Source organism: Agrobacterium sp. O3.4 (genome assembly GCF_041414895.1).
In the GTDB taxonomy this organism is placed as follows: Bacteria; Pseudomonadota; Alphaproteobacteria; order Rhizobiales; family Rhizobiaceae; genus Agrobacterium; species Agrobacterium cucumeris.
In genome coordinates, this window is sequence record NZ_JALPZP010000011.1 from 1 (window position 1) to 57,671 (window position 57,671).

Below are 57,671 nucleotides of genomic sequence, written 5' to 3' on the forward strand. Positions count from 1 at the left end.
CTCTGTTGGTCGATTGACCCGCAGAGGTTCGGCACCGAATAATGCAAAGCAAGCCGATCGGAAAACAGCGAAAATCCGCCGATCAGGCCGCGCTCCTCCGCATTACGACGACCTCGTGATTAGTCAAATTATGGCGAGGTGAGCATAACTTTACGAAGGGCCGCACATACTGCGGTGCGATCAGCTTTACCTCATGGCCATGTCTGGCCATCTCCCGAGCCCAATAGTGCGCGCTTCCGCAGGCTTCCATCACCACGGTTGCCACAGGATGGTCCGCCATGAACTTGCGGAACTGTAGCCGAGATAGCTTCCTGCGGAACTTTAGCTCCCCGGTCATTGAGGCTCCATGCACCTGGAAAACGTTCTTCGCCAGGTCGATCCCGATCATTGTCCCTATTGTCATCTTCGCCGTCCTTCCGTCCCGTTGGATTAGCCCGACGATCCTCCAACAGGAGTTGTCGGGTGGGAAGAGCGGCAACCACTCCATCTATTCAAACCTTCGGCAGCGGCTTCGCCTCTCCCGGGCGCTTGCCATGCTTTCGGATGGCTTTCCCGTGCAAACCGTCTCCCACAAGCTCGGCTACAGCACAAACTCTGCCTTCATTGCCATGTTTCAGGCGGCTACCGGGGCAACCCCCAACGCTTTTCGAGGCCTGGCGCGGGACGAAGACGAAACTTCAAACTGAGCCGCGGCTCGTCTCTTAGGTCAGCTGTGAGCTACCAGAGTAAGGCGGGGGCCGAGCCCCCGCAACATGTCAGAACTTACCGTTTTGATTCTTCCACTCGGCCTTGGCCGGAATGGTTTCGATCGTGTCCCAATGCTCAGCGATCTTGCCGTTCTGGACCCGGAACAAGTCGTAAAATGACGTCAGCTTACCGGCAAATGTGCCTTCGCTGACCGTCAAAACGAAATCGCCTTTTCCCAGAACCTTATAGACCCGGTCGTACTTCATGGTGATGCCGGCGTCTGCCATTGCCTTCAGAGCTGCACCCAGCCCCGACAGGCCGTCACCGATCTGCGGATTGTGCTGCACGTAGTTGTCGCCGTCGAAATAATCGCTCAGCTTCTGCGTACGGCCGTTGACGAGAATTTCGTCGACGAAAGACGCAACCAAGGTCTTGTTGGCCTCCGTCTTATCGAGATCCCTGGCTTCCGTGGGTCCGTCGATCATTGTACGGCCGCTCTGATTGGGGCCTGCCGTCTGCTGGAGATTGTCCCAGTGTTCAACGATTTTGCCGTCTTCGAAGCGGAAGATATCAAACCCAATCTTCGGTCCGAAGAAATCATAATCGCTATGGGCGAAAACGAAATCACCGTCCTGGAACACGCGCACTGTGCTCACTTTGGCCGCCCCCTTGGGAAGAGCAGCAAGCAGATCGCCAAAGCCTTTCAAGCCGTCGGCTGCTCCGAGATTATGCTGGATGTACTTCTCCGGATTGATCACGCCGACTGGCTCGGCCGCGCCGGTTTCGATCGCCTTGAGAAGGTCAAAGACCTGTTTTTCCTGCGTGGTCATATTGCTCTCCGTTGCATGAGTGGAGGTAACCGCCAGGTTCGCTCCGAGGGGGAGAAACGCCGCCATCGCAAGCACAACGCGGCGCGGGAGTTTGGTTTTCATGATATGTAACCATTTCTGTAACAGAAAATATGTATCTACGTCGGTTACATATAAATGTAAAGCGGTGCTGCTCTAGAAATCCGAATTTCGCTCAGCAGGCTAAATTGATCGCTAAAATATCGGTGGCGAGATCAGCGATGGTCGTGCGCGAGAGTTCGAGTTCAATCGCGGTTTGGACCTCCGCAAGGCGACCGCGCAGAACTTTGTTAATGTTCCGGCCAACCGGACATTGATGGTTCGGTTCCTGATGCAGTGGAAAAGCCACGAACTCTTCGTCGATTGCGCGATGAACGTCGAGCAACGTGATCGAGGAACCCGACCGCGCCAGCAATGCGCCCCCACCGCTTCCCATCTGAGAGGTTGTCAACCCGGCGTTGGCCAGTTGTAAAAGGAGCCGTCGGATGAGCGTCGGGTTGGTGTTGACGCTTGATGCTATGAGTTCGGAAGATGCGGGAGACCCCTGCTGGCACTGAAGAAAAGTCAGGATATGCGTGGCAACTGAGAAGCGGGTATTCATGGCGACCTCGATATGTACTTTACATAGGCACATATTGAATAGGCGAACACAATAGACAGGGCCAAAGGATCGCCAAAACGGTTGGAGCCAACTACGGCCAGTCGTGATAGTCAGACGACGTCGGGATGGTGAGCCTTTGGGCCTCGCTCACGGAGAGGGCGCGGTATCGCGCAGGCGAAAGCCCTGCATGACGCTTGAAAAAGTGGCTAAAATTGGCGGGATCTCGGAAGCCGAGCCCATAAGAAATCTCCTGCACGCTGCGGGCCGAGCGCTCGAGGCGCAGTTTGGCCTCCTGCACCACGCGGTCATGCACCAGTTGGAGCGGCGAACGCGACAGCATGCGCTGGCAGATCGCGTGTAACCGGTCGGCGCTGATTCCGAGTTCGTAGGCATAGTCGGCAATGGAACGGTGGCGGCGGAAACCGATTTCTACCGATTGTCGGAACCGCTGCAGGATCAATCCAGAACTCGCGCGGCGCTCCTCCGCGACATCGGCGCCACGCGTCAGCCGCCACGCGGCCATCAGGATGAGCCGCGTAAAGGCGGCTATCACCATTCGCGACGAACGCCCTTCCTCTGCGAGTTCTGTGACTACGCCTTCAAACAGGGGAATGATCTCTCGAACCGTTGTCGGCTGCAGGGCGTCATTGAATGAGACGCTACCGGAAAAGACGCGAAGCGCTGCGGACTCGGCATGGTCGCCGATCGCCTCACTGATGATCTCCGGCGACATGCCGACGAGATAACCGCGGCTGCCTGCGCCGATCGTGATCATTTCACCCTCGCTGGGTGGGAAGAAGGCAATGGCCGGACCTGAAATTGGCGCTGCGCCGTCATCACGCGACAGGCGGATCGAACCATTCACTAGCAACAGCGCATGGTGGAACCAGCGCTGTGGCGGCCGGCCGATGCGGATCAAGCGCGGCTGGATGGCCGCCTCGATTGCCTCGCCGCGGGCATCGTGATGGATGGCGGACTCGACGTGCATGCGTGAAATTACCACAAAATAACAAGTGTTGACCAGAAAATCACATTCTTATTTCCGGCACAAGGCGTAGCATTTTCACTATCGGCCTTTGGGAGGAGGCGGACATGGTCCTGACAAGCAATCCTGTCATCATCGAAAATCGGCGCGACCGTTCAGCGGTGGCCTCACCGCGGCTCGTGAACCTGCTGATTGGCGGTCGAGATGTCCCCGCTTCCGGTTCCGCGACTTTCGAGCGTTTCAGTCCCGTCTCCGGCGACCTTGTCGCCGTCTCGGCCGCAGCGACTCTGGAAGATTCGGTGGCCGCGGCCGATGCCGCCGCCGCAGCCTTTCCCGGCTGGTCGCAATCGAGCCCCGGCCATCGCCGCAAGCTTCTCGAACGCGCGGCTGACTTGCTGCTTGCGCGTGCGCCGGATTTCACTGCAGCCATGATGGCCGAGACCGGCGCCACGCGCGAGTGGAGCGGCTTCAATGTCGAACTGGGAGCCAGGATCTTCCAGGAGGCGGCGGCCGCAACGACGCAAGTCAGCGGCGCAATTATCCCCACCGACATTCCCGGCAAGACCTCCTTCGCCTATCGTCAGCCGGCTGGCGTTTGCCTCGCGATCGCGCCGTGGAATGCACCGGTCATCCTCGGTGTCCGCTCGATCGCAATCGCGCTTGCCTGTGGCAATACGGTGGTGCTGAAATCATCCGAACTTTGCCCGGCGACCCATCGTCTGATCGGCGACGTCCTGCAGGAGGCGGGCTTCCCGGCAGGGGTTATCAACATCATCTCCAACGCGCCGGCCGACGCCTCAGCGATCATGGAAAAGCTGATCGGTCACCCCGTCATACGCCGTATCAACTTCACCGGCTCGACCCGTGTCGGTCGGATCATCGCCCAGACGGCCGCCAAGCATCTCAAACGTTGCTTGTTGGAACTCGGCGGCAAAGCGGCCTTCATCGTCCTCGACGACGCGGACCTCGACGAGGCGGTGAAGGCCGCAGCCTTCGGTGCCTATTTCAACCAGGGCCAGATCTGCATGTCGACGGAGCGGATTATCGTCATGGACGACATCGCCGATGCCTTCGTCGAGAAATTCCTCGCCAAGGCGAGAAGCCTGCGGGCCGGCGATCCGACACGGGGTGAGTTGCCGCTCGGCAGCCTTGTCACCGCCGAATCCGCCCGCCGCGTGCGGGGCCTGATCGATGACGCTGTTGCCAAGGGAGCCTTGTTGCTGACTGGCGGCGAGAACCATGACGCGATGATGGACGCCGCCGTGATCGACCACGTCACCCGCCCGATGCGGCTCTATCGCGAAGAGAGTTTTGGGCCGGTCGCCGCGATCATCCGCGTCGGCTCGGTCGATGAGGCCGTGACGGTCGCCAACGACTGCGAATATGGCCTGTCGGGCGCCGTTTTCGGCCGAGACCTCGGCCGCGCCTTCGAGGTCGCCAAGCGCATCGAGTCGGGCATCTGCCACATCAATTCGGCCACCGTCGCCGACGAACCGCAGATCCCCTTCGGCGGGGTGAAGGCCAGCGGCTACGGCAAATTCGGGGGCCCGGCAGCACTCGACGAATTCACGGAACTCCGCTGGATCACGATATCCAGCGGCAAGGGAGAGTATCCGATCTGAGCCATGGCTCAAAACGGAGATTTCGAAAAGGGGAGGAATGGCAATGAAGAAGGGTATGACACGGCGCGAACTCATGGCGACAACAGGCGCCACAGCCGCGGCACTGGCACTCGGCGTGCGTCCGGCCTTTGCGGCCGATACGCTCAAGGTCGGGTTCATCAGCCCGCGCACCGGTCCACTTGGCAGTTTCGGAGAGACAGACGGCTACGTTCTCGAGTTGGTCCGCAAGGCGATAGGCGACGGCATCGAGATCAGCGGCAAGAAATACGCAGTGGAGATCCTCGACCAGGATACCCAGTCAGATCCATCCCGTGCCGGCCAACTCGCTAAGGACCTGATCAACAACCAGGGCATCGACATAATGCTGGCCGTCTCGACGCCCGAGACGATCAACCCGGTGGCCGATGCCTGCGAGGCCGCCGGCGTGCCGTGCCTGTCGACCGTCATGCCTTGGGAAGCCTGGTATTTCGGCCGCGGCGCCCAGCCCGGCGCACCGTCACCCTTCAAATGGAGCTACCATTTCGGCTTTGGCGTCGGTGAATTCCACAAGACCTATGTGTCGCAATGGAACCTGATCGAGACCAACAAGAAGGTCGGCGTCATGTATCCGAATGATGCCGACGGCAATGCGATCCGCGCCAATCTCGCGCCTCTGTTGCAGAAGGACGGCTTCACCATTGTCGACCCCGGCGCCTACGAGACCGGCACGACCGATTTCTCCAGCCAGATCGCGCTCTTCAAGCAGGAAGGCGTCGAGATCATCAACACCTTCCCGATTCCCCCGGACTTTGCCACCTTCTGGCGCCAGGCGGCGCAGCAGGGCCTGCATCGCCAGGTCAAGATCATTCAGGTGGCCAAGACCGGCCTCTTCCCCTCCGGCGTCGAGGCGCTCGGCAATCTCGGCGTCAATCTCGGCAGTGCCGCCTACTGGCACAAGGCCTTCCCCTACAAGTCCTCGATCGCGGGTGTCAGCGGCCCTGAACTTGCAGATGGCTACGAGGCCTCGTCGGGCAAGCAATGGACCCAGCAGCTCGGCGCGACGCTGTCGCTCTTCGATGCCGGCTTCGATGCGCTGAAGAAGACGACCGACCCGAAGAGCAAGGATGCCATCGTGAAATCCATTGCGACACTCAACACGGTCACAATCGCGGGCAAGGTCGACTTCACTTCCGGTCCGGTCCCCAATGTCTCGCCCGGCCCGATCATCGGCACGCAATGGGTCAAAGCGGCCGATGGCTCCAAATTCCCGCTCGACTATGTCGTGACGGAGAATGCGACCGATCCCAACGTCCCGGTCGTAGCCAAGCTGCTGCCCTACAACGGATAAGGGGCATGCTGGTGGAAAGCGGAAAAGGAACCAGCGAGAGTCGGTTCTCGGCGAGCGGCATCACCAAGCGCTTCGGCGCTTTACCAGTGCTGGAAAATGTCGATTTCTCGATGGACATGGGCGAGTCCGTGGGCATTGTCGGACCGAATGGCGCCGGTAAAACCACGCTGCTCGCAACACTCTCTGGTGCCTATCCGCCGAGTGCGGGATCGGTGATGTTCGCAGGACGCGACGTCACCAAGCTCCCGGCGGCCGAGCGCTGCAAGCTTGGGCTCGTGCGCACGCATCAGGTGCCCAAACCCTTCTCCGGCATGACAACATTCGAGAATGTCTATGTCGCGGCCGCGCATGGCAACGTGCAGAGTCGCGACGAGGCCTATGAGCGGGTCATCGACTCGCTGACGCTCTGCGGCATGCTCGCTGTGGCCAACCGCCGCGCCGAAACACTCGGCCTGCTCGACCGCAAGCGGTTGGAACTGGCGCGGGCGCTCGCGACCGGACCCAAAGTCATTCTGCTCGACGAGATCGGCGGCGGGCTGACCGATTCCGAGGCACAGGAGCTGGTCCATGCCATCCAGGAACTGCGCCGCCGCGGCATCGGCGTGGTCTGGATCGAGCACATCGTCCATGTGCTGCTGCAGGTGGTCGACCGGCTGATCTGCATGGATGCCGGCCGCATCATCGCGGATGGCGAACCGAAGGCTGTCATGACCGACCCGGAAGTCATTCGCGCCTATCTCGGGGGCGGCCCGAAATGAGCACGCTCATGGTAGAAAATCTCACCGCCCGCCACGGCCTGCTCGAAGCGGTGCGCGGCCTTTCCTTCTCCATCGCCAAGGGCGAGACACTGGCGCTGGTCGGCGCCAATGGCGCGGGCAAGACGACGCTGATGCGCACGCTCGCCGGCGCCCACGCCGTGCATGGCGGCCGGATCATGCTTGACGGCGAGGACGTCACCGCGCTCCCCGCCCACCAGCGCGTCAGGCGCGGCATCTCGCTCGTACCCGAAGGCCGCCGAATGTTCGCCTCGATGACCGTGTCTGAGAACCTCAAGCTCGGCGCCATGGCCGACCGCACAGGTGACTGGTCTATCGAACGGATCATCGAGATCTTCCCGAACCTCAAGAAGCGCCTCGACCACAAGACCGGCCATCTTTCCGGCGGCGAACAGCAAGCGACCGCGATCGGCCGCGCGTTGATGAGCAACCCGGACATCCTGTTACTCGACGAAGTCTCGCTCGGCCTCTCACCGCTCATCGTCGATCGCGTCTATGCCTCGCTCGAAGGGCTGATCGCATCCGGCACCACGATCATCCTGGTCGAACAGGATCTGACGCGCGCGATGAGTGTGGCAGACCGGGTGATCTGCATGCTGGAAGGCAAGGCCGTGCTCGAAGGAAGGGCGACGGATTTGACGAGGGAGCAGGTGACGGAGGCCTATTTCGGGCTCAAGCGAGCCACGGCCGGGAGGGCTCACGCATGACCAACCAGATTCTCCAGGGCATCCTGCTCGGCGGCTATTATGCGCTGATCGCCTGCGGCCTCTCCTTCATGTTCTCCGTCATGCGCATCATCAACCTCGCACACGGCAGCCTCGCCGTCGCTGCCGCCTATCTCATCTTCCTGCTGACGGAACACACCCACCTGCCGCTTTGGGCAAGTTTTCTGATCTCAGTCGCGGTCATGGCCGTCGTCGGTTGGCTGATCCAGCGCCTGATCCTTGATCGTTGCGCCCGCGGCGGCCAGCTTCTGCCGATCCTCTCCACCTTCGGCCTTTCCATGGTCATCGACAATACACTGTTTGAACAGTTCGGCGCCGATACCCGCTCCCTCGCCAACTCCATCGGCGACCTCTCCTGGGACAGTTGGGAGCTTCCCGGCGGGCTCTATGTCGGCAAACTGCCGGTGCTGATCTTCGTCACTGCGGTGGCACTGCTCGCGGCCCTGCAAATCATGCTGACCTACACCAAACTTGGCCGAGCCATCCGTGCCACGGCGGAGGATCCGGATACTGCAGGCCTCGTCGGCATCGACGCCCGTCGGGTGAATGCCGCAGCCGCCGCGATCACGCTGGTGACCGTCACCATCGCCGGCATGTTCCTTGCCATGCGCGCCACCTTCGAACCCTATTCCGGCGCGCCGCAGCTTCTCTTTGCCTTCGAGGCGGCCGTCATCGGCGGTGCGGGCTCGCTCTGGGGTACGCTGGCCGGTGGCATCATCCTCGGCATCGCCCAGACATTCGGCGCCTCGCTCCACCCGCTCGGCTTCCTGATCGCGGGCCATGCCGTGTTCCTGATCATCGTGTTCACGAGGCTGATCTTCCCGGATCTGCTGTCGCTGCCCGCGCGCCTCCTGGCGAGGCGGACCGCTCAAGGAGGTACCGCATGAGCACCGTCGTCACACCCTCGATGGTCCATCGCTGGACCCGCGCGTCGCGGACGGCCGCCTGGCTCTCTGCCATCGTGCTTCTCGGCTTCGCCGTGCTGCCGGGGGTGCTCGGCGCCGGCGCGGTTGATCGCCTCACGGCGCTCTTCATCTATGTCATCATGGCTGCGATGTGGAATGCGCTGGCGGGTTATGGAGGCCTGGTCTCGGTCGGCCAGCAGGTCTTCTTCGGCCTCGGCGCCTACTTCACCGTCCGCCTCGCCGAATCCGATATCGATCCGTTTATGTCGATGATCCTCGCCAGCCTCGTCGTTGCAGCCGTTTCCTATCCGCTGTCGCTGGTCATGCTACGGCTCAAGGGCGGTGAGTTCGCGATCGGTATGTGGGTCGTCTCGGCGCTCACCCATCTCTGCGTCAATCTCGACAGCCTGATCCAGGGCGAAACCGGCCGCTCGCTAATCTCGCTCAATGCCTATGATGCTGGCGCCCGGCGCGACATCATCTACTGGTTGGCCCTGATCGCGATGGCCGGCCTATTGATCGGCCTCTTCACGCTGCTGCGCAGCCATATCGGAGCTGCGATCCAGGCGATTCGCGACAATGAGGATGCGGCCGGCTCGCTCGGCATCGATGTGGTCAGGACCAAGCGCATCATCTTCGTTCTTGCCGCCTTCGGCACCGGCGTCGCCGGTGCGCTCTGGCTGGCGAGCGCCACGAGCTTCCAGCCCAAGACCTATTTCTCCGTCCAGTGGACGGCCTACATGATCTTCATGGTCCTGGTCGGCGGCATCGGACGCTTCGAGGGCGCGATCCTCGGCGCAGTGATCTTCTTCGTCATCGAGACCTGGTTCGGGGCGCTCGGCGTCTGGTACCTGATTGGCCTCGGCCTTGTCGCCCTTCTCTTCTCGCTGCTCCTGCCGCGTGGCCTCTGGGGCGAGATCGAAACACGTTTCGGGATTTCGCTGATGCCAGTTGGCTATCGTTTGGAGATCCCCAACCAATCCATCAGGGAGTAAAACATGTTGCTTGGAAAAACCCTCGTCGTCACCGGCGTATCATCGGGCATAGGCGCCCGAACCGCCGAACTCGCCATCGCCCAGGGTGCCGATGTGATCGGTATCGACATCAGCGATCCGCCCACGACCCACGGCGCCTTCCTCAAGGGCGACATCTCCAACCCGGACGGCATCGCCGAAATCGTCCGGCAGTTGCCGCAGCGCTTCGATGCCTTGCTGAATGTCGCCGGCGTCTCTGGCACGGGCGGCGCGGCCATCACGCTCGCAATCAATTTCTACGGCCTCAGGCATTTCAGCGAGACGCTGGCGCCAAATATTCGCGAGGGCGGCGCTGTAGTCAATGTCGCCTCCATCGCCGGCTACGGCTGGCGCGGGAATCTCGACCGGGCGAAACGGATGGTGGGCGTCCAGGGCTTTCCTGACATCGCAAAGGTCATGGCCGATAATGAGGTGCGCGACGAGATCGGCTATCCTCTCTCCAAGGAACTGCTGATCCTCTGGACGCAGATTGCCGCGCATCAACCGCTGTTCAGGGAGCATTGCATCCGCGTCAATGCGGTGAGCCCCGGCCCGGTTGAGACGCCGATCCTTAAACAGTTCCGTGATGTCCTGGGCGACGAGAAGGTGGACTCAGACATCAGCCGCACCGGCCGCGCGGGCACCGCCTCCGATATCGCTCCCGTGATCCTCTTCGCCGCCTCCGATGCGGCGCGCTGGATCAATGGTGCCAATCTCGCCGCGGATGGCGGTCTCGAAGCGTCGATCAATGCCGACGTACTTGGATTTAAGTGAAAGAGGAATCACCAATGGATATTCAACAGATCATCGGCGGCAAATTGGTCGGGGCCATTTCGGGCAGGACGTTCGACCGTATCGATCCCTTCACCGGCAATGTGGCGACCCGCTCGCCCGCATCGGGCCTGGACGACGTCAAGGCCGCGGTCGCGGCTGCGCAGGCCGCTTTCCCGGCGTGGTCGAAGTCAGGCCCGGGCGAGCGCCGTGCGCTGCTCAACAGGGCGGCCGATGCGCTTGCCGCAAAGGTCGGCGATTTCACGGAGTTGCTGACAGCAGAAACAGGCGGCACCGGTGCATGGGCCGGCTTCAACACCATGCTGGCCGCCAGCATACTTCGTGAAGCCGCTGCTATGACGACTCAGATCCAGGGCGAGATTATCCCGTCCGACAAGCCCGGCACGCTCTCGATGGCGATCCGCCAGCCGGCCGGCGTTTGCCTCGGCATTGCACCCTGGAATGCGCCGATCATTCTCGGCGTGCGCGCACTCGCCGTGGCGCTTGCCTGCGGCAATACCGTAATTCTCAAAGCCTCGGAATCCTGCCCAGGCGTGCACGTCACCATCGGCAAGGCGTTCCTCGAAGCCGGCTTCCCCGCCGGCGTGGTCAATGTCATTACCAACGCACCGGAAGATGCCGCTGCTGTCGTCGAAGCCCTGATCTTGGCGCCGGAGGTCAAGCGCGTCAACTTCACGGGCTCGACGAAGGTCGGCCGCATCATCGGCGAACTCTGCGGCAGGAACCTCAAGCCCGCCCTTCTCGAGCTTGGCGGCAAGGCGCCGATGATCGTGCTCGACGACGCGGATATCGATGCCGCCGTCAATGGCGCGATCTTCGGCGCCTTCGCCAATATGGGCCAGATCTGCATGTCGACCGAGCGGCTGATCGTGCATGAAAAGGTTGCCGACGAATTCGTTTCCAAGCTCGCCGCCCGTGCCACCAAACTCCCGGCGGGCGATCCGCGTGGCCATGTCGTGCTTGGTTCGCTGGTCAGCCCGGTCGCTGCCGAGAAGATGGATGCCTTCATTTCAGACGCGACGGGCAAGGGTGCCAAAGTGGCTGCTGGCGGCAAGCGAACCGGCAGTGTGGTTGAGGCCACGGTGCTGGACAATGTGAAGCCGGGCATGCGTGCTTACGACGAAGAGAGCTTTGGCCCGGTCAAGCCCGTCATCCGTGTGCGCGATGAGGACGAGGCGGTCCGCATCGCCAACGACACCGAATATGGCCTCTCCGCCTCTGTCTACAGCCGCGACGTTCAGCGGGCGATGGCGGTGGCTGCGCGCATCGAAAGCGGCATCTGCCACATCAACGGCCCGACGGTGCATGATGAAGCTCAGATGCCCTTCGGCGGGGTCAAAGGTTCCGGCTATGGCCGCTTCGGTGGCAAGGCGGCGATTGCTGAATTCACCGATCTTCGCTGGATCACCATCGAAGACCCACATCAGCACTATCCATTTTGAAGGTTGACGACCGGGATGCTGCGTGCATCCCGGTCGATCGATCTGATGGGCCATCACTTGCTCACAGCGATCTCACAAGTGAGGACGTCGACGTTTCGAACTTTCCCAAAAAGACCTGCTCGAACCCTACGCGGCAATTGGCACGGACGGTAAATCGAGGTGACGAAGGCGATGCACACTCAGGTAGGCATCGTTAGATTTGTATCGCCAGATCAGTACCTCGACTATATGCCGACCAATGAGCATCCGCGCCGAAGCGATGGAGCGCGCATGGTTGGCCTACTCGAAGAGGCTGATGCCGTAGCGTGCATGCACCCGAGCCGGACTTGCCATGACGCGTCGGCATTCTCCTCCAGTCAACGCCCACGCTTCGATTTCAAATAGCTGAGCGGGGGCCGTCATGATCTACGGCCAGACGGAGGAGGTAAGATTGGATCAATCACGGCTCCGAATTATGTACCTATCCCGCGAGGCCAATGCGATAACACTCAGGACCGGTGACATAGATCATCTCGCCGGCATCTCGTAGCCCCCAACCCGGTCGTGCAACAACTGAGCAAAGCGCAGAGTCGTGCGATCGTCAAGGAAATCGCCGACAACTTGGACGCCAGCAGGCAAGCCGCCGATAAAGCGTCGTGTAGGAATGACGGTGGATGGAAGGCTTGCCACGGTGATCAAGCCCGGCCACTTGAGATTGTCAAGATAGGGTCGCTTTTCGCCGCTGATATCGATTGTACGCGCGAGCTGTGCAACATGGTCTGCTCCGTGATGGTCATGCGGAAAGGCAACGGTCGACATGACAGGGCAGATCAGAACATCGCAGTCGCGGAAAAAGGCACCCCAGATCGTTCTCAATTGCTCTCGATGCTCAAGATGACCTTGCCAAGCCCTTAGATCCTGCACCGTTGCGGCGGCAATCCATTCGCCATAGCGACCGTTGTTGCCGCCGACCGCCTCGCGCGCGGTCTTGCTGTCAACATACATTTTCTGTGGCGCACTTGCGCAGAACTCGCCAAACAGCATGTTGAAGTAGGTGTTCGCGGACGCGTCGGTATCAACATCGGGCCGCGCGGCCCGGACGTTCACACCCAGCCGTTCAAGATCCTTTATCAATCCCTCAATCGCGTCCGCATATGCGGTATCAACCGGATAGGTTCTTTCGTCGAGCCAAACCCCGACACGGAAATCTTCGAGCCGCTGGTGTCGGGGTTCCGGAAGGGGCCAATGGCTGGCAGTTCGCGAACGTTCCGCCGGTCGCGAGATGACGTCGAACAGAAGGTCCAGATCGTAGGGATCGCGTGCCATCGGTCCTGCGACCAGCATTTCGGCTTTGCGCAGAGTATTTGGGCCAGGCGGCACGTGGCCTTGCACGGGCACCACGCCGTAACTGGATTTGTGACCGTAGACGCCGCAGAAATGCGCTGGGCATCGTATCGAGCCGCCGACGTCGCTGCCGATCTCAAGAGGCGTCATGCCCGCAGCAAGCGCGGCTGCGGCCCCGCCTGACGATCCACCGGGCGTTCTGGAAAGATTCCAAGGATTGTTGGTGGTGCCATAGATCGGATTGTAGGACTGATGATCACCCGCGCCTTCCGGCACGTTCGACTTACCGAATATGACAGCGCCAGCGTTGCGAAGAGCGGTGACGACCTCCGAGTCACTCTCTGGCATGTAGCCAGACAGATGCGGCAGACCTCCGGTTACGGGCATACCAGCGACGCTGAATACGTCCTTTATTGTCATAGGCAGTCCTTGAAGGATGCCCTTGTCCTCGCCACGTCCGCGCGCCTCGTCTGCCAATCTCGCCTCGAGCCTAGCTCTTTCCTCGTCGATGGCCACGATGGCATTGATCTCGGGGTTCACGGCACGCACCTGATCGAGATGCTGGTCGAGCAATTCGACCGCGCTTATCGCTCCGCTGCGCATTTGGCTCAGCATCTCGGTCGCTGTTTGGAATACACCCGATCTTGTTCCGGCACCGATGGGATTCACGTTAAGCTCCATTTCTTTTCAAGATTCAGACGACGAGGAGGTCCGTCAGCCGGTTATCTGCCAAAAGCTCTGAGGAGTTGCCCGAGATCGCCAGACGACCATGATCCAAAACCATGACCCGCCTGCAGATGCTCATGGCCAGTTTCGGATTTTGATCGACGAGAAGAAGGGCTATGCCCTGCTGGGCCGAGACCGAGACAAGCACCTCGACAAGCAGCTCGACAATTGATGGCTGCAGTCCCTGCGTGAGTTCGTCGATAATGATCAGCCGGGCACCCGTCATCAATGCGCGGGAAATCGCAACCTGCTGCTGGAGGCCGCCAGAAAGTGTCCCAGCGAGCTGATCGGACCGCCGCACCAGGTCAGGAAAGTAGGAGAAGACGTCTAGCATGCAGGGCCGATATGCGTTCATCCTGGCCAAGCGAAGGTTCTCGCCGACAGTCAAGCGTGGAAAGACGCCGCGGGTGTCTGGGATGAACGTGACTCCGGCCCTGGCCAAGCTTGCGGGCGACCGTGGTGGCAAAGGAACGCCGTCAATTGAGATAGTTCCGCGGCTTCGGTCGGCGAGACCCATAATCGTCCTGAGGAGTGTCGTTTTGCCTGTTCCGTTGCGCCCGAGCAGCGCAAGAGTTTCGCCTTCGCGCAACGTGAACGACACCTCACTGACAATCTCTATGTCCTTATAGCCTCCTGAGAGACCCTTGATATCGAGCAACATTGTCACCTCTGTCCGAGATAGGAGCGCCGAACTTCAGGATCTGCGGCAACCTGGTCCATTGTGCCCTCTTTCAATATCCGGCCCTGGTGCAGACAGATGACCCTGTCTGCAAGCTTCCGCACCAGTTCCATGTCGTGTTCGACGCAAACAATCGCGCAGCCGGTTTTTTGTCGTAGCTCTTTCAGGTCGTCGACGACCAGTTCGGATTCATTGCGAGCGAGCCCGGCCGCCGGCTCATCAAGCAGAAGCACATCTGGTCGTCTTGCCAAAGCCATGGCGATTTCGAGCATACGGCGTTCGCCAAGGGACAGCTTTCCCACCGGCACGTCCCAACGGGTTTTCTCCAGTCTCCGGTAACGCTCCGGCTGCACCTCGCTCGCGCCTCCCTCTTGCCGCGCAAGGATCATGTGGTCACCTACGGTGAGTTCCGGAAACAAGCTTGGCACCTGAAATGTGCGTGACAGCCCGAGTCGAACTCTGGTGCTCGACGACGTTTCAGTCACGTTCCTGTCCTTCAACAGGATCGAACCGCCGCTCGATGGCAGGAGCCCGGAGACAGCATTGAGCATGGTACTCTTGCCTGCGCCGTTCGGACCGATAACGCAAACGATCTCGGAAGCCCGGATAGAAAGGTCGAGTTTGTTGATGATGGTCGATCCACCCAGAGAGACAACAAGATCGCGCGTCTCAAGGCTAATACCGGCTGTACCCGTGTCCTTAGCTAACCCGGGCTTGCCCATGTCTTGTGGCTTGACCGGAGCGACATGCTCGCCTTTTTCAAACAAGCCGACGATCCCGCGTGGCATGAACAGGACGCTGAGCACGAAAAGGACGCCGAGGATGAGGAGATAATAGTCCCCAACGGAACCCGCCAGGGCGTCCTGGCCGTAGACCGCAAGAAGAGCGCCAGCGAAGGGTCCAACCAAGGTTCCCCTGCCGCCCAGTGCCACCCAAACGAGTGCCTGCGTCGACAACAGGATGCCGACTCTGTCGGGAGTGATGGTGGTGATGAGAGGGGCTGCCATCGCTCCTGCAAGCGCCGCAATGGCGGCGCCGGTCACGAAGGCGATAACGCGAGTCGAATGAATCTCGATACCCAGATGTTCGGCGCGCTGCTCGTTAAGCCTGATCGCGGTAAGGCGGTTGCCAAGCCTGCGGTCGAGGATGCATGACTTGGTGAGGAGAACCACCGACGCGATGACCCCAAGCGTACTCCAATAATACATATTTGTGTCACTGGGTGGGGCGACGAACAGACCGTTGCTACCACCTGTCACGCCAACCCAGGTTATGGCTGCCTTCTCGGCGAGCAAAGCCAATGCCAGCGTCAGCACGGCCATTGTCGAGGGGCTGGAAGCGCGCCGCAACCCGGCTCCTCCCACGGCGGCTGCAATGACGCAGGACACCGAAATCGCGCCGACAAAGCCCCAACCAGTCCAGATGCCAAACTTGGCTGCCAACCCGACACCATAGGCGCCGCAACCGAAGAAGATCGCTTGACCGATGGATACGATGCCTGCTCGCCCCCATGCGATGTCAAGTCCGAAAGCAAAAAGACCGTACAACAACGCCAAGGCCACGAGCTCGACCTGAAATGGGCCCATTAGAAAAGGGACCAAGGCAAGCATCGAAGCCCCAAGCACGGCAGCATAGCCCCCGTTGGACATTAGTTTAGGCATCATGGTGACCAATTCATCTACCCGATTACACTCGAACGACCGGCAATTGACTGGGTGGGATATCGCACTGATGTGCGTCCGAACCGGCTCGCACAATTCACTGAATTCCTTTGCCGATCAGCAGGTCAGCCCTGAAGGCAGCACGCCCGCACTCTCAGCGATCTTCCAAGTTCCCCCCGGGAGGATTTCGCAGACATACATGGGGTAGTCGACCGCCCGAGATGCTGGGGCAGCCTTGAGCGCATCCTCGCTGAGGATCGACTGCACCTCGAGGTCGTCAAATGCGCTAAGAACCTTATCTGCATCAAATGATCCGGCGCGTTGAACTGCCGCTCTGATAAAGTTCCAGCAGTCGAACGCTGCTGACGCGACCGACGGTATTGGCCCATCGCCGTGGGCCTTCTTATACTCCCGGATGAACTCGGCATTACGTTCGTTGTTGATTTCGGGTGTATATCTCGCCACCGTGAACTGGCCATCAACGGCACTGCCCAGTGCCGGATAAAATTCGGGCTGCAGTGAAATTCCAGTAATCTTTGTCTTGGCTAGAAGGCCTAGGCTATCTGCAGCCTTGATGAAGGCGATCGCATCGCCGCCGACAACGCTGGAGAGCACGACGTCGGGCGCGGCCGCCTTGAGCTTCGATACGACGCTCGACCAGTCTGCGGTACCCAATGGAGCAAATTCTTCTGCCACGACCATGCCACCGGCTGCGACGAGCTTCACCTTGGCATAATCCGTATAGTCCCGCGGGAACTGATAGTCGCTGCCCACGAAGGCCCACTTCTTACCGAAGCGACTAGTCATAAACGGGATGATTGGATCGACCATCTGCGGCACGGTTTCGCCAAGCGGAATCATGCTTCCGCCGCAGCTGTCTGCCTTGTTGCCGGCAGCTGCATAGTTACCCGCCTCTAACTGAACGAAGGGTGTGCCATAAATCGAGGCGATCCCTCGGACCGCGGTAGTCTCATCGTAGGTTACCGTGCCAACAATCAGATCTACCTTTTCTTGCTGAATGAACTTCTTGGCGAGCATGCTGGCCATGGACGGCTGGGACTGGTTATCTTGGGTGACCATCTCGACCGGCTTCCCGCCCAAACCGCCCAAAGCATTGATCTTGGCCAGCCCGAGTTCCAGTCCACGCCGCATCGCCTCACCTTCGGGAGAAATCGGACCAGTGAGCGGGGCGATAAAGCCAATCTTGAAAGAGCGGTCTGCCGTGAACCCGCTGGCGAGGGACGGTCCCGTCCATGCTCCTCCAATGCCCGCCGTCACAGCGGCGCCGAAAGCTCCCTTCAACAGTCCACGCCGAGAGAGAGTTCTCGAGCCCATCATATCAAGTTTGCTGAGTTCCATGTGATGTTCCCCTTTTTTTGAATTTCCATGCTATTCCGCGCGGCCAGACGGTCACGATGATCACAAGCAGCGCAAAAAGGATTCCGTCTGCGATCGTCACCTGGAATTGCCATCTCAGAATGATGAGCAGCAATTGAACAATGGAGGCTCCGATGATTGGGCCGAGGATGGACCCCTCCCGTGCGATCAAGACGCTAAAGAATGCCGGAGCGATGAAGCTCAATCCCATTGTGGGGGTGATCGAAAGCGTTGGAGCAACCAGAGCACCCGCAAGCAGCGCCATGGCCGACGCGATCGCGAAGACGAGCGTGAAAACATGTTGCGGCGCTATCCCGAAAACCGACGCCATTTCCACATTGTCGATGGAGGCGCGAATCCGCAGTCCGATATTTGTCTTATAGACCAGAAGAATGACAAGACCGACTATCGTCAGCATCCCCGCGCCGGCAAGCAAACGATAGAGCGGATAGGTGACACCTAGAACCTCGACCGACGTCGTGACCGGCATGTCGACGCCCTTCTGGGATATGGAGAAGGCGACTGAAACAAGTTGCTGCAGGACCAGCCCGATCCCCCACGTCGCAAGCAACGTTGCGATGAAGCCTTGGTGATAGACCCAACGCAGCACAAAGCGTTCAAGGATAAAGCCCAGGCAGAGGCCAATGACGACGGTCGACCCGAGCGCCGCCAAGAACGGCATGTCGCGCATCGCGTACATGCAATACGCGCCGACCATTACCATGTCCCCTTGGGCGATGTTGACAATTTTGAGCTCCCCCATAATCAGCCCGAGGCTTAGGGAGATGAGCGCCAGCGCCGAGAATGCCCAAAAAAAATCCAGTATCAACTGCAGCAACACGTGCTCCACCCCACCAGCAAACCATCCCTCTTGCCGTGCTCAAAACGCTATCACCGTTAGAAAGGGCTATCCCCCCCTCGAATGGGGGGGTGAGATGAGGTAATAGGTGACGTGAGGTAGACGCGCCCTGAAACAACGGACCACGGTGCGCGGGGGGATCTAGATCAGGCGCTAGAGACGCCTACAAGCGAAGTGGGAGGTAATGATGACGGCGGTTCCTCACACGAAACTGGCACCGCGCGCGATCAACTTCAAAGAGATGGCGCGCCCGCGGCTAAAGCAGTTCCTGACGACGGCATCCAGCACGCGCGTCACAATCGTCACTGCGCCCGCTGGCTACGGAAAAACCGTCACATTACGGCAATGGCGTGAAGTCCTGCTAACTCAGGGAGAACGTGTCGCCTGGATGGAGCTTGACCAGCGCGACAATGATCCATCGTCGCTCTCTCGCTTGTTGCAACAGGCAATCCTCGGTGAAGAGCTTGCCGACCCGCGTTCTTGGCGCGCGAGCCTCGATGCGTTGATCGAGAGAATGTCGCTCCTGCCGGAACGGGTTTGGCTCATGTTCGACAATTACAGTCTCGACAGCGGTGAAGGGGTGGATGAAGTGATTTCCCACCTCATCGATAATGGGCCGGATCACCTGCGCACCGTCATTTCCGGCCGAAGGCGTCCCCGGATACCGATTGCCAATCTACGTGTCGCAAACCAACTGCTCGAACTTTCCCATGAGCAACTGCGCTACGATCCGGAAGAATTGGTGCGATTTCTGCATACTAAACATCCGGCTGCGATAGATCTCGTTGACCATGAATTCATTACCGCCATCACGCGCGGTTGGCCGGCCGGGTTGAGAATGACCGCGACGATGCTTGGTCGCTACAAACGAACTAAGGACGCCTTGGCAGCCCTTGCACAATTGCCCGCAGAGTTTGCAGAGTTTTTTGCGGAATGCGTGGAAACTGACCTTACACCGCAACAGCTAGCTCTATTGGCCCGCACATCCATGCTCGATGAACTGAGCTTACCTGTGTGTAGGACCGTGGCCGGCGCTGCAGGCATCGAAGATCTCTTTCGCCGGCTGCGGTCTGGTGAACTATTCGCGAATTGCATCGATGAAGGCGGCACGCGGTTCGTGCTTCATCCACAGTTTCGCCAGTACTTGCGGACCTATTTGGACGAAAGGCTAAACGAAGACGGAAAGCTGCGGAATGCCCACGCCAGCGCGTGGTTCGCGCAAAACGGTAACTGGCAACTCGCCGTACAGCATGCCTTCTCAGCCGGAAATACACTTCAGGCGCTGGAATGGGCTCGACGATGCGCGCTCGAAGAAGTCGCGAAAGGCAATCTTTCCATGGTGCTCGGCTGGCTGGGGCAGATTTCTGTGGGCCAACTGATGGGAGATGGCGCGTTGCTGGCAGCCGCGGGCACGGCTTATGCTCTCAGCTTGAGACTGGACGACGCGAGGTCGATCGCAGGCATGATCGAAAATCTGCTTGCGGCGTCACCGTCCGATCCCGCTATCGACGAGCTATCCGACTATCGGAAAAGCCTGTTGATCTTCATCGCTTATATGTCGGATGACGGCACCACGTTACTGGCTCTCGCTGATGAATTTCGTAATTCCGTTTCACAGGCTTGGTCTGTTCTTGTGGTGGGCAATGCCACGATTCATGGGCACTTGATGGGCGGCAACATCGCTCTCGCCCGCGATTCTCTGCAGCCATTGCCCAGCGAAGCTGACCAACCGGCGCTGTCCTTCTCAGTCGTTTGCAGAACCTGCCTGCTGGCTCTGTGCGACGTGGCCGAGAATAGGCTCGACGAGGCAGAACCACGGCTCCGGCAGGCGCTTGACCTGGCGCAGAGGGTCACTGGGAGCGATACCGCGCCTGCTGTACTGGCAGCCAGCCTGCTGGCCTTCGTGCGCTACCAGCGCAACGATCTATTCGAAGCGGAGTCGCTGCTTTCAGGTCACCTCGATCTCATTGAGCAAACATGCTTTGTTGAAGGTCTGATCGCCTGCTATCTGACTTTGGTACGCATCATGGTCTCGCGCGGCGACTGGAAATCGGCATCTCAACTTCTTGAACGCGGGGACGCGGTAGGTCGAAAGCGAGACTGGCTGCGCCTTAGAACCGTTTGCATCGCTGAACAGATAAGGCTCAATTTACTCCAATCTCGACTAGCACAAGCCCGTACTCTCATGACGGGTTTCCGAGGTATGGTTCAGGCCCGGCCACCGACGGACAGGTCGCCGACATCTTACGGCTGGCGACTGCTAAGAATGTGCGAGGCTCGGCTCCTCATCGCTGAGAACAAGCCTCATCAGGCAGCTGAAATTTTCCAGCTTCAGATGCATAGCTTCGCTTGGGACAAGCCAGCCGAGTTGGAAGCGGGGATCGAGTACGCCGTTTCGTTACTAGCGATAGGCAGACGTGGCGTGGCAATGGAATTGATGACCAGCCTTCTTGCGCAAAGCGAGATTGGAGATGTCATCCGCCCGTTCATTGACTGCGGTGCAGGGGCAATCACACTGACGCAATCAGTAATCGCCTTCTTGCAGAACCATAACAGCAAGCGAGTTTCGACGGATTATCTCCACAGGCTGGCAGCTGCTCTGGCAACGGTTCAGGTCGAGCGCCAACATGGATACAATGAACCGTTCGGGACATCATCCTTGACACTGCGGGAACGCGAGGTGGTTAGTCGTGTGCAGCACGGTATGACCAACAAGGAAATCGCATCGGATCTCAAAATTGGCCTCGAAACCGTGAAGTGGCATCTAAAGACGGTCTTCAAGAAATTGAAGGTCAGGAATCGGACCGAAGTTGTCTCGGTAAGTCAGGCGGCGCTCGGTCATCCTGGACCTCGGGACGACGCTGGTCGCCCCGAGACCGAGGATGTTTTTCATTAAGCGGCTTCTTCGAGGTAGTCGTAGCAGCAATATGGCTTGAGGCGTTCGGTATCGACGTCCGCGCCGAGGCCCGGATCGGATCCGACTTCCAGTAAGCCGTTTTTGATGCGGTCTTCGGGAGCATTCTTCAGAACCTGAACGTAGCCCTGGGACTCCGGCAGGTAAGGATAGATTTCGAGGTCCATTGCATTGGCGCAAGCGGCCCAGACCTGAAGCGTAGCGGCCGTACAGAGAGACGACGCGCAGTTATGAGGAGACATTCGTGCGTTGTATGCCTCTGCCATCGCTGCGATCTGGACCAGTTCGAACACGCCCCCGCAATTGCCAACGTCCGGCATGACAACGTCGATAGCGCCGGAATCCAGGAGGTTCTTGAAACCGTTGCGGGTATAGACGCGTTCGCCGGCGGCGATCGGGAACTTGTATCGAGCGGCCAAGTTTTTGAGGCCCGCGAGGTTGAATGCGTCAAGGGGCTCCTCGACCCAGGAGACCTTGAGCTCTTCGCAGACGTCGAGGATTCGAACCAGTTGGTCGTTATTGACGCCACCTGAAAGATCGATGAGCAGTTCGGCCTGATCACCGACGACATCCTTGAGAAGGCGAATACGATCGATAGCGCGCTTGAACTCGTCGGCGGAAAGCGAGCGGCGCTGGACGTGGGTCAGCGTACGGCCCGGCTGTTGCGTTGCAAGAGGATAGCTCTTGAGCATCTTGTAGCCATCCTTGAGCGGGCGCTCGGCGGCCTTGGCCCACTCGGTGGCGTCATTGCAATGGTAGTTCCAGCCGTTCGCATAGACCGGTGCGGTGTCCTGGAAGCGGCCTCCGAAGAAGTCATAGACTGGGACGCCTGCAGCCTTGCCCTTGATATCCCAAAGCGCCTGGTCGATCGCGCTTACCGCAGCGAAGGCGATCGCGCCGCCGCCCTTGGTCCAGAAAGAGTTGTCGTAGATCGCGTGATAGACATGGCGGGGATAGTTCGGGTCCGCACCGATAACGCGCGCGGCATAGTCGGCGACCATGCCGGCTGCACCGCGAGCACCGAGGCCGTATGCCACGGCAGCTTCGCCCCAACCGGAAACTCCCTCATCCGTTACGACTTCGACAAGCACCGGGCGCACACCGCCGGTCGGGATCCGGTACGCCCGGATATTAGTTACACGCATGGCTGCACTCCTTCGTGCAAGGTATCGAGATACCTTGGCTTGGATACTGAGATTTAATCGGAACGCTCATGTCCAGAAGAGGCTTTCGCCCCTGTCTGCTCGCCTGCTCCGGCGGCAACCAATTCATCACCCAACATCGGAACTTTCGCAAAATTGAAGTTCTTATGGGGATATCAGCGGCACTTATGGGGATCACGTCCGGAGTGTAACCGACGATCTTACCGTCCTGGACGAAATCGAACGGCGCGTCGGCCGTTTCAGTCGCGACCGTGAAGACGCCTTTCTCCTGGATCGATGAAAGGGCAGGCCGAGGCGGAGAAGGACACGCCGACGGACATCGCAGCGGAGAGTGCCGCCGACGCTATGTGTTTAAAGATTTTCATGGTTGTTGCCCAGATGGTGACTGTGTCCGAATCCCGGCCCGTCAACGAGTTTTGTGGGGCAGCGAGGCTCTTGCTGCGTCAATCCGCACAAGTGCGCCGCCGAGCGCACTACAGTCATCCCGCATTGCGAAATCGACAGCAAAACCGAAGGTTTTATGCCTCCATGAGTGAAGCTTATGACCAGGCGCGCGGAGAGCTTTAGGTCCGATCGGGTCGGGAGATGTCCTCGTATGACAGCAAGGCCGTCTTGAGGCTGCCGTAGCATTTGTCCGCCACTTTCGACCTCGGTCGATATTTCGGACGGATCAGATAGTAGTGGGACGGAGATGCGTCGGATATCCGGTGGTATACGACATCCAGGCTCCCGTTGGTGAGTGCTCTCATAGCGCCGCACGTGATATTGTCGACCACCGCAACGCCGCCGTTCGAAATGGCAAAACATGCCATCGGGAAGAAGTTGGAAAATTCCACCTTGGGGGGCGCGATTTTCGACCGAATCTGTCGACTGGATCGATTCTCCTCGTAAAGCGTACAGACGTTGTAGCCTTTGATCTCCTCAGTCAGCAGGGTATCGCCTTGCGTCGAGATCAGACCGCGTGGCGAGACGGCGTAAACGGGAATGTTGAAGACCTCGACCTCGAACAGCGGTGAATTCGTCAACACTTCGAACGCCCCCTCATCGGTCAACGCGATGTCGTGAAGTTGGTTTTCCATCTCCGATACGATGGAGGCAGAGGTCCCGATCATGAGACGAAACTGCTGTCCCCCAGCCGCAATCTTGGAAATTGCGGTTGGAACAAGGTGGGTTCCCGCATTCCCGGAGGATATGATCGATATCCTTGGTACCTCGATTGAGGTAAGGCGGCCGAAATGGTGACGTATGTCGTTCAATTGAGCCATCACCGGGCTCACCTGCTGGAATAGCACCTCTGCCTCGGCGCGCGGTGATATTCGTCCTGCGTGTCGGTCAAACAGCGTGGTTGTCAGCTGCTCTTCAAGTGTCGCTATCGTCATACTCACGGCAGGTTGAGTGCGACCGAGATTCTTCGCGGCCTTCGAGATGCTGCCAGTCAACATCACTTGGTAGAATGCCTCGATCTGGTGATATTTCATTTTTTGCGGCCCCGTGCCGTAATCTCATCCCCCAGCGAGATTTTTCTTTTCCGCAGAACCTCCCTGGCCATCACCACGTCCAGATCGATCTGCTGGACCATTGCCTCAAGACCGTCGAACTTTGTCTCGGGACGCAAATACTCGATGAATGTCACCTGACATGTCTGGCCGTAAAGATCGCCGGCGTAATCGAGGACATACGTCTCCAATAGCAACTCGCCGTCGTCGACGACTGTCGGCCGCCGGCCAAAGCTGGCGACACCATTGCGAACGGTTCCGAAGCCATCCCGAAATCGCACCGCATAAATCCCTGGCGCGAGCCTACAGCATCCGCCCAGCTTCATGTTCGCCGTCGGGAAGCCGATTGCACGTCCGAGCTTAGCGCCATGAACGACCACACCTCGAACTTCCACCTGTTCTGCGAGGGTGGTTGCGTATCCATGGTGGTGGGCGCATTCTTCGGGAACCAGCAAGTCCGTTTCTTCAAGTGCAAGCATGTTCGCCTCCTTCGAACGCGCGGGGCGGTAGACACCCGGCCCGCGCGACGGTTCATTCGACGGGGTCGGCCCCTATAGCCGCAAGAGCAGCCCTGCCGACTTCGATGTCCTGATCTCCAGTGCCGGAGCCCACTCCTATTGCACCCGCCAGCTTGCCGCTGAACTTGATCGGCAGACCGCCGGGCAGATTTGTGACGCCGCCGCCAGTGGCAATTCCGGCGGCAATGCTGAATTCGGGTGTCATGCCGCCTGTCTTATTGCGGATGGACGCCGATGTGCGGGCCTTAGCCTTCGCTGTCTGCATGCTTAGGTATTTTGCTCCGTCCATACGGAGACTGGCGATCGTCTCGCCGCTGGCGTCAACGATACAAATGCACTGCGGAACCGAGATTTCCGCGGCTTTCGAAACCGCCGCAGCCAAAGCGTCCAACGCACCTGCGTGCGATAGGACAAGTGCTTCGAGATAGGAATCGGTCATCATATTCTCCTAGGGGTTAGTATCCTGCGGTCGCATCGACACGATTCCGTAAGGGTTCGCCACGCAGGTCCCTGCCAATGTTGTCAGCGAAGATCGAAAGGCAACGGTCGACGTATCCGTCGGCGTCGTCACAGGAAATATGCGGGAAGATGATCAGGTTGGGTACATCCCACAGCTGACTGTCGGCCGACAGGGGTTCCTCGTCGAAGACGTCCAGCGCAGCACCGCTCAGACGGCCATCGACGAGCGCCCTGATGAGGGGCCCCGTATCGACGAGAGGACCTCGCGCGATGTTGAACAAAGACGCGCCTGGTTTCATCAGGGCCAGTTGCTTTTCACCGATGAGCCCCTTGGTCGAGGCAGTGAGAGGGCAGCTGACGACAAGGCAGTCGGCCAGGGTAAGCGCCTGGTCAAGATCTGCGACGGTGAATACCTCATCGGCCGATGGACTGGTCTTACCTGAACGGGTGACTGCTACAATCCGCGGGCCGAACGGGCGCAAACGGTCCGCAATCGCGGTGCCGAGCGCTCCAAAACCTACGAAGACTATGGTCTTCGTATCGATCCCCGTCGCGAGGCGATTGTCCCAGCGATGGAGCCGCTGATTTTGAATGTGTCGCGGCACGCCCTCGCACAACATGAGAACGGTCATTAAGCCGAAAGCGCCGCCCTTCTTCGCGTGTACGCCGCTGCTGTTTGTCAGGACCGCTCCGTTCGGAAGCCAGTCGAGCGGCATATACTTCTCGACGCCAGCACTTGTGCAATGAACCACACGCAGGCGCTTGCCGTGGACTTTGAGGCGCGCGGTATCGAATCCGGAGCCGACGAAATAGTCTGCGGCTTCTAGCGCCTGGTAGTCGGGAAATTGAGCGTTGAATGATCGCACTTCTGCAAATCCCGCTACCGCTCCTAAAGCCTTGAGAACAGCGGGTTCCGAGACGAAGTAGGGGGACCCGGGCGGCACGGCGTTTTCCACGTATACGGAAAAATCACGCATAATCAATCCTTTAAGGTTATTTGTTATGTAGATGCAATTTGTGTGCCAATTTAATAATTTCCGATACGAAGGACTTGCGCAAGATCCAAACATGTGAGTACCCTAAGGGTGTTCGAAGGCCGTGCAGGAGAGATGGCACCGACGCCACGCCGAAGGAGCAACCCCCCAGGAAACTCTCAGGCAACCAAGACTGCACAGTTTGAACGATCTGGAGAGAGGCGCTCGCGTCCACCGAAGGGGACCCCCGTGGGGAAAAGCTCTCAGGTAAAAAGACAGATTGGGGGCTATGGGGCTGGCGAAGCCCCGGCACCAACTGTTGGAGACAAAAGTGCCCCATATCGCTGTATTAGGCGCCGGTATTACCGGCGTGACAACTGCTTACGCGCTTTCACGCCGCGGTTTCGACGTTACCGTTATCGACCGCAATCGTTATCCCGCGATGGAGACCTCGTTTGCCAATGGCGGACAGCTTTCTGCAAGCAATGCTGAGGTCTGGAATCATTGGTCTACGGTCTTGAAAGGCATCAAATGGATGCTCAAAAGCGACGCGCCGCTTCTCATGAACCCTACCCCGAGCTGGCACAAATATTCCTGGATGGGGGAATTTGTGGGGGGCATAGGCGGATATCGCACCAATACGATCGAGACTACGCGGCTCGCAATCGCTGCGCGTCAGCACATGTTCGAAATAGCCGATCGCGAGAAGATTGAGTTCGACCTCGAAAAGCGGGGCATCCTCCATGTCTACTATGACAAACCGAGCTTTGATTATGCCGGCAAGGTGAACGCGATGCTGACCGAGGGCGGCCTGGACCGGAGATCCGTATCGCAAGAGGAAATCAAGGCGATCGAACCCGCGTTGGTCGGTAATTTCTACGGCGGCTTCTTTACGCCGTCGGATTCCACAGGAGACATCCACAAATTCACGCGCGGCCTTGCCAAGGCATGTATGAAACGCGGCGTGAATTTCCTTTTCGACACGGAAATCCAACGGGTAGAATCCGGAGAAAGCACGACTGTTTACTGGAAGCCTGCCGAAAACCCTGGAAGCTCAAGCAACGTCCTGACGGCTGACGGCGTGGTTGTATGTGCTGGCGTCGGCAGCAGGAAAATCGCTGGGATGCTCGGCGATCGAATAAATGTCTATCCGGTAAAAGGCTACTCGATCACGGTTCATCTCGATGACGAGCGAAGCCAGAACGGCGCTCCCTGGGTCAGCCTACTCGACGACCGGGCAAAGATCGTCACGAGCCGTCTTGGAAACGACCGGTTCCGAGTCGCCGGTACGGCGGAGTTCAACGGTATCAATCGCGATATTAGACATGATCGCATCAAACCCTTGGTAGATTGGGTGCGCACGCTCTTTCCAGAGGCCTCGACATCCCGCGTCGTGCCTTGGGCGGGCCTTCGCCCCATGATGCCGAACATGATGCCACGGATAAAAAAGGGCTGCCGTCCCAACGTTTTCTACAACACCGGACACGGTCATCTTGGTTGGACGCTGTCAGCGGCGACGGCGGAACTCGTTGCGGAATTGGTTCAGCAGACGCCGACCTCCAGCGGTCGCAGGACAGCTTGAACAAACCGGGGCCTGGCGTATGTCGGGCCCCGTTATTTCGTCCGTAAGACTGTCTCAAGACTAAGCGCTCTCAATATTGAAACTCAAACCTGAGACCGCACTGGAAAAGTGAGACTCGTCAGGTTTGTTCGTTAACGTACTGATTCCGCAGCTATTTCCAGCGTGGCATATCGCTTGCTCATGAATATGCGAGGATCGGACAGGCCGATCTCAATTCTAGAGGAGATACCAAATGGACCTCGGTCTATTTATGATGCCCCTGCACGATCAGCGGCGCAACTTCACTGAACTCCTGAAACAGGATCGTGAAGCAGTGATCCTCGCCGACCGTCTCGGCTTCTCGGAAGTTTGGGTTGGCGAGCACATTAGCTGCTCCTGCGAACCGATTGCCGACCCGCTTCAATTTTTCGGTACGCTGATCCATGCGACGAAGCAGATCAAGTTCGCCACGGGGGTCCTGAACCTACCGCAGCACCATCCGGCACGTCTCGCCGGCCAGATCGCACAATTCGACCATCTCTCGGAAGGCCGTTTCATCATGGGCGTTGGCCCGGGCGGTCTCGTGACCGATATGGAACTGTTCGGCACGCAGGAAAAGAACCGCGCCGAAATGACCACCGAATCCATCAAGATCATGCACCAGATCTGGTCGCAGAACCCGCCCTACAACATCAAGGGCAAATACTGGGACGTGGTTATCGAGAATACGCTCATTCCCAGCCTCGGTTTCGGTCCGATGCTTAAGCCGTATCAGCAGCCGTTCCCCGAGCTGGCGATCTCGGTGATGAGCCCATCTTCAAGCAGCGCGCGCCAGGCGGGCGAAAACGGCTGGAGCATCGTCTCTGCCAACTTTACCCCGGTCGCCAACGTCAAAACCCATTGGGAACAGTACGTCGTGGGCTGCGAAAAGGCCGGCCGTCGCCCTGACCGCAACAAGTGGCGTATCGCACGTTCGCTGCTCGTGACCGACAGCGATCAGGAAGCGGCCGACTACCTCGCCGAGGGCACGTCTTCCTACCGCTGGTACTACGAGTACATCGTGGAAGATATGAAGGCGTTCAAGCTCCTCGGCGTGCTCAAGCCTTCGATGAACACGTTGGACAGCGACATCACGGTGCAGAACTGCCTCGACTGGATGGTGCTCTCGGGCTCTCCGAAAACAGTTCTCGACAAGCTCGTTGCCTTCGTCGACGAAGTTGGCGGTCCGTTTGGCTCTCTCATGATGACCCAGAAGGACTGGGACCGCCCCGCCATCCACAAGCGCTCCATGGAACTCCTCTCGACCGACGTCATGCCAAAGCTGCGTCAACACGTGGGCACGCTCGCTGCAGCCGAGTAACGCGTCCTGCAGTCCAGCCACGCGGCCCGGGCCGCGTGGCCACTAATAAGAAAATTTCACGGGAATATTCACTCTTCACCTATTCGAACTGGGAGCCCTGTTATGAAGCATGAAGACCACAACAAGAAAGAAATCACGTCCGCCCGAACCGCAGATCTTTTTAACGAGGTAATGCTCGCCCGCCGCAGCTTCATGCTGGGTACGGCTGCCATTGCAGCCGGTGCCACGCTTGGAGCCTGGGTACCCCAGGCACGTGCCGCCGTCGGTGGCAACCTCGAAGTGATGGCCTGGGAAGGCTATACGCTCGAGACCGAGACCGCGGAATGGCGCAAGGCTAACAACATCACCATGCGCGCTGCCATCATGAGCAACCAAGATGACGTCACCGCAAAGATCGTCGGAAGCAACGCCGTTCGCCTCGACCTCGCCGAGTACTCCAACGGCTACAACGCGATCTACAATGAGCTGGGTGTCCTTACGGAGCTGGATGTCTCCAAGATCCCCAACTACAATAAGGACGACATCTACGCCCCGTTCTACGAGGGTGACATGTGGTACTGGGATGGCAAGAACTGGGCCATGCCTTGGGTCTGGGGTCTGGACACGATCGTCGTCAATCCGGAACTGACCGGCTTCGAAGTGAAAAGCTACGAGGACCTCCTCCGTCCGGAACTCACCGGGAAACTTGCGTTTCTCGACAATCCGCTCACCGTTTGGCCCCAGATCGCGAAGGTCACCGGCTACGGAGAAAAGTTCCCGAACTTGACGAAGGACGAGCTTGGCGATTGCTTCGAGAAGCTAAAGCCCTACCGCGATCAGACGAAGGTTTTCGCCTCGTCGAACGGCGACGTCATCTCGCTTTTCGCCTCCGGTGAAATCGCCGCATGCTTCTGTGTCTGGAGCGCCGTTCCGCTCGAAACGGCCAAACAGAACGTCAAGACGGTTGCGGTCTACCCGAAGGAGGGCGCAGCCGTTTGGGCGGACGCTTGGTTTATTCCCAAGACCGCCGAGAACATCGAGACCGCCCACGCCTTCATCAATGAGGCACTTGAGCCGGAAATCCAGGCATCCATTTCGAAGACCGCCGTCGCAGCAGCTGTTTCCAAAAAGGCGCCCGCCTTGATGGACGCGGGTACGAAAGCTCTTTTCGACTACGACAACTTCGACCAACAGTTCAAGACGATGAAGGTGTACGGTCAACCGCCGCGGACCTCTACAGAGTTCGCGACATACGACGACTGGCTGCAGGTCTGGGCCGACTTCCGCGCGGGCTTTTGATGTCCCGGGCCAGCGGGACAATTACCGCTGGCCCGCTCATCAGTGCGCTATGATATCTTTCTTACATAACAGGATGTACGCTCATGGCGACTGCCGCTGACTACGTCGAGAAGCACAATGCGGTCACCCCGCGATCGTCCGGGTTCAGCCTCGCGCCGGGTTTCGCACTCGCAGGTCTGCCGTTCGGATTTCTGCTCGTTTTCTTCATCTTACCGGTGGTCCTCCTATTCGTGACGAGCTTTTTCACGGCTCGTTCCTTTGTGATCGAACCCGTTTGGAATCTCGACAACTATGCCAGGATTTTGTCTGCGGCTGGCTTCTGGCAAGCGACTTGGGTCGGAATGAAGAACGGCTTCTTCACCGCGACTTTCTCCGTGATCCTCAGCTTTCCGGTGGCTTACTTCCTTGTCTACAGGACCAGAAGCAACATCATCATGTATCTGGTGCTGCTGTCCTGGTTTTCCAGCTATCTGGTCCGCGTCTATGCTTGGCGGACGATTCTCGGCACAAACGGCGTGATCAACTCGCTGCTCATGGGTAGCGGGATAATTTCGCAGCCGCTCGAGGTCATCCTCTTCAGCCCGTTTGCGTCGGTCCTGACGCTGATCCACATCATGCTGCCGTTCTCTCTCCTCATACTCGTCGCGTCCCTACGCGACGTCAAACAGGACTACTTGGATGCTGCTCGCGATCTCGGCGCCACGAAGGCTGGGGTGTTCGTGAAGGTCATCATGCCCATGGCTTACAAAGGGATCGTCGGCTCGTTCATGTTCACGTTTATCCTTGCCGCTGGCGACTACATCACTCCGCAGCTACTTGGCGGCAGAGACGGTGTAACCAGCGGTCTCCTCATTGCCAATCAGTTCCGCAGCGCCGGAAACTGGCCGCTGGGATCAGCCATGGCCTTCACGCTCTTGGCAACCTTCATCGGCGTCTACATCGTGTTCACTATGACGCTGAAGATTCTAAAGCTCGCGCCTGGCCGGCGCTATCACGGGTGATCGATATGCTACGGGCTTATCTCTCTGCTTACCTATTCTTCCTGTTCGCCCCGATCGCGATCATCATCCTGTTCAGCTTTCACGCGAGTCCCGCCCTGACATTCCCCCTGCAGGGGCTTAGTCTGCGGTGGTACGAACTACTGGTTTCGAAGCCTGACTTCGTGGCATCGCTTCTCAACAGTCTAAAGGTAGGGTTCTTTACCGCCGCCGTGACCACGATACTAGGAACGATGGCGGCCTTAGCGCTCATCCGGATGAGGCGTAACCACAAATCCGCATTCGAGTGGCTGAATTTCGCCCCGATCGGTCTACCGGGTCTCTTTATTGGTATCGCGCTCGTAACGCTGTTTGCTCAGATCGGGCTCGCGCGGTCGCTCATTACGGTCACGATCGCTCACGTTCTCTGCACACTGCCGTTCTTCGTGGAGACTATGCGCTCGCGCGTCAACTATTTCGACCAGTCGCTGGAAGAAGCTGCTCGCGATCTCGGAGCCTCGCAGTTCCAGACCTTCCGAATGGTGACCATTCCAATCCTCGCGCCCACCATTGCCGGAGCGGCCATCCTCTCGTTCGCCCTTTCGTTCGACGAGTTCATTGTCACGGTTTTCGTGAGCGGCAATGACACGACGCTTCCGCTTTACATCTGGTCGATGATGCGGCGCACCGTCGATCCCTCGATCAATGCTGCCAGCGTTATCGCGTTGGCACTTTCAATTGCCGTTCTGGCAGCGGGCGGTTTCACTCTCTGGCTTCAAAGAAAACGAGCTGTCGCCGCGCGCGACACGAATGAATAAGGGGATCGTCATGTCTCAGAACATTGTCGAGTTGAACAATATCACCAAGTCCTTCGGCATCTTTACAGCTTTAGAAAACATAAACCTGACCGTAAAAAAGGGGGAAATCCTCACCTTGCTTGGGCCGAGCGGCTGCGGAAAGTCGACCCTCATGAGGATCGTTGCGGGTTTCGAGGACGCGACATCTGGCGACGTTGTGATTTCCGGACGAGATGTAACGCGAGTGCCGCCCGAGAAACGGCCAGTCAACATGGTTTTCCAGCGCTACGCGCTTTTCCCCCACCTTGATGTCTTCGACAACGTCGCTTTTGGCCTTCGCCTGAAAGGCGTTCCCAAGTCGCAGGTGAACGACCAGGTGACGGCCATGTTGAAGCTGGTACAGCTCGAGGAGTTCTCCAGCAGGTGGATCGGCGAGATAAGCGGTGGTCAAGCCCAGCGCGTGGCGTTGGCGCGTGCGCTGGTGAACAAGCCCTCGGTTCTCTTGCTTGATGAACCTCTTGCGGCGCTCGACCTCAAGATTCGCCATCACATGCTCGACGAGCTCAAGCGTATTCACACCGAAACCGGGACTACGTTCATCTACGTTACGCACGACCAGGATGAGGCGATGATCCTGTCGGACCGCGTAGTGCTCATGAACAAGGGTACCATCGAGCAAATCGGAACGCCGGACGAGATGTATGGCGCGCCCAAGACGTTGTTCTGCGCGAAGTTCTTCGGGGACACCAATCTTCTCGATGGGAAGGTCAAGTCGTCGGACGCGTCCGGCGCTCTGGTCGAACTGCCAATCGGGGCCGCGCAGGTTGCAGCGAGCAGCCTGCGCGCGGGCACACCCGTGCACGTCTCTATCCGGCCGGAGGCGATCAGCATCGCCGCATCCGACGGGCATTCCGAAACGGTGAACCGGGTGGAAGGCAATGTGGAAGATGTCGTCTTCATCGGCAGCCGGGTTGTGTACAAGGTCCGTCACGAGACGGGGGCACTACTGAAATGTCAGGAGCATCGCGCAGCAGCCGGAATTCGTTTCGGCGTCGGTAGCCCGGTGTCCTTGCGTTGGGACCCGGCGTCGGTCGTCGTTCTCGCGAGCTGAAGCAGAAATTTATAGGATCTCAAAATGTACGATTATATTGTCGTCGGTGGCGGCTCGGCGGGTTGTACTATCGCGTCACGGCTTAGCGAAGACTTTGACAGCAAGGTTTTGCTTCTCGAGCAGGGCGACCGCGACTGGAGCCCTTATATTCATCTTCCGGTGACGTATTATAAGACTTCGAAGAGTAACATGCTCACCCGCTACAAGCTCGAACCGCAGCATCATCAGGGCGGGGTTACTCCCGAGTTTGTGCAGGGGCGGGTTCTGGGTGGCGGAAGCTCTGTCAACGCAATGGTCTACATGCGCGGAATTCCCAGCGACTACAATCAGTGGGAAGCCGACGGCTGCACGGGCTGGGGCTACGACGACGTGCTTCCGTATTTCAAGAAGGCGGAAAGCAACGAGCGATTTTCCGGAGATGTCCACGGGACCGAAGGTCCGCTCAGTGTATCCGACCAACGCCACACGCATTACCTCACGAAGGCATGGGTGCGGGCGGCACAGGAACTAGGCATCAACTTCAATCCCGACTTCAACTCTGGTGACCAGGCCGGTGTCGGTTTCTACCAGGTCACGATGAAGGACGGACTCCGTTGCAGCGCCGCTGCGGCGTACCTCAAGCCCGCGCGCAAGCGTAAAAACCTCACGGTTCAAACCAAGACCAAGGCCCTCCGGATCATTATCGAGAACAACCGCGCCGTCGGCGTCGAGTACTTTCATAAAGGTCAGGTGACGCGGGCGATGGCCTCACAGGAGGTAGTGGTATGCTCCGGTGCCATTGGTTCGCCACATCTGTTGCTTCTTTCGGGCATTGGCCCAGCCGATCATCTCAAGGAGATCGGCGTTGACGTGAAGCATGACCTTCCGGGTGTCGGCCAGAACCTTCAGGACCATTTCGACATGTTCCTGATCTACGAGTTGACGGGTGCTCATAGCTACGACAAATACAAAAAACTACGCTGGCAGGCCTGGGCGGGGCTGCAATACGCCTTGTTCCGGAACGGTCCCGTCACGTCAAACGTCTGCGAAGGGGGGCTTTGCTGGTACGGAGCGGAAGACGACAAGCTGCCGACCCTCCAGTACCACTTCCTGCCGGGAGCGGGCGTCGAAGAAGGGTCCGACTCCACTCCGAGTGGCAACGGATGCACGACGAACGTCTACCAGTCGCGTCCTCGGTCGCGGGGCTTCGTCAAGCTCCGCAGCGCTGATCCGAACGTCTTTCCGGCTGTCGATCCCCGCTACTGCGCCGAGGAGTATGATGTGGAATGCCTCGCGGAAGGTGTTCGCATCGGCCAGGAAATCCTCCAGCAAAGGTCACTTTCTAAGTACGTGTCACACCCGTTCCGCCCTGGAGGCATTCTGAAGACGAAGGCCGAGCGTATGGAGTTCGTCCGAGCAACGGGGCAAGGCGCTCTTCACCCATCGGGCGCGTGCAAGATGGGGACTGATGACATGGCCGTCGTAGACACCCAGCTCCGAGTTCGCGGCATCGAGGGGCTGCGCGTTGCAGACACTTCGATCCTCCCCCGCGTTCCGTCTGGAAACCTGAACGCGCCGGCGATCATGGTGGGTGAGCGGGCAGCGGATTTCATCCGTGGCAACAAGTTTTCGGCCGCTTGAGAGCTGGAGTTTGGTCATGGACTTGCTGGCAGCAGTTCGCTCAGATGTTGAGCGGGAGTTCTCGTGGTGGCAGAAGGACGTCCGCAGTCTTTTCGGTACGCCAAGGCAACCGCCGCTGACATCGAGGATGGACGTCGATGTCGCCATCGTTGGAGGCGGTTTTACTGGCCTCTGGACGGCGCTCATATTGAAAGAGCGAAATCCTCAGCTTCGGGTCGCCATCCTCGACGCATATCGATGCGGCGATGGGGCGAGCTCTCGAAATGGGGGCAACGTCCATGGATACTGGGGGGCGCTCCCTACCCTTTTACCGATCTTCGGCGCCGACAAGAGCATCGAAGCTGCGCGTCTGGGTACCGTGGCTCAGGGTCGTCTTCGAAAATTCGCCACGGCACATAGACGGGACGTATGGTGGGTCGAAGAGGGGTATCTACGCGTCGCCACCTCGCCCGCTCAGGTAAAGAAAATCCGCGAGTTTGTCCGCACCGCACGAGACCTGGGCTTGGGTGACACTCTCCGTCAATTGCCGCAAGGGGAACTCAGAGAACTCTGTAACTCGCCGAGGTTCCTAGAAGGGCTGTTGTTTACAGAAGGCGCAACGGTAAACCCGGGACGATTGGTCCATGAGTTGCGTCAGGCTGCGTTGGACGCAGGAATATCGATTTTCGAGAATTCCCCCGTACGGCGTGTCCAAAAGGGATCCGTGAATTTCGTTGAAACGGACCGCGGTGCAGTGACCGCGCGCGATGTTGTACTCGCCACGTATACTGGAACGATGGGACTGAGCCCGGTTGCCAAGTCAACCACGCTTTTCTCCAGCTTTCCAGTGATGTCTGATCCCGATCCCGAATATTTAGAAAGCATCAATTATCGAAAGGCGCGCGGGCTCGCGGACCTCCGCATGTTCACGCACTATTTCCGACGGACGAACGACGGGCGGGTTCTTATGGGATCGGGTTCTGGACCGCTTGAATGGGGAAGCGCGCACAACTCGGAGAAGTTACGCAATGACGGGGCAAGCGCTCGACGGGCAGCTATCGGGCTCCAACGGTTCTTTCCCGGTATGAGTGGCGGCGTGGCCACGAGTTGGGGATATCCGATTGAAGTCACTTCGGACCGCCTCCCCTATTTCGGCACGTTGCAGGGAAGCCGGATCCACTACGGTTCCGGTTACTCGGGGCATGGCGTCAATGCCACGGTTATCGCCGGGGAATGCCTTTCGTCCCTCATCTTGAACCAGAAAGACGAATGGACGACGTCGGCTTTCTGCTCGCGAAATCGGATGACCTTCCCGATCGAGCCATTCCGCTTTGTGGGCGGCACGATGGTGCGCGATGCCATCGTCCGTTGTGAAGACGCCGAGGACGCTGGTCGCCGCCAGCCGCTTATCGCCCAAGCGATCTCGAACTTGCCACGCGTCATGGGAATGCGTGTCGGGACCCGTTGATACAGAATTGGAGAGCACTATGACCATTCACCGCTTTGAACCCAACGGCAAACGTCTGAGCCACGTGCTCGTCCACAATGGCATTGCGTATGTCACCGGGCAGGTCCCGACTGACCGCTCCCAGGGTATCGAAGGGCAGACCCTGCAGTTGCTAGACCGGATCGACCACCTGCTCGGTGTTGCTGGCACCGACAAGTCGAAGATACTCTTTGCCCAGATCTGGCTCCGGAACATCAAGCGCGACTTTGCGCCGATGAATGCACTCTGGGAATCCTGGATACCGGAAGACGCGCTTCCTGCCCGGGCTACGGTCGAGTCCAATCTCGCCGCCGACGAAATATTGATCGAGATCGCGCTTCAGGCTGCCGTTTGAAATTGGCGCTGCTGGCCGCGAGGCCAGCGCCGCACCTCACGGATCCTCGTGCTCACCGAGAACCAGGCCATGCTGCTTGAGTTTTCGGTAGAACGTGGCCCTGCTGATACCGAGTGCTTCCATGCACGCTATGGGATCGCGGCCAAACCGTTCCATGGCAGTTGCGAGCGCGACCTTCTCGGCTTCGGCCGCCGCCGCCTTGTACGGCGTCATTTGCCGCTTTCGTCCGGCTAGCGGCGACGTCGGACGTCGTACTCGCACTTCCCTCACTTCTCCGGACGAAGTGACCGCTGTGGGCATTGACGAAGGCGGGGGAACGGCCGAGACGGGAGTGGGCACAAGCATCAGGTCGTTCGGTTCTATCAGGCCGCGGGTGGCCAGCTTGGCCGCGCGCGTGAGGACGTTGCGCAACTCGCGAATATTACCTGGCCAGGAGTGGGCCAGCAAAATCTTCATAGCGCGGTCCGATAACGAAATCTCGACATCCTCGGAAAACTGTTCCATCAAATTGCCGATGATTGTTTCGAGGTCTTCTCGATCACGCAGCGCGGGCAATGTCACTATGGTCCCTGCGAGGCGATAGAAGAGGTCCTGTCGGAATGTGCCCGCAGCAACCTTCGAGTTAAGATCCTGGTGGGTCGCTGCGACAACCTGGACATCGACGGTGCGCGCACGGCCGGAGCCCAGCGGCATGACCTCCTGAGTTTCAAGGAACCGCAGGAGTCGTGTCTGCAGAGGGAGCGGCATATCCCCAATTTCATCGAGGAAAAGTGTACCCTTATCCGCTTCTACAATCCGCCCGACATTTCCCTCCTTGCTTGCCCCGGTGAACGCGCCGCCGCTGTATCCGAAAAGCTCGCTATCTATGAGCGTCTCCGGGACAGCGGAGCAGTTGAACGCAACGAAGGGGCCCGTAGCCCGTTCGCTCTCGTAGTGCAGGGCACGGGTAAGCGTGTCTTTTCCAACCCCCGTTTCGCCGAGGAGCAGCATGTGCAGCCCGCTGCCGAATACCTTCCTCAGGACATCGATGTTCCGCTTCATATTGCGGTCGTTGCCCGCACACTCGGCTAGCGAGGTAATCTTCTTCCCGAGCTTCGGCTTAGCAATCTTGGTTGTCGCGCCGGCGGCAAGCGACGTGATCGAAGCCGGCAGAACCGATAGCGGTCGCCTGAGGTTCACGTCGATGACCTTTCCGCTACCCAGCGGCCGGAGTTCGCGTAGATTGTCGCACAGATAGTCGAGCGGGGGATTTCCTTTGATCTTTTCAAAAACGGCCCAGAGCGTTCGCGTTCCGATCGCAGATTCCTCCAGCTTGAAGAGGCGTCTGGCATTCCGTGTCGCGCCTACGATACGGCAGTCGCTGTCGACGGCGAAGATGGTCGGCGATCGTTGTTCGGTACTGACAGCTAGTGTGTAGTATTTCCGGAACGCGTTCCGAAAATATGTGGTCTCGAGCCGATCCGCAGTGATCTGGGCGACGCCAAATACCACACGATGCGCCAACTGGGGTACGCCCGGATTGTACGTCGAAAGGTTGACGACGCCGAGTATGTTGCCGTCCGGCCCAAAGAAGGGAGCTGTCGCGCACGCTTGACCGGTTAGATCGGCATAAAAGTGATCCGAGAGGTAGACCGCGGTCGGTTCTAAATTTTTTAGCGCCGTCCCAATACCGTTTGTACCGCCGACCTCCTCACTCCACACCGCGCCGATCCGGTCCGTGCTGCAATAGAACGCGGCATCTCTGCTGCGACGCTCAGATATAATCACTCCGTTGCGGTTGGCTATGTGGGCACTGTAGCCACCGCCCTCGATCATCATCAACGTTGCTTCGAGCTCGTTTGTCGCCAGTGCCACGTCCGCGTCGAAAGTGTCCTGCTCTTCGCGCAGCTCTCTATTGGTGAGATCGACCAGTTTGGGGCGCGAGGGATCCAGCTTGTAGTCCTGAAGACAGCGCGCCCACGAGGCCGTCCGCCACTCGCCTCTTCCGGCAGTCGTCAGCACAGCCTCCTCAATCACACGGAAGTGATCGTCTGGTCCAAGCATTTTGGTGTTCCCTTATTTGCTCGAATTAGTGATCCAAAATTGCGTCAAGTCAAGGACGAGAGTACGTCCTTGTGCGTCTCATGTTTGAGACAAAATTGAGACGTTTGAGCGGGAGGTCATCTAAGCTCCAAGTTGCCTTGTAATTCAGCCGGTTAGGTGAGTGGCACGCGGCTTGCTCCTCCAAGGTAGGCCCAATGGCACTGCGAAAAGGAGACTTACATGGCTTATCCGAATACCAAACTGTACATTGGCGGAGAGTGGAGCGACGCCTCCGGGGGCAAGACGCTGGATGTCGTAAACCCGATCAACGGAGAGGTAATCGGAAACGTAGCCCACGCATCGCGGACGGATCTCGAAAGAGCGGTCCAGGCCGTCGCCTCGGGGTTTAAAACGTGGAGCGCCACGTCTGCTTTCGAACGTTATAAGGTCATCCGCCGCGCGGCATCCCTGCTCCGTGATCGTCTCGAGGACGCCGCCCGTCTTCTGACCACGGACGAAGGAAAGCCACTTTCCGAATCGCGTCTAGAAGTAAACTCCTGCGCGGACCTGCTTGACTGGTTCGCAGAAGAAGGCCGCCGGACATATGGTCGGGTCATCCCTTCTCGTGGCGTTAGCATCCAGCAGTATGCGGTCAAGGACCCGGTTGGCCCGGCTGTAGGTTTCACCCCGTGGAACTTTCCGATGAGCCAAATCGTCCGGAAACTTGGCCCCGCGATCTCGGCAGGCTGCTCGATCATCATAAAGGGTCCGGAAGAAGCTCCTGCCGCACCGGCGGTACTTTTCCAGTGCCTCCACGACGCGGGTGTTCCCGCAGGTGTTGTGAACCTTGTCTTCGGGACACCGTCGGAGATTTCCGAATTCCTCGTTCCGCATCCAGTAATCCGCAAGGTGTCGTTTACGGGTTCGGTTCAAGTTGGCAAGCACCTTGCCTCGTTGGCGGGCCTGCATATGAAGCGGGTGACGATGGAGCTTGGCGGACACGCCCCCGTCATCGTGGCAGACGACGCCAATATCGATGCGGCGACGACAGCTTTGGTTGCCGCAAAATTTAGGAATGGAGGCCAGGTCTGTATCTCCCCAACACGCTTCCTAATCCAGACCAACGTGCATGACGAGTTCGTTGATTCCTTCGTGAAAAAGACGAAGGCTCTTAAGGTCGGCGACGGCCTGGCCGATGGCGTCCAGGTCGGCCCGTTGATCAACGAACGCCGTAGGGCCGCCGTCGAGTCGCTGATCGAGGACGCAGTTAGCAAGGGAGCGAAAATCGAGACGGGAGGACACCGCATCGGAAACAGCGGTTTCTTCTTTGAGCCTACCGTGCTTACGGGTGTGACGACCGAGATGAGGGCGATGAACGAAGAGCCGTTTGGCCCGGTAGCTCTGGTGAAGTCCTTTTCCGATCTCGGCGAGGCAATCGAGGAAGCTGGCCGACTGCCGTTCGGTCTCGGATCCTACGCCTGGACGTCAAGCGCCTCTAATGCGCGACGGCTCGCGCAAGGGGTTCAGGCGGGCATGTTGTCTATCAACCACATCGGGCTTGGGCTGCCCGAAACGCCTTACGGCGGCGTCCGGGACTCCGGATATGGCTACGAAGGCGGCAGTGAGGCACTAGAGGCCTACATGAACACCCGTTTCATCACTCACGACGCCAACTAGGGAACTGCCCTGCCATGATCAGTACCGAGGATTTTCGCGAGGCCATGCAGCGGTTCGCAGGCCCCGTCACAGCAATAACCTCGATCAAAGACGGTGTTCCTTGCGGACTGATGGCCACGGCTGTGTGTAGCCTGTCCGCCGATCCGCCGTCCTTGATTGTCTGTATCAACAAAAGCGCCTCCGCTCACGATACCATCATCGATCAGGGTTTCCTCGGCGTGTCGGTCTTGACCGACTCGATGCTGGCGTTTGCCGACCACTTCGCACGCGCCAAGGGCCCCGATCGCTTCGAAGGCGCATTGTGGAATTTCCAGGAGACGGGAGCCCCGTTGCTAGCCGGGGCCTCTGTTGCGTTCGATTGTCGTATAGCCAAGACGCATGACGGATACAGCCACACGATCGTAATCGCGAAGATCCACGACATCCTTCTTCCTAACCAAGATGCCGATCGTTGCCTCTTGTGGCACCGCCAGGGCTTCGTCAGCCTCGCGGCGAAGCAGGCCGCGGAAGCACTCAAGAAATGACTTCTGTGCGACAGACATTATGGAGACGCCCATGACCATCGCTTTCGATCCGAAAGGACAAAAGATCGCCGTTATCCGTGCCCGATGGCATTCGGACATCGTTGACAGATGCGTCGAATCGTTCGTCGACGAGTGGGAGAAGCTCGGAGGCAACCGCGAGGAAGTCGAGATCGTCGATGTGCCCGGCGCGCTCGAAATCCCATTGCATGCACAGACGCTGATCAGGACCGACCGATATGCCGCGGTCGTTGGGACGGCGTTCGTCGTCGATGGCGGCATCTACCGTCACGATTTCGTCGCCCGGACCGTTCTGGACGCCATGATGCGTGTCAGTCTCGATACTGGCGTGCCCGTCCTGTCCACCGTGCTCACGCCGCATACCTTCCAGGAGAATGAACATCAAATCGCGTTCTTCAGGGATCACTTCGTGCACAAGGGCCGGGAGGCTGCAAACGCAACCCGGAAGCTCTTGGCTGAGCGGGCGAAGGTGGCGCTTCTTCAAACACTTTAACCCGCATGCGGCTACGGATTTACTGCGCTTCGACTGAAGCTCGTTTTGCGATGCAATGGAAAATGAAGTCGTCTTACCGGCCTCTTGCTCCGGCCAGAACGGCGGTTTTACGGCACGCCAACAGCGATCTTGATACCGCATCCCGGAATGCGGTCTCAAAGAAGAGACGAGTTCAGCGACCGTCTAGGAAGCGCTTTTCTAGCGACCGCAATGGCTCTAAGCGGCAACCTACGGCTTGCTTAGACGTACGCGATCGCTGTCATGACATCAAAGGTGCTGTCGAATATGGAAGATCTAATACATCACATGCGGGCGAACGAGATCGTCGTTCACAGGACGTCGTCTTCCAAAATGCCAACTCGCTTCGGGGACTTCCAGGCAACCACGTTTGTTTGCAAACGCACGGGCGTTGAGCATGTCGCTCTTACGTGCGGCGATCTATTCGGCCGCCAAAAGGTACCGGTGCGGGTGCACTCCGAGTGCCTGACGGGCGAAAGTTTCGGATCTTTGCGATGTGATTGCGGTGAGCAGCTTTCGCACGCCTTGGAATTTTTTCAACAAGCCAGGCTCGGGTGCCTCATCTACATGCGCGGGCATGAAGGTCGCGGAATCGGCATCGGAAACAAGATCGCCGCCTACGCACTTCAGGATCGTGGTTACGACACGATGGACGCAAATCTGGAACTCGGCTTTCCAGTTGACGGCCGAGACTACGCGGCCGCGGCTTCGATTCTGCGATTGCTCGGCGTATCGAGCATTGTCCTGCTGACCAACAATCCCGCCAAGCTCGAGGCACTCCGCGCTGAGAAAATTGACGTGGTGGAGCGCAGAAGCCTAATCGTGGCCGCCCAGTCGCATAGTGTCGACTATCTTCGGACCAAGCGCGAAAAGTTCGGGCACTTCCTGCACGAGGTCTAGGCATGTCCGAACGGCAAAGGCGATCTTCCGATCATCGTTCAGGAGAACGACATGTTTAAACACACCGCCATGATCTTCGTCCGGGAAGTGAAGGCGGTCGTGCGGTTCGTCGGTGGTCTGTTTCGCGACGAGCCTCGATGCCATACGTGTCCTTTTCAATTTCAATCGATGCCGCGTGGAAACGCCTGCAATCGAGGCGATAGTGTTGATCGATCGGAAAGCGCTCGCTGGGCCTGTGGTCTCTGCACCGTGTTTCTCTTGTAGCCCGCGGCGAGCCGAACACTATAGAAAACATAGTCCAGGGGATATCCGATTTGAGAAAGAGCCTGGGGTGTACTGCGGAAGAGGTCTTGATCGCGCGCGGCCTGACAGTCGAGGAAATCACCAGATAGAAGTCATGGTCGCCGGCGCGACGAAATCATCTGGCGCGTCTCTCGATCGAAGGGGCCTTAATCAGCCTGCGTCACAATCGCAGGGGTCGTAGTCTTATGGGTCAGCGCCTGACCCCCTCCGCTGCCAGGCTTGCATGCTGGGAGGAGAATGACTTTTAGCAATGAACATGTTGGCGATCGTTGCCGTCGGGCGGCTCACCCCGCTGTCGTACCGCCGTCGATGCTCAGCATGCTCCCTGTGGCGAACCTCATATTTGCTGCCACGTAAACTGCAAACTCCGCAATTTCCTCTGGGCTGGAAAATCGCTTTAGCGGAACAGCGGCAACGGCCACGGCCCGCACTTCGTCAGAGCCACCGAACCACCCAAGCTCGGAATCCATCATCGGGGTATCGATTGGACCAGGACAAACGCAGTTTACCCGGACGCTCGGTGCGAGTTCAAGCGCCAGGGCCTTCGTGAGTCCTGCCAGTCCCGCTTTCGACGCGCAGTAGTGTGCGTAGTTCGCGAGCCCTTTGAACGAAAGGTCGGAAGCAATCGATACGATGCTCCCTTCACCTCGCTGTCTCATTTTCATCGCCACCGTTCTCAGGACGTTATAGGAGCCCGTGAGGTTGATATCGATGTGCTGCTTCCAAACCGCCGGGGTCAGATCGGCCATTGCCGCTGGCGTGACGATCCCGGCGGCGTGGATGACATAATCTATATGCCCGAGTTCCTGCCAGGAATGGTCAATCGCGTTGTCAACGCTTCCAGCGTCGGCTACGTCGGTCTGGACAACGATGAAACTGTCAGGCGCTTCTGATGCGATATGGCGAAGAATATCGACCCGACGGGCTGAAATCGCCACCCGAGCTCCCTGGTCGACCAGATGGCGAGCCGCAGCGAGGCCGACGCCCGACGATGCGCCGGTTACGAATGCTGTTCGTCCCGAAAGCTTTGCCATGTACCGCTCTCCTCAAAAGCCCATGGGCCCCTCGGCCTCTGAGCGGACCGCGCTCATGCAGGCCGCCGACCAGCAAGCTTTCTGAAAATATGAAAGATGCGCGAGCGCGGCAAAGAGGATTTTCTTCTACCTTCATAAGACCTGCTGATGCCCGGCGCCGGTTCGTGACATATGAGGCGGGCCGATACAGTTTAGCGTCAGCCCGTCGGGCACTTGTTTCCTTGTAGCCTTCAGGTGACATGCGACCGGTCTTCCGCCACCACGGTTCGAAGGTCCGCTGGGTGCCCTATCCCGCGCTGTTGCCACCATCGACGGCAAGCGTAGCTCCCGTAATGAAGGACGCGCCGTCGGACGCAAGAAAACAAACGCTGCGCGCAATTTCTTCCGGGCGAGCAACTCGCCCTAAAGGGATAGCCCCTCCCAAACGCTGAAGCCGCGTCTCGTGATCGGTATCAGGCAGCGCGCTCTGGAGCATGGCGGTGTCGGTGTCGCCCGGACAGATCGCGTTCACGCGAATGCCATCGCGTGCATGATCAAGTGCCATGGAACGAGTCAATTGCACGACAGCTCCCTTGCTTGCGCCATAAGCTACAGCTCCCTGCGCGCCCACAAGCCCCCAGTCGGATGCAATATTGACAATCACACCGGCCTTCTTCTCGAGCATTACTCGCACCGCGGCACGCGACATCCGAAAGGTTGCGGTGACGTTGGTCTCAAACGTGCGGAGCCACTCCTCGTCGGTGCAGTCGAGTGAGGTCCCGCGAAATAGAATGCCGGCATTGTTGACGAGAACATCAAGCTTTCCAAAGGTGGCGATTACCTCGGCGACGATGCGATCCGCCTCGCCAGCCCCAGTGATGTCGGCCGCGATGAATGACACTTCTGTGCCGAGCGGAGAGAGGGAACTTCGCAGCTTTTCGCCGGCATCGACGTTGCGACCTGTCAGCACCGTCGAGGCGCCCAGTGCGGCGAAGGCGGTCGCGATCGCTGCACCGATTCCGGATGTAGCACCTGTGACCAGAACAACTTTTCCCAAAAATTCTCTCGACATATCAGTATTCCTTTATGACCAACATTCGCCTGCTGCGGGCATGCGCGGTTTCCGCAATGGGTCGCCATCTTCATTCAATTGCGCAAAAAGCCCAGTGGCTGTTTCGGAGCTGATGTCTGTAGAGCGATGTGCTCGCGTCGCCGCTGCACTCCAGCACGCCACGGTGCTACGTTCGTATCCTTGGGCAGATCCTATTAAACGATGTCTCCACTGTAGGCGCGAGTCTCCTCGAACCGACTTCGAGTCGGCTCCGCGGCGGCAAAGCGGGCCGCCGTACCCCGCCTTGGACGCTCAGCGCGTTGTCGGTTCGCCGGAAAACCTCTTGACAGCAACGCCGGGTATGATCTCATATACGTGATACGGTATTTGTTATAACACGGAGGAGCAATCGTGCAACCGTCACTCTTCGCACGGATAATGACGCATCTCATTCTGGGAGTTTGCGCCCTCTTCGTTGTCCTCCCTCTCCTCTGGGTGCTGCGGACGTCATTCGCCGACAAGGTGATCGCCTATCAGCTGCCGCCTGCGCTGTTTTTTACGCCGACTCTCGATAACTACAGAACGATCATCTTCGAGATGAACTTTGGCGCCTTCTTTCTAAACAGCCTGATCATCGCGCTAACGTCCACGGCGCTCGCGGTCGTCATCGGCGCGTTTGCCGCCTATGCTATCGATCGCTACAAGGCCGGCGGCAACGCGATGCCGATCGTCATCCTCGCCACGCAGATGATGCCGCCCATTGTCCTGGTCATCCCTTTTTTCTTGATCTTCAAGAATATCGGCCTGACCGACTCGCGCACCGGCTTGATCGTCACATACCTCGCCTTCAACCTACCTTATGTCGTTTGGCTTCTGATGAGCTTTATGAAGCGCGTCCCCCGCGAACTGGACGAGGCAGCGCTGATTGACGGCTGCACACCTATGACGGCGTTCATCCGCATCATTGTTCCAGCGCTACTGCCGGGCATCGGTGCAGCCGCAATTCTCAGCTTTGTACTGAGCTGGAACGAGTTTCTCTTTGCTTTGATGTTATCGGGCAATGAGTCAAAAACGCTACCCGTCGCAATTTCCAGTCTGGTTACCCAGCAGGGTACAGCTGTGGGAGCGGTAAGCGCGGCCACCATTCTCGCCATGTTGCCGATGGCAATTCTGTATTTCGCTATGCGCCGTTTCCTCGTCTCGGGGCTGAACCTCGGAGCGGTCAAAGGCTGACCAACTGACAAACGGGACGACGGTCCAATCCTGCATTCAACACGCAAAAAGGAGATCGAAGCATGCCCCGAATGATCACAACCAGGCTTGGCGTGATGGCCGCCTCGCTGCTTGCCGCCTCGACAGCGCTCGCTGATCCTGCCGCCGTCTGCAAGGGAAAAACACTCAACCTCTTGCTCGAAACCGTCCCCGATACCACCGCGCTGATTGCGGTAGGCCCAGAGTTTGAGAAGCTCTCGGGTGCGAAGCTCAACATCGAAGCGGTCAACTACACTCTGATGCATGAGAAGCTCGTGCCCTCCTTGACCGCCTCCTCAGGCTCCTACGATGTGCTTGCGGTGGATAGCTATTGGGCGGGCGAATTCGTTACCGCCAAGTGGATCCAGCCCCTCGACGAACGCATCGCCGCCGACAAGATCGACACATCGGTGTACTATCCCGCGCTGATGGAAATTAATGGCAAGGTCAAGGGTACCACCTACATGTTGCCGTTCTGGCAATATGCGATGGGCATGCTCTACCGGAAGGACATCGTCGAGGACCCGGCGTTCCAGGCCGCGTATAAGGAGAAGTTTGGCCGCGACTGGCGCCTTCCCGAGACGCTCCAGGAATTTGCGGACGTTGCAAAGTGGGCGGGTCAGCAAACCGGCAAGGTAGGCATCGCAATGGCCGGCCAGCGCGCCGACCCGGTCGTAATGGAAGCGACAAACTACGTCTTTTCGCTTGGGGGTGACTTCTACAACCGCGAGTCTTGGGAGCCCTCTCTGAACTCCCCAGAAGGCATCGAGGCGGTGAAAATCTACGCTGACCTACTCTCGAATGCCGCGCAGCCGGGCGCGCTTGGCGCGAATTTCGATGACGTTGCCAATGCGTTGAAGCAGGACAAGGCCGTCTTCGCGATCTCCTACCTGTTTCTGATGCCCACCCTGCAGGACCCAAAGGAATCCAAGGTGGTCGACAAAGTGGGTTTTGCGCGTATGCCTGGCCAGGACAGCCTGCTTGGCGCTTGGGGCTGGGCGATCCCTACCAATGCCGCGAATGCAGATTGTTCCTGGGAGTTCATCAAATGGGTGGAATCCAAAGACATCGCGAAAAAGCGCGCTTTGGCCGGCGGTCAGGCGACCCAGACCTGGATCTATGACGACGCGGAATACCTCAAGCGTTGGCCTCAGATGGCTGCGGTCGGCGATGCGCTCGCTCACGCCAAGGGCCTGCCGGTGATGTCGCGCGCCACCCAGCTCGTAGAGGTCTTCGCCGAGGTGATGGGTGACGTCCTCGCCAACGGCACTGACGCGGCCACGGCCGTCGCCAATGCTGAGGACAAGTTTGCCCGCCTGACTAAAGGCGATCCGCTGCTGAAGTGAACGTCGCCTCATACGAAATAGCTGCGGCTGGACGTTTCGTCGGCCGCAGCGCTTACTCCTCAAGTTTCACGGATGCCAAATCATGACAAGCGCCAGCCAGATCGCAGGCCAAACCTCCTCGGCCCCGGCCCGTAAGTCGGACGGGTTCTCGACGGGATTTTACAAACTGCTGTTCATGACGCCGACAATCATTGTGTTGGCATTAGTGGTGGCGGGACCGCTTCTCTATTCATTTTGGCTCAGCCTGCACGAGTACATTATCACCTACGGCATGGGAGACCTTGTCTGGTTCGAGAACTACGCTGTCATCATGACGCGTGAGTTTGCCAGCGTCTCCTGGGTCACGATGAAACTTATGGTGACCGTCGTTGTCCTTGAATTCCTGCTCGCTTTCGGCCTTGCCCTCCTCCTGAACCAATCCTGGCTGAAGTTCCGCGAATTCTATCTCATGGTGTTGATGCTGCCGATCCTCATGACTCCGGTGGCTGTCGCGCTGATGTTCCGACTGATGTTCAATCCAAACCTTGGGATCATCAATTGGCTACTGTCGCTGGTCGGCGTCCCGGGCCAGGGCTGGTTCGGTGATCCCAATCTCGCCCTTGCCACTGTGGTGTTTGTCGATGTCTGGACTGAGACTTCGCTTATGCTGATCATGCTCTATGCCGGGCTGAAATCGTTGCCGCAGGACCCAGTTGAGGCAGCACGCATTGACGGTGCGAACGCGTTTCAAATTCTCCGCCACGTCACGCTTCCGATGCTCAAGCCCGTCATCCTCGTAACGCTTCTCATCCGCATGATCACTGCGTTGAAGAGCTATGACCTCATCTACATGCTGACACAGGGTGGCCCGGGCAAGGTTACCGAGACGATCAGCTTCTACGCCTATCGCCTCGGCTTTCGCTTTCTCGATATCGGCCAGGCAGCCGCCGTTTCGTTCATTCTTCTCGCGGCGGTGATTGTCCTGACGGTCATTCTGTTGCGCATCATGCGGGAGAACTGATGTGACGCACGATCATCAACAGCGCTGGAAGCGCATTCAAGAATGGGACAAGCGCCCCCTTCGCCTCGACAGCTTTTCCGAGGAAAGCCCAGAGAACGGGTTTGCCGTGTTTCACTCGCCTTGGGACCCTGAACCCGGGCTGGTACTCGGACCAGATGGCGAGATCCTTGAGATGGACGGACGCAAAGCCGCCGATTTCGACATTCTCGACGCGTTCATTGCCGCACACCACATCGACCGAACTGTCGCGGCGGAAGCCATGGCGCTGGACAGCACAGCTGTTGCACGGATGCTTGTCGACGTGAACGTACCCCGCGGGGAGCTGGAGCGGCTAGCGCGCGGCATGACCCCCGCCAAGCTGGCGCAAGTGGTAGGTGACCTTTCCGCGCTGGAAGCTACTTTCGCCTATTCCAAGATGCGTCAGCGGCACAGCCCAGGCAACCAGGCGCACGTCACAAATGCAAAGGACGATCCACTTCAACTGGCGGCGGACTCCGCCACTGCGGTCGCGCTGGGTTTTGACGAGATTGAAACCACAATGCGCGTGGCAGGCAACGCCTGGGCCAATGCGCTCGCCTGCACGGTGGGCGCCGCTACCGGCCGCGGCAGCACGTTGTTTCAATGCTCAATCGAGGAGGCCGAGGAACTCAAGATCGGTCTCGCTGGGCTTGCCACTTATGCGGAGACCGTTTCCGTATATGGCAGCGAACGGACGTTCATTGATGGCGACGATACGCCATGGTCGAAAACGTTTCTGGCCGCCGCTTATGCCTCACGTGGCATCAAGGCGCGCTGCACCTCCGGTGCTGGGGCCGAACTACTGATGGGCTTTCATGAAAAATGCTCGGTGCTCTACCTTGAGGCTCGGTGTCTTTGTCTCCAGCGTGCTATGGGCGTCCAGGGCACTCAGAACGGCGGCGTCGACGGCGCGCCTTTGACGGCTTCGATGCCTGGCGGCGTTCGCGAGTTGATGGCGGAGAATCTGCTTGCGGTATGGCTAGGTCTAGAATGCGCCTCCGGCAATGACACGAAAACTTCGGAATCCGAGATCCGGATCGGCGCGAAGATTACACCTTATCTGCTCGCCGGGTCGGACCTCATCACCTCAGGCTTCGGCTCTATTCGCGCCTATGACAATTCCTTCAACCCGTCGCTTATCAATGCCGAGGAGATGGAAGACTACCTCGTCCTGCAGCGAGATTTTGAAGTGGATGGCGGGCTTGCTCCGCTAGCCGAGGAGGACGCACTTAATGTGCGGCGTCAGGCGGTAGACGCGCTTGACGATGTGCTGGATGAGCTCGGTCTCGCGAAAACCGAGCCTAACATGAAAGACAGCGTTATCCACGCGTCCGGGTCCAACGACACGGTCACCTTTGCCCCGGTCCGCACCCTGGAGATCAGCCGCGATATAGCCGCGCGCGGCCTGACGGCGCTCGACGTGGTGCGGGCACTGGCGCTGCGCGGCCATCGCCAAATGGCGGAGAACCTGATGAACATGCTGCGCCAGCGCATCAGCGGCGATTACCTTCAGACCTCTGCTATTTTGCGCGACGGCAAGGTCGTCAGCGCCGTGAACGAGCCGAACCATTATTCAGGGCCGGGCACCGGCTACCGGATGAACGAGGCGCGATGGAATCGCGTGAAAGCAGTCAGGGGCACGATCAATCGCGATCATGTCCTCAGCGCGGAAGGCAGCCATGAGCCTCCAACTGGGTCGGCCCAGTTCTATGCGATCGGCAAGGCAGAGAAGGGCGTAGACCCCCACGAGGTGGTGATCGGCATCTCTCCGGCCTTCGGCGAACGCCTTCACCGCACGACAGCGGGCCATGCCGTAGCCGACGTGCTGGAAGCACTGACGCGGGGCGTGCTGGAAGGTGGTGGCATGCCGCGCGTAGTGCGGATTCGCCATACGGCGGACACGTCATTCCTTGGCCTTAGCGCTGCACATCTCGCGGGCTCGGGCTATGGCATCGGAATACAGGCAAAGGGAACCGCGATAATTCACCATCGCGACCGGCTGCCGCATATGAACCTGGAACTGTTTTCCAACGCACCGCTGGTGTCACTGGAGCAATACCGCGCTATGGGCCGGAACGCCGGGCGCATGACCTGGGGCGAAACGCCCGAACCAATTATCGTGACCAATGATGGGCAAGCGCTTGGGGCGCGGTTCCACCCGCGCGTGGCGCTACTTTACGCAATCGAAACGGAAATGACCCAACCCGGCGCCGAGCCGGAAGAGATGTTCTTTAATAGCGCGGAGCGAAACTCATGAGCACCGATGCACGCGAACTCTACCCGCTCTCCGAAAAAGCGCCGCATCTGGTGCGCAGTAAGACTGGGCTGGGCCTCGAGGATTTCACGGTCGACGCCGTCCTGGAAGGCAGGATCACCGCCCAAGATCTGGCGATCACGCCCGACGCGCTGCGTTTGCAGGCCGATGTGGCGCGCGCCACCAACCGCGACCGTCTGGCCGAGAATTTCGAGCGCGCCGCCGAGCTGGTGGCTGTCCCGCAGGACATGCTGCTCGATACTTACGAACTGCTACGTCCCGGCCGCGCAAAATCCGCCACTGAGCTGCGCGAGCGCGCCGTGCTTATGCGGCGCGACTATGGCGCAACCCGCATAGCCGACCTGATTGAAGAGGCTGCCGATGTCTGTGAACGACGCGGCCTTTTTTCAAAGAGATTCTAGAAGAGGAAATTTCGCATGGCCCAGGTAGAAGTGGTTCGGCTTGCTAAGAGCTTTGGCACCGTCGATATCATACGCGATCTCGATTTGAGCATCGCCAACGGAGAATTCGTCGTGTTGGTCGGGCCTTCAGGTTGCGGCAAGACCACATTGCTGCGCATGATAGCCGGGCTGGAAACTACCACTGCCGGTGCGATCCGCATCGGCGACAGAGACGTAACAAATCTTTCGCCGCGCAATCGTGACATCGCAATGGTCTTCCAGTCCTATGCGCTCTACCCGCACATGACCGCTGCGGAGAACATGGGCTTCAGCCTAAAGCTAGCCAAGGTCCCGCAAGCAGAAATCAACGAGCAGGTTAACCGAGCGGCAAAGATGCTGCATATCGAACACCTGCTAGCACGCAAGCCCCGGGACCTCTCCGGTGGCCAGCGTCAGCGTGTCGCCATGGGCCGCGCGATGGTGCGCGAGCCAGCGGTTTATCTCTTTGACGAGCCTCTCTCCAATCTCGACGCGCAGCTCCGTACCACGATGCGAGCCGAGATCAAGCGCATGCATCTGGAAGAGAAGCAGACCGTGATTTACGTTACTCATGACCAGATTGAAGCTATGACGCTTGCTGATCGGATTGTCGCCATGCGGGGCGGCAGCATTGAGCAGATCGGCTCGCCCGATGATCTCTACAATCGCCCAGCCACCACCTTTGTTGCAAAATTCATCGGCTCCCCAGCCATGAACCTCCTGCCCGCGAAGATCAAAGATGGCCTCATCTCAGTCGACGGTGCCCTCTCCTTCCCTCTTCCGGCAGCCTTCGCTAACCTGAAGGAGGAACGCGGTCGAGAGGTGTTGCTCGGCGTCAGGCCAGAAGCGTTCCACCTGGAGGCGCGGCGTTCCGATTGGCCGACCTTCACCATCACAGCGTCGCTGATCGAACCGTGCGGCGCCGAGGTCTACGTCATCGGTGATCTCGCCGACCGGGAAGTCACGTTGCGTCTCCAACCAGGCACCGCGCCTGAACGCGGCGAAGTGCGTAGCTTCTATATCGACATCGGGGCCGTGCACCTGTTTGACGCGAAGACCGAGCGCAGCTTGCGCCATGTCGGAGACACTCCATGAGCGAAAAGATCCTCAGCGGCAGAACCGCGCTCGTGACCGCAGCGGGCTCCGGTATCGGGCGGCAATCCGCCTTTATCCTTGGGGCCAACGGTGCCTTCGTGATGGTGACCGACCGAGACGAGGCACTGGCCGAGGAGACTGCGCAGGCCATCCTCGCCGCCGGCGGCCTGGCCGCGTCCTCCGTGATGGATGTAGCGGACGATTCCGCCGTCACCGAGGTATTCGCCAAGCTCGTCCGCGAACACGGCGCTCTCAATATCCTGCACAATCACGCCGGGATCCAAATCGGAGGCGCGCTGGAAGCGATAAATGCCGACGACATGCGCAAAAGCTACGAGATCAACGTCGTAGCGCAGTTCACGGCCTGCAAGGCGGCGCTGCCGCACATGCGGGCACAGGGCGGCGGCGTTATCCTCAATACCGCCTCGAATGCCGGCGTGTTCCTCGACAAAGGGATGCTTGCCTATATCACCACCAAGTCGGCCGTTATAACCATGACGAAGCAGATCGCACTGGACTACGCCCGCGATGGCATCCGGGTGAATGCACTTTGCCCCGGCTGGGTCGATACGCCGTTCAATGGTCCGTACGAGGCCCAGCTCGGCGGCCGCGCGGCTTTGGAAAACGTCGTGCGCGATCTCGTGCCAATGGGCCGCTTCGGTCGGCCGGAGGAGATCGCCGAAGCTGTCCTCTTTCTCTGCTCGGACCGCTCGTCCTTTATCACCGGTCATGCGCTGGTGGTTGATGGTGGCGAGTGCCTTGCCGGCGGCAGTAACTCTTCGGTCTGACGTGCGGCCCGATACATAACCAAAGGATACAACCGTGGTCATTAATCCTCGAGCGGGCGGAGCTGGCGTCTCCTCTGAGCTGCCGCCATTTATTGTTTCGACCGATTGCTTCTCCTCATTTCCGACCGGAAACGCCGATGAGAGTTCGCTTCTGTCGGTTGCGCCACCAGGGATCTCCCCGGAAGAAGCAAGCGATATTGCCAAGCGCGTATTTGGCGTTTCCGGCGAGATAAGGATGCTATCATCGGAACGAGATTCCAACTTCTACGTCCGCCTAACAAGCGGCGAGCAGGCGTTGCTCAAGATCACAAACGTGGCGGAAGATCGCGATGTCACTGCCATGCAGACCGCGGCTCTTGCGCATATCGCAGCCGTCGATCCTTCACTGCCCGTGCAGCGGATATGCCAAACCCTGTCCGGCGAACCTTGGGAGATTATCCAGGGACCATCTGGGCAAGAACACGTCGCGCGGTTGCTGACCTTTATCGATGGCACGATGTTACATGCAGCCAATCCGAGGTCCACGGTTTACCGGGAGATTGGCGTCCTGCTTGCACAGTTGACAAAGGCGTTGCGCGGCTTTTTTCATCCGGCAGCGGGCCACGCCCTGCAATGGGACATCAAGCATGCTGGAAGACTGCGTCCCATGCTGGAAGCCATCGAAAATGGCCAGCTCCGCACGCGGTTAGCCTTGCTACTCGACCGTTTCGACGCTGAAATCGCTCCACAGCTTCCGCACTTTCGCACCCAGATCGTTCACAATGACTTTAACCCCCACAACCTGGTGGTTGACCAAGTGGATGCGTCCCGTCTGACCGGGATCATTGATTTCGGCGATATGGTACACACACCGATCATTTGTGACTTAGCTGTCGCTTGCTCCTATCACATTACGGATGACGCGGAACCTTTGCGTCGTGCAGCTGATATGGTTGGCGGCTACGTCAGCGTGCTGCCGCTTGATGAGGACGAACTATCGCTGTTGCCGGATTTAATCCGGCTGCGTCATCTTACAACGCTCGCCATCACCTCGTGGCGCGCAAGGCGTTATCCTGAAAATGCGAGCTACATTATGCGAAACGCCGCCGCATCACTGCGCGGGCTCGACGTTATCGACGAAATTGGCGTCGTCCCGACCGCGCGCGCGTTACGCGCCGCCGCCCTTTCCGCCACACAGGAGTATGTACAATGACCATGGTCAATGCGTTTGATCCCAATACCCTGTCGGCTCTCGACGCCGAGGACGTGGCTTTGATCGAGCATCGAAACCAAGTTCTTGGACCTGCCTATCGTCTGTTTTACGAGCAGCCCCTTCATCTTGTCCGCGGCGAAGGCGTCTGGCTCTATGACAACAAGGGGAAAGCCTATCTCGATGCCTACAATAACGTGACATCCGTGGGGCACTGCCACCCCAAGGTCGTTGAGGCGGTCACACGCCAGCTCGGCATCCTCAATACCCATACCCGATATCTACATGATGGCGTGGTCGCCTATGCGGACAGGTTGCTCAGATCCATGCCTGACGCGCTCGGCCACATGATGTTCACCTGTACCGGCTCGGAGGCAAATGACCTCGCACTGAGGATCGCGCGGTCGTACACTGGGCGACAGGGCGTCATCGTGACGAACCGCGCCTATCACGGCGTGACCGAGGCGGTTTCGGAAATATCCCCTGCCTTAGGTGAATTCGTCCATCGTGGACCGAGGGTTCGACTGATCCCCGCGCCAGATTCGTACCGCGTCCCACCGGAGGAACAGGGAGCGCTACTCGCTCGCGACCTCGCCGCAGCCATCGCCGAAATGCGCCGCGACGGCATCGAGCCTGCTGCGTTCGTCGTTGATACAATCTTCTCCAGCGATGGGCTCTATGTTGATCCTCCGGGTTTCCTCAAACCCGCCGTTGAGCTCATTCGAGCTGAGGGGGGACTCTTTATCGCGGATGAAGTGCAACCAGGTTTCGCCCGAACAGGCGAGACTTTTTGGGGATTTCAGCGCCACGACGTTGTTCCAGATATGGTAAGTCTGGGTAAACCGATGGGAAATGGCTTTCCGGTAGCCGGGCTCGCACTACGACCTGAGCTCGTCGAAGAGTTTGGGACAAAGGCACGATACTTCAACACTTTCGGCGGCAGCCCGGTGGCTTGTGCAGCCGGAATGGCTGTACTCGACGTTATTGAGCAGGAAGGCCTACAGGAAAATTCGCGCACCGTCGGAGATTTCCTCCTCAAGAGCTTTAGTGAGGTAACCGCCGGGCGTGATGATGTCGCACAAGTGCGTGGCGCGGGGCTGTTCCTTGCTGTGGAATGCATCGATGGCGATAAGGCCAACGCCGGACTTGCGAGCCACGTGGTAAACCATCTCCGTCAAAACGGGGCCCTGATAAGCGCAATCGGACCGGGGGCAAATATTCTGAAAATTCGGCCCCCTCTAGTCCTTGGCCGCAGCGACGCGGAGCGGCTCGTAGAATCCATCAAAGCGGCTTTCAATGCCTATTGACCGACGAGCATTAGTGGGAAATCCCGGCCATGTGCTCGTCTACTCCGAATGCCAAGGAGTGGCCACGTTCGCATTGCGCGGACGGCTTCTTTTGGCAGCCCAAACTTGGAAGAGCAAATGGAGTTCACTCAGTTAACGTCGGAGCCGTTGCACGAACAGGCGTACGTTGCGTTGCGCAACGCGCTACTGACCGGCAGGCTCGCGCCTGGGCAGCCTTTAACCATCCGCGGCATTGGCTCGAGCTTAGGTATCTCGTCGACACCGGTGCGGGAGGCCTTGCAACGGCTTATCGCAGAGGGCGCTCTGCAGCTGGCGGCCAATCGTAGCATCCAGGTCCCGGTGATGACCCGCGACCGGTTCGTCGAAGTTACCGACATACGTCTTCGACTAGAACGCCTAGCTGTCGAAGCGGCGGCGACTCGTGCAGGGGAAGAACTCTGTGACCGACTTCATGCGTTGTCGGCACGGATGCAAGTGGCAATAAACAATCGTTCGTTCCCAGATTACCTTGCAGACAATCAAACGTTTCATTTTACAATTTATGAAGCGTCCAACCTGCCCTATCTGCAACAGTTGATTGGCCTATGCTGGCTTAGAACCGGTCCTTGGCTCAATGGCCTAGCGCAAGAAGGCCGATACCATTCAATTGCCAACGACGAGCACGAGAAGATGATAAACGCCCTTAGGCGAAAGGACGCATGCGCGGCATCGGAGGCAACTGGCCGTGACATAAGCGAGGCAGCTTCAGTGCTAATAGAATTGCTTCCGTGAGTAGTATCGCCGTTTCCACCTGGCGGCGATGGCATGGGTTTGCAAGCTGATCACCAACACCGCGGTGGTCGTCGACGCAACCGTTTCCAAACCGCCGCCTGACACAACGGCGCGCTGTCGAAGAACTTCCATGTCATTGTCCGTCCATTGCCGGCTCCGGCTCTTCAATCCGCACGGCGCTGCCGATGGACCGGGTCGCTGACCTCTTCTCCAAGCTCATTAACGAGACCCGGCGTTATGGCAGGTTTATCGTCGCGGGCGGCGACAGCGGCTCGATCATCTCGATGTCGCTGGCTCAGCATCATCCGAGCAGCTGCTCGGCTACCACTTGACCGATGTCGGCCGCCCCGACGGGTCACCGACTTTGCCTTGCTTACCCCGCCCGAGCAGGCCTATGCCGCGGCCATCCAGCAGTGGTTCTTCGCTCATGGCGCCTTAAATCTGCGCGCTACCAAGCCGCAAAGTCTGTCTTTGCCATGAACCACTCGCCAGTCGGCCTCGCCGCCTGGATCATGAGCTTCATGGCGGGCATGGGCGGCGGAAGAGACCGACGCACGCTTTGGTCGCGACGGGCTGATCACAGACATCATGACCTACTGGCTCACCGGGACGATCGTCGTTCGGGCTATAGTCAAAAGGCCATGCAGCCGCCGAGCTCAAGGGCGCCAATACGGCTAGCTTCGACGCGGGGGCTCAAACAGAATGCCGCCGACACTGCGGCGGCATTCTGGTTGGCTGAACCAGGGGAGGTAGCTGGTCCCATGCCAACTATCTAATTAATTGCGCTTCTCGAACATGCTTGGCCGCCGCCGAGCGCAAGGTACCTCAACGTGCTTGTGTCCGTATAATCATGAGCGTTTGCTACGAAGACGCGGTAGGAACACGGCTAGAACGCCAACAACTGGCAGGAATGAACAAACGCTGTACACCCCTTCGATCCCAACGCGATCAGCCAATGATCCCAGCAAAGCAGCGGCGACGCCACCAATCGCGAAGTTCAAGCCGTAAAAGAGACCGCCTATGAGCCCTATACGGCTAGGTACCAGTTCCATGGCGTAGATCATGATCGAAGCGAACGCGCTTGCCATCAGAAGGTTGATCACCACGGTTAACACGCCAGTCCAAAAGAAATCTGCAAAGGGCAGAAGTAGAGTGAACGGCAGTGGACCGAGTATCGAGATCCAGATGATCTGATACCTCCCGATCCTATCGCCCACTAATCCGCCCAGCAGAACGCCAACGGCTGAAGATATGAAAAATACAAAAAGCATCAATTGGGATGTTTCGACGGACACGTTGAAGCGGTCGATCAAGTAAAAGGTGTAGAAAGAGCGGAACCCTTCGAGATAGGAGAGCTTAGAGGCCATTAGAACGGTCAAAATGCCCATCCCAATAATGACGGCTCGGCGCGGATAAATGCTGCCAGCTTCGCCCGCGGCCTTTTTGTAAGCCTCAAAGTGCGATTTGATCTGATCGGACTGACGGGCGGTCCAGACAAGCAGAAAAATCGCGATTACAACCAGGATTGTGAATACGGCGACGCTTTGTCGACCGTTCGACACAATCAAGAACGCAGCGGCTAGTGGTCCCAACGCGCCGCCAATCTGTCCACCGACTTGGAAGATTCCTTGCGCCAGGCCCTGCCTTCCCCCGGACGCGTAGCGGGCAGCGCGGGTTGCCTCGGGATGAAAGATTGATGATCCAATTCCGATCAAAGTGACAGCAATTAGCACTAGCGGATAGGAGGAGGCGTAAGCCAGCGCAGCAAGGCCAGCCATAGTGAAGATCATGCCGAAA

50 protein-coding genes and 1 riboswitch (1 of these 51 running past the window's edge) are annotated in these 57,671 nt (G+C 58.7%); of the genes, 33 read left to right on the forward strand and 17 right to left on the reverse strand.

Going from position 1 to position 57,671, the window contains the following annotated elements:
- Window positions 1-278 precede the first annotated feature (278 nt).
- Complete coding sequence (locus M0412_RS25695) at window positions 279-686, forward strand: helix-turn-helix domain-containing protein (RefSeq protein ID WP_269703730.1); 408 nt, start codon at window positions 279-281, stop codon at window positions 684-686.
- Window positions 687-755: 69 nt separating this feature from the next.
- Here M0412_RS25695 and M0412_RS25700 read toward each other — a convergent pair whose 3' ends face one another.
- The 3 genes from M0412_RS25700 to M0412_RS25710 form a co-directional block, all read right to left on the reverse strand.
- A complete protein-coding gene (locus M0412_RS25700) occupies window positions 756-1,619 on the reverse strand; it encodes a nuclear transport factor 2 family protein (protein ID WP_269703732.1) in 864 nt (287 codons plus the stop codon).
- Between the two features lie 91 nt (window positions 1,620-1,710).
- Window positions 1,711-2,136, reverse strand: coding sequence for an Rrf2 family transcriptional regulator (locus tag M0412_RS25705; protein WP_269703734.1), 426 nt, complete (start codon window positions 2,134-2,136; stop codon window positions 1,711-1,713).
- A gap of 91 nt (window positions 2,137-2,227) precedes the next feature.
- A complete protein-coding gene (locus M0412_RS25710) occupies window positions 2,228-3,124 on the reverse strand; it encodes an AraC family transcriptional regulator (protein WP_269703736.1) in 897 nt (298 codons plus the stop codon).
- Window positions 3,125-3,228: 104 nt separating this feature from the next.
- Between M0412_RS25710 and M0412_RS25715 the strand changes: the two genes are divergently transcribed.
- From M0412_RS25715 to M0412_RS25750, 8 genes are read left to right on the forward strand one after another with little or no spacing between them, the layout of a single operon-like run.
- Complete coding sequence (locus M0412_RS25715) at window positions 3,229-4,743, forward strand: aldehyde dehydrogenase (RefSeq protein ID WP_269703739.1); 1,515 nt, start codon at window positions 3,229-3,231, stop codon at window positions 4,741-4,743.
- A gap of 43 nt (window positions 4,744-4,786) precedes the next feature.
- Entirely contained in the window at window positions 4,787-6,070 is a 1,284-nt protein-coding gene (locus M0412_RS25720; RefSeq protein WP_283159219.1) for an ABC transporter substrate-binding protein, read from the forward strand.
- A 5-nt stretch (window positions 6,071-6,075) separates the two neighbouring features.
- Window positions 6,076-6,828, forward strand: a complete 753-nt coding sequence (locus M0412_RS25725; protein ID WP_269703741.1) for an ABC transporter ATP-binding protein — start codon at window positions 6,076-6,078, stop codon at window positions 6,826-6,828.
- On the forward strand, window positions 6,825-7,553 hold the full coding sequence (locus M0412_RS25730) for an ABC transporter ATP-binding protein (protein WP_269703743.1): 729 nt from the start codon (window positions 6,825-6,827) through the stop codon (window positions 7,551-7,553). The genes M0412_RS25725 and M0412_RS25730 overlap by 4 nt, the downstream gene beginning before the upstream one ends.
- A complete protein-coding gene (locus M0412_RS25735) occupies window positions 7,550-8,458 on the forward strand; it encodes a branched-chain amino acid ABC transporter permease (protein WP_142859730.1) in 909 nt (302 codons plus the stop codon). Before M0412_RS25730 ends, M0412_RS25735 begins: the two co-directional genes overlap by 4 nt.
- Entirely contained in the window at window positions 8,455-9,471 is a 1,017-nt protein-coding gene (locus tag M0412_RS25740) for a branched-chain amino acid ABC transporter permease (RefSeq protein ID WP_269703745.1), read from the forward strand. Before M0412_RS25735 ends, M0412_RS25740 begins: the two co-directional genes overlap by 4 nt.
- A 3-nt stretch (window positions 9,472-9,474) precedes the next feature.
- Complete coding sequence (locus tag M0412_RS25745; protein ID WP_269703747.1) at window positions 9,475-10,263, forward strand: coniferyl-alcohol dehydrogenase; 789 nt, start codon at window positions 9,475-9,477, stop codon at window positions 10,261-10,263.
- Window positions 10,264-10,277: 14 nt separating this feature from the next.
- A complete protein-coding gene (locus tag M0412_RS25750; RefSeq protein ID WP_142859736.1) occupies window positions 10,278-11,723 on the forward strand; it encodes an aldehyde dehydrogenase in 1,446 nt (481 codons plus the stop codon).
- Window positions 11,724-12,230: 507 nt separating this feature from the next.
- On the opposite strand, the gene M0412_RS25755 is transcribed toward M0412_RS25750, so the two are convergent.
- The 5 genes from M0412_RS25755 to M0412_RS25775 all read right to left on the reverse strand — a co-directional run bounded on the left by M0412_RS25755 (window position 12,231) and on the right by M0412_RS25775 (window position 18,327).
- Window positions 12,231-13,715 (reverse strand): amidase, encoded by a 1,485-nt coding sequence (locus M0412_RS25755; protein WP_236774513.1) that lies wholly within the window; start codon window positions 13,713-13,715, stop codon window positions 12,231-12,233.
- Between the two features lie 25 nt (window positions 13,716-13,740).
- Window positions 13,741-14,433 carry an ABC transporter ATP-binding protein gene (locus M0412_RS25760; protein ID WP_142859740.1) on the reverse strand — a complete coding sequence of 231 codons (693 nt, stop codon included), beginning with the start codon at window positions 14,431-14,433 and terminating at the stop codon, window positions 13,741-13,743.
- Window positions 14,434-14,435: 2 nt separating this feature from the next.
- Window positions 14,436-16,100 (reverse strand): branched-chain amino acid ABC transporter ATP-binding protein/permease, encoded by a 1,665-nt coding sequence (locus tag M0412_RS25765; protein ID WP_283159218.1) that lies wholly within the window; start codon window positions 16,098-16,100, stop codon window positions 14,436-14,438.
- A gap of 129 nt (window positions 16,101-16,229) precedes the next feature.
- Window positions 16,230-17,471: an ABC transporter substrate-binding protein gene (locus tag M0412_RS25770; RefSeq protein ID WP_142859743.1), complete on the reverse strand. Its 1,242-nt coding sequence runs from the start codon at window positions 17,469-17,471 to the stop codon at window positions 16,230-16,232.
- On the reverse strand, window positions 17,452-18,327 hold the full coding sequence (locus M0412_RS25775) for a branched-chain amino acid ABC transporter permease (RefSeq protein ID WP_161991863.1): 876 nt from the start codon (window positions 18,325-18,327) through the stop codon (window positions 17,452-17,454). The genes M0412_RS25770 and M0412_RS25775 overlap by 20 nt, the downstream gene beginning before the upstream one ends.
- A 205-nt stretch (window positions 18,328-18,532) precedes the next feature.
- Here M0412_RS25775 and M0412_RS25780 point away from each other — a divergent pair, with 205 nt between their 5' ends.
- A complete protein-coding gene (locus M0412_RS25780; protein WP_142859747.1) occupies window positions 18,533-21,244 on the forward strand; it encodes a LuxR C-terminal-related transcriptional regulator in 2,712 nt (903 codons plus the stop codon).
- Here the strand turns inward: M0412_RS25780 and M0412_RS25785 are convergent.
- From M0412_RS25785 to M0412_RS25805, 5 genes are all read right to left on the reverse strand, one after another.
- Window positions 21,241-22,407 carry a mandelate racemase/muconate lactonizing enzyme family protein gene (locus tag M0412_RS25785; RefSeq protein ID WP_142859748.1) on the reverse strand — a complete coding sequence of 389 codons (1,167 nt, stop codon included), beginning with the start codon at window positions 22,405-22,407 and terminating at the stop codon, window positions 21,241-21,243. The two genes, M0412_RS25780 and M0412_RS25785, sit on opposite strands and share 4 nt — an antisense overlap.
- A gap of 581 nt (window positions 22,408-22,988) precedes the next feature.
- Entirely contained in the window at window positions 22,989-23,903 is a 915-nt protein-coding gene (locus M0412_RS25790) for a LysR family transcriptional regulator (protein WP_142859750.1), read from the reverse strand.
- Window positions 23,900-24,400 carry a riboflavin kinase gene (locus tag M0412_RS25795; RefSeq protein WP_142859752.1) on the reverse strand — a complete coding sequence of 167 codons (501 nt, stop codon included), beginning with the start codon at window positions 24,398-24,400 and terminating at the stop codon, window positions 23,900-23,902. The genes M0412_RS25790 and M0412_RS25795 overlap by 4 nt, the downstream gene beginning before the upstream one ends.
- A 52-nt stretch (window positions 24,401-24,452) precedes the next feature.
- Window positions 24,453-24,878 (reverse strand): heme-binding protein, encoded by a 426-nt coding sequence (locus M0412_RS25800; protein ID WP_142859754.1) that lies wholly within the window; start codon window positions 24,876-24,878, stop codon window positions 24,453-24,455.
- 16 nt (window positions 24,879-24,894) lie between these two features.
- Window positions 24,895-25,875 carry a D-2-hydroxyacid dehydrogenase gene (locus M0412_RS25805; RefSeq protein WP_142859756.1) on the reverse strand — a complete coding sequence of 327 codons (981 nt, stop codon included), beginning with the start codon at window positions 25,873-25,875 and terminating at the stop codon, window positions 24,895-24,897.
- A 114-nt stretch (window positions 25,876-25,989) separates the two neighbouring features.
- A riboswitch (glycine riboswitch) is annotated at window positions 25,990-26,078 on the forward strand.
- Between the two features lie 125 nt (window positions 26,079-26,203).
- Between M0412_RS25805 and M0412_RS25810 the strand changes: the two genes are divergently transcribed.
- The 9 genes from M0412_RS25810 to M0412_RS25850 all read left to right on the forward strand — a co-directional run bounded on the left by M0412_RS25810 (window position 26,204) and on the right by M0412_RS25850 (window position 36,396).
- A complete protein-coding gene (locus M0412_RS25810) occupies window positions 26,204-27,454 on the forward strand; it encodes a D-amino acid dehydrogenase (RefSeq protein ID WP_142859758.1) in 1,251 nt (416 codons plus the stop codon).
- A 232-nt stretch (window positions 27,455-27,686) separates the two neighbouring features.
- Window positions 27,687-28,793, forward strand: coding sequence for an LLM class flavin-dependent oxidoreductase (locus M0412_RS25815; protein WP_142859759.1), 1,107 nt, complete (start codon window positions 27,687-27,689; stop codon window positions 28,791-28,793).
- A gap of 102 nt (window positions 28,794-28,895) precedes the next feature.
- Window positions 28,896-30,071 (forward strand): PotD/PotF family extracellular solute-binding protein, encoded by a 1,176-nt coding sequence (locus M0412_RS25820; protein WP_142859761.1) that lies wholly within the window; start codon window positions 28,896-28,898, stop codon window positions 30,069-30,071.
- Between the two features lie 83 nt (window positions 30,072-30,154).
- Window positions 30,155-31,072 carry an ABC transporter permease gene (locus M0412_RS25825; RefSeq protein ID WP_142859762.1) on the forward strand — a complete coding sequence of 306 codons (918 nt, stop codon included), beginning with the start codon at window positions 30,155-30,157 and terminating at the stop codon, window positions 31,070-31,072.
- A 5-nt stretch (window positions 31,073-31,077) separates the two neighbouring features.
- Window positions 31,078-31,866, forward strand: a complete 789-nt coding sequence (locus M0412_RS25830; RefSeq protein ID WP_142859764.1) for an ABC transporter permease — start codon at window positions 31,078-31,080, stop codon at window positions 31,864-31,866.
- Between the two features lie 10 nt (window positions 31,867-31,876).
- Window positions 31,877-32,956 carry an ABC transporter ATP-binding protein gene (locus M0412_RS25835; protein WP_142859766.1) on the forward strand — a complete coding sequence of 360 codons (1,080 nt, stop codon included), beginning with the start codon at window positions 31,877-31,879 and terminating at the stop codon, window positions 32,954-32,956.
- 24 nt (window positions 32,957-32,980) lie between these two features.
- Window positions 32,981-34,576 (forward strand): GMC family oxidoreductase, encoded by a 1,596-nt coding sequence (locus tag M0412_RS25840; RefSeq protein ID WP_142859768.1) that lies wholly within the window; start codon window positions 32,981-32,983, stop codon window positions 34,574-34,576.
- A gap of 16 nt (window positions 34,577-34,592) precedes the next feature.
- The gene (locus M0412_RS25845) at window positions 34,593-36,023 is read left to right on the forward strand and encodes an FAD-binding oxidoreductase (RefSeq protein ID WP_142859770.1); all 1,431 of its coding nucleotides are present in this window, start codon (window positions 34,593-34,595) and stop codon (window positions 36,021-36,023) included.
- 19 nt (window positions 36,024-36,042) lie between these two features.
- Window positions 36,043-36,396: a RidA family protein gene (locus M0412_RS25850; protein WP_142859772.1), complete on the forward strand. Its 354-nt coding sequence runs from the start codon at window positions 36,043-36,045 to the stop codon at window positions 36,394-36,396.
- Between the two features lie 36 nt (window positions 36,397-36,432).
- On the opposite strand, the gene M0412_RS25855 is transcribed toward M0412_RS25850, so the two are convergent.
- Entirely contained in the window at window positions 36,433-38,439 is a 2,007-nt protein-coding gene (locus M0412_RS25855; RefSeq protein WP_142859774.1) for a sigma-54-dependent Fis family transcriptional regulator, read from the reverse strand.
- Window positions 38,440-38,658: 219 nt separating this feature from the next.
- Here M0412_RS25855 and M0412_RS25860 point away from each other — a divergent pair, with 219 nt between their 5' ends.
- From M0412_RS25860 to ribA, 4 genes are all read left to right on the forward strand, one after another.
- On the forward strand, window positions 38,659-40,095 hold the full coding sequence (locus M0412_RS25860) for an NAD-dependent succinate-semialdehyde dehydrogenase (protein WP_142859775.1): 1,437 nt from the start codon (window positions 38,659-38,661) through the stop codon (window positions 40,093-40,095).
- 14 nt (window positions 40,096-40,109) lie between these two features.
- Window positions 40,110-40,619, forward strand: coding sequence for a flavin reductase family protein (locus M0412_RS25865; RefSeq protein WP_142859777.1), 510 nt, complete (start codon window positions 40,110-40,112; stop codon window positions 40,617-40,619).
- Window positions 40,620-40,650: 31 nt separating this feature from the next.
- Entirely contained in the window at window positions 40,651-41,130 is a 480-nt protein-coding gene (locus M0412_RS25870) for a 6,7-dimethyl-8-ribityllumazine synthase (RefSeq protein ID WP_142859779.1), read from the forward strand.
- Between the two features lie 261 nt (window positions 41,131-41,391).
- Complete coding sequence (gene ribA, locus M0412_RS25875; protein ID WP_142859781.1) at window positions 41,392-42,048, forward strand: GTP cyclohydrolase II; 657 nt, start codon at window positions 41,392-41,394, stop codon at window positions 42,046-42,048.
- A 587-nt stretch (window positions 42,049-42,635) separates the two neighbouring features.
- Here ribA and M0412_RS25880 read toward each other — a convergent pair.
- A complete protein-coding gene (locus M0412_RS25880; RefSeq protein WP_142859783.1) occupies window positions 42,636-43,385 on the reverse strand; it encodes an SDR family NAD(P)-dependent oxidoreductase in 750 nt (249 codons plus the stop codon).
- Window positions 43,386-43,671: 286 nt separating this feature from the next.
- On the reverse strand, window positions 43,672-44,436 hold the full coding sequence (locus M0412_RS25885) for an SDR family NAD(P)-dependent oxidoreductase (protein WP_142859785.1): 765 nt from the start codon (window positions 44,434-44,436) through the stop codon (window positions 43,672-43,674).
- Window positions 44,437-44,853: 417 nt separating this feature from the next.
- On the opposite strand from M0412_RS25885, the gene M0412_RS25890 reads away from it, so the two are divergent.
- From M0412_RS25890 to M0412_RS25935, 10 genes are all read left to right on the forward strand, one after another.
- Window positions 44,854-45,648: a carbohydrate ABC transporter permease gene (locus tag M0412_RS25890; protein WP_142859786.1), complete on the forward strand. Its 795-nt coding sequence runs from the start codon at window positions 44,854-44,856 to the stop codon at window positions 45,646-45,648.
- Between the two features lie 62 nt (window positions 45,649-45,710).
- Entirely contained in the window at window positions 45,711-47,012 is a 1,302-nt protein-coding gene (locus M0412_RS25895; RefSeq protein ID WP_142859788.1) for an extracellular solute-binding protein, read from the forward strand.
- 82 nt (window positions 47,013-47,094) lie between these two features.
- Window positions 47,095-48,012 (forward strand): carbohydrate ABC transporter permease, encoded by a 918-nt coding sequence (locus M0412_RS25900; protein WP_142859790.1) that lies wholly within the window; start codon window positions 47,095-47,097, stop codon window positions 48,010-48,012.
- Window position 48,013: 1 nt separating this feature from the next.
- Window positions 48,014-50,287 carry a propanediol/glycerol family dehydratase large subunit gene (locus M0412_RS25905; RefSeq protein WP_206666274.1) on the forward strand — a complete coding sequence of 758 codons (2,274 nt, stop codon included), beginning with the start codon at window positions 48,014-48,016 and terminating at the stop codon, window positions 50,285-50,287.
- Window positions 50,284-50,706, forward strand: a complete 423-nt coding sequence (locus M0412_RS25910) for a diol dehydratase small subunit (protein WP_142859791.1) — start codon at window positions 50,284-50,286, stop codon at window positions 50,704-50,706. Before M0412_RS25905 ends, M0412_RS25910 begins: the two co-directional genes overlap by 4 nt.
- A 15-nt stretch (window positions 50,707-50,721) precedes the next feature.
- A complete protein-coding gene (locus M0412_RS25915; protein ID WP_142859793.1) occupies window positions 50,722-51,819 on the forward strand; it encodes an ABC transporter ATP-binding protein in 1,098 nt (365 codons plus the stop codon).
- Window positions 51,816-52,607, forward strand: coding sequence for an SDR family NAD(P)-dependent oxidoreductase (locus M0412_RS25920; RefSeq protein ID WP_142859795.1), 792 nt, complete (start codon window positions 51,816-51,818; stop codon window positions 52,605-52,607). Before M0412_RS25915 ends, M0412_RS25920 begins: the two co-directional genes overlap by 4 nt.
- Before the next feature lie 34 nt (window positions 52,608-52,641).
- Window positions 52,642-53,799: a phosphotransferase gene (locus M0412_RS25925; protein WP_142859797.1), complete on the forward strand. Its 1,158-nt coding sequence runs from the start codon at window positions 52,642-52,644 to the stop codon at window positions 53,797-53,799.
- Window positions 53,796-55,103, forward strand: coding sequence for an aspartate aminotransferase family protein (locus M0412_RS25930; RefSeq protein ID WP_142859799.1), 1,308 nt, complete (start codon window positions 53,796-53,798; stop codon window positions 55,101-55,103). Before M0412_RS25925 ends, M0412_RS25930 begins: the two co-directional genes overlap by 4 nt.
- A 117-nt stretch (window positions 55,104-55,220) precedes the next feature.
- Complete coding sequence (locus M0412_RS25935; RefSeq protein ID WP_161991865.1) at window positions 55,221-55,874, forward strand: GntR family transcriptional regulator; 654 nt, start codon at window positions 55,221-55,223, stop codon at window positions 55,872-55,874.
- Window positions 55,875-56,722: 848 nt separating this feature from the next.
- Here the strand turns inward: M0412_RS25935 and M0412_RS25940 are convergent.
- Window positions 56,723-57,671 carry the 3' portion of an MFS transporter gene (locus M0412_RS25940; protein ID WP_142859803.1) on the reverse strand. It continues 275 nt past the right edge of the window, so the window shows 949 of its 1,224 coding nt (coding positions 276-1,224); its start codon lies beyond the right edge, outside the window; its stop codon occupies window positions 56,723-56,725.

What these genes read in the sequence shown, in the direction of transcription:
- M0412_RS25695 (WP_269703730.1), top strand. Translation starts at nt 279, where the DNA reads ATGAACTTGCGGAACTGTAGCCGAGATAGCTTCCTGCGGAACTTTAGC.
- M0412_RS25700 (WP_269703732.1), bottom strand. Translation starts at nt 1,619, where the DNA reads ATGAAAACCAAACTCCCGCGCCGCGTTGTGCTTGCGATGGCGGCGTTT.
- M0412_RS25705 (WP_269703734.1), bottom strand. Translation starts at nt 2,136, where the DNA reads ATGAATACCCGCTTCTCAGTTGCCACGCATATCCTGACTTTTCTTCAG.
- M0412_RS25710 (WP_269703736.1), bottom strand. Translation starts at nt 3,124, where the DNA reads ATGCACGTCGAGTCCGCCATCCATCACGATGCCCGCGGCGAGGCAATC.
- M0412_RS25715 (WP_269703739.1), top strand. Translation starts at nt 3,229, where the DNA reads ATGGTCCTGACAAGCAATCCTGTCATCATCGAAAATCGGCGCGACCGT.
- M0412_RS25720 (WP_283159219.1), top strand. Translation starts at nt 4,787, where the DNA reads ATGAAGAAGGGTATGACACGGCGCGAACTCATGGCGACAACAGGCGCC.
- M0412_RS25725 (WP_269703741.1), top strand. Translation starts at nt 6,076, where the DNA reads ATGCTGGTGGAAAGCGGAAAAGGAACCAGCGAGAGTCGGTTCTCGGCG.
- M0412_RS25730 (WP_269703743.1), top strand. Translation starts at nt 6,825, where the DNA reads ATGAGCACGCTCATGGTAGAAAATCTCACCGCCCGCCACGGCCTGCTC.
- M0412_RS25735 (WP_142859730.1), top strand. Translation starts at nt 7,550, where the DNA reads ATGACCAACCAGATTCTCCAGGGCATCCTGCTCGGCGGCTATTATGCG.
- M0412_RS25740 (WP_269703745.1), top strand. Translation starts at nt 8,455, where the DNA reads ATGAGCACCGTCGTCACACCCTCGATGGTCCATCGCTGGACCCGCGCG.
- M0412_RS25745 (WP_269703747.1), top strand. Translation starts at nt 9,475, where the DNA reads ATGTTGCTTGGAAAAACCCTCGTCGTCACCGGCGTATCATCGGGCATA.
- M0412_RS25750 (WP_142859736.1), top strand. Translation starts at nt 10,278, where the DNA reads ATGGATATTCAACAGATCATCGGCGGCAAATTGGTCGGGGCCATTTCG.
- M0412_RS25760 (WP_142859740.1), bottom strand. Translation starts at nt 14,433, where the DNA reads ATGTTGCTCGATATCAAGGGTCTCTCAGGAGGCTATAAGGACATAGAG.
- M0412_RS25765 (WP_283159218.1), bottom strand. Translation starts at nt 16,100, where the DNA reads ATGTCCAACGGGGGCTATGCTGCCGTGCTTGGGGCTTCGATGCTTGCC.
- M0412_RS25770 (WP_142859743.1), bottom strand. Translation starts at nt 17,471, where the DNA reads ATGGAACTCAGCAAACTTGATATGATGGGCTCGAGAACTCTCTCTCGG.
- M0412_RS25780 (WP_142859747.1), top strand. Translation starts at nt 18,533, where the DNA reads ATGATGACGGCGGTTCCTCACACGAAACTGGCACCGCGCGCGATCAAC.
- M0412_RS25785 (WP_142859748.1), bottom strand. Translation starts at nt 22,407, where the DNA reads ATGCGTGTAACTAATATCCGGGCGTACCGGATCCCGACCGGCGGTGTG.
- M0412_RS25790 (WP_142859750.1), bottom strand. Translation starts at nt 23,903, where the DNA reads ATGAAATATCACCAGATCGAGGCATTCTACCAAGTGATGTTGACTGGC.
- M0412_RS25795 (WP_142859752.1), bottom strand. Translation starts at nt 24,400, where the DNA reads ATGCTTGCACTTGAAGAAACGGACTTGCTGGTTCCCGAAGAATGCGCC.
- M0412_RS25800 (WP_142859754.1), bottom strand. Translation starts at nt 24,878, where the DNA reads ATGACCGATTCCTATCTCGAAGCACTTGTCCTATCGCACGCAGGTGCG.
- M0412_RS25805 (WP_142859756.1), bottom strand. Translation starts at nt 25,875, where the DNA reads ATGCGTGATTTTTCCGTATACGTGGAAAACGCCGTGCCGCCCGGGTCC.
- M0412_RS25815 (WP_142859759.1), top strand. Translation starts at nt 27,687, where the DNA reads ATGGACCTCGGTCTATTTATGATGCCCCTGCACGATCAGCGGCGCAAC.
- M0412_RS25820 (WP_142859761.1), top strand. Translation starts at nt 28,896, where the DNA reads ATGAAGCATGAAGACCACAACAAGAAAGAAATCACGTCCGCCCGAACC.
- M0412_RS25825 (WP_142859762.1), top strand. Translation starts at nt 30,155, where the DNA reads ATGGCGACTGCCGCTGACTACGTCGAGAAGCACAATGCGGTCACCCCG.
- M0412_RS25830 (WP_142859764.1), top strand. Translation starts at nt 31,078, where the DNA reads ATGCTACGGGCTTATCTCTCTGCTTACCTATTCTTCCTGTTCGCCCCG.
- M0412_RS25835 (WP_142859766.1), top strand. Translation starts at nt 31,877, where the DNA reads ATGTCTCAGAACATTGTCGAGTTGAACAATATCACCAAGTCCTTCGGC.
- M0412_RS25840 (WP_142859768.1), top strand. Translation starts at nt 32,981, where the DNA reads ATGTACGATTATATTGTCGTCGGTGGCGGCTCGGCGGGTTGTACTATC.
- M0412_RS25845 (WP_142859770.1), top strand. Translation starts at nt 34,593, where the DNA reads ATGGACTTGCTGGCAGCAGTTCGCTCAGATGTTGAGCGGGAGTTCTCG.
- M0412_RS25850 (WP_142859772.1), top strand. Translation starts at nt 36,043, where the DNA reads ATGACCATTCACCGCTTTGAACCCAACGGCAAACGTCTGAGCCACGTG.
- M0412_RS25855 (WP_142859774.1), bottom strand. Translation starts at nt 38,439, where the DNA reads ATGCTTGGACCAGACGATCACTTCCGTGTGATTGAGGAGGCTGTGCTG.
- M0412_RS25860 (WP_142859775.1), top strand. Translation starts at nt 38,659, where the DNA reads ATGGCTTATCCGAATACCAAACTGTACATTGGCGGAGAGTGGAGCGAC.
- M0412_RS25865 (WP_142859777.1), top strand. Translation starts at nt 40,110, where the DNA reads ATGATCAGTACCGAGGATTTTCGCGAGGCCATGCAGCGGTTCGCAGGC.
- M0412_RS25870 (WP_142859779.1), top strand. Translation starts at nt 40,651, where the DNA reads ATGACCATCGCTTTCGATCCGAAAGGACAAAAGATCGCCGTTATCCGT.
- ribA (WP_142859781.1), top strand. Translation starts at nt 41,392, where the DNA reads ATGACATCAAAGGTGCTGTCGAATATGGAAGATCTAATACATCACATG.
- M0412_RS25880 (WP_142859783.1), bottom strand. Translation starts at nt 43,385, where the DNA reads ATGGCAAAGCTTTCGGGACGAACAGCATTCGTAACCGGCGCATCGTCG.
- M0412_RS25885 (WP_142859785.1), bottom strand. Translation starts at nt 44,436, where the DNA reads ATGTCGAGAGAATTTTTGGGAAAAGTTGTTCTGGTCACAGGTGCTACA.
- M0412_RS25890 (WP_142859786.1), top strand. Translation starts at nt 44,854, where the DNA reads ATGACGCATCTCATTCTGGGAGTTTGCGCCCTCTTCGTTGTCCTCCCT.
- M0412_RS25895 (WP_142859788.1), top strand. Translation starts at nt 45,711, where the DNA reads ATGCCCCGAATGATCACAACCAGGCTTGGCGTGATGGCCGCCTCGCTG.
- M0412_RS25900 (WP_142859790.1), top strand. Translation starts at nt 47,095, where the DNA reads ATGACAAGCGCCAGCCAGATCGCAGGCCAAACCTCCTCGGCCCCGGCC.
- M0412_RS25910 (WP_142859791.1), top strand. Translation starts at nt 50,284, where the DNA reads ATGAGCACCGATGCACGCGAACTCTACCCGCTCTCCGAAAAAGCGCCG.
- M0412_RS25915 (WP_142859793.1), top strand. Translation starts at nt 50,722, where the DNA reads ATGGCCCAGGTAGAAGTGGTTCGGCTTGCTAAGAGCTTTGGCACCGTC.
- M0412_RS25920 (WP_142859795.1), top strand. Translation starts at nt 51,816, where the DNA reads ATGAGCGAAAAGATCCTCAGCGGCAGAACCGCGCTCGTGACCGCAGCG.
- M0412_RS25930 (WP_142859799.1), top strand. Translation starts at nt 53,796, where the DNA reads ATGACCATGGTCAATGCGTTTGATCCCAATACCCTGTCGGCTCTCGAC.
- M0412_RS25935 (WP_161991865.1), top strand. Translation starts at nt 55,221, where the DNA reads ATGGAGTTCACTCAGTTAACGTCGGAGCCGTTGCACGAACAGGCGTAC.